We start from the raw sequence: 57,671 nt of genomic DNA, 5'->3' as shown, positions 1-57,671 counted from the left end.
AGGGCGAGGTCGGAAGTTACGAAGAAAATCACATAAACCGCGCATAAAATACCTATAATTACTCCTAAACCAGCGCGAGTCCAGTAAATTATCTTTAGGGGTTTCATGAAGCTTCAGCTCAAACGAAACTTACTTTTTCTTATACATTCAACGGCTTCTAATTTAAGGTTTTGACTAGTGACAAGAGCAGTAACAATATCTTCCGTATCATTTCCTTTTTTTCAGTTTTCCCTCATGCTTAACCCAAAAAAAGATTAAATACTTAACTTAGGCATGCAATTACCCGGCCTAAAAACTATTAGAAGGGAGAAGAACCATGAAAAAAACGATGACAAGCTTCGACATAGCCGCCCTTGTCTCGGAGCTTAAAGAGCAGCTTAAAGGTGCTCGAATACAGAACATCTATCAAATCAAAGGAAAAACTGTAATTCTAAAACTTCATCAACCAAACGAGCCACCTTTGAACCTTCTAATCGAGTCAGGCAAACGCTTACATCTAACCTCCTATATTCTGGAAAAGCCTCAGAGACCACCTGCTTTCTGCATGGCTCTTAGGAAATACCTTAGGAACGCTACTCTCGCCGAGATTAGTCAGTACGAGTTTGAACGCATAGTAACAATCAGAGCTAGGACTAAAGAAGGTGAATTCAAGTTGGTTTTGGAGTTGTTTGGTGATGGCAACATAGTACTTGTGGATGCTCAGGACATTATCAAACAGGCTCTTGTATTCAAGAAGATGCGTGACCGGAACATTTTGCGGAGTGAATCTTTTAAACAGGCGCCATCTAGTGGAAGAAATCCTCTGCGAATCGAGTTGCCAGATCTGCTTGAACTGAAAAAATTTGAAGGCTTGGAGGTGGTCAAGGCACTTACGAGGTTTCTAAGCATAGGTGGCATGTATGCGGAAGAGATTCTTCTCCGTGCTCATGTTGACAAAAAGAAGGAATGCAAGTCGCTAGAAAATGGCGAATTTGAGAAAATTTTTGATGCTTTAAATGAACTCTTTTTCCATCTCAAAACTGGAGAATTTAAACCCTGTATAATGAAAGATGAGAAAGATATGCAGATTGACGTGGTTTCCATTCCATTAAAAAAGTATGAAGAGTTGAAGTGTAAAGAATTCGAAAGTTTCAACGAAGCCTTGGACGAATACTACGCAAAAACTGTTGTTGAACAAGAAGTTACGGTACTGTCAGACAAGGTTGAGGAGAAGATTGGCAGACAGCAGAGAGTTCTTAGTGACCAACAGGAATCTTTAGAAAAGGCAAGGCGAGAAGCCAGGCGATCGAGACGAGTTGGAGATAGAATCTACGCTCATTTTCATCAGTTACAGACGCTTTTACAGAGAATTATGGATGAAAAGAGGAATGGAAAGGCTTGGCAAGCAATCATATCAGAAATTGAAAATGAGAAAAAACGTGGGAAAGCGCCATCAGTGTATTTTGACTCCTTAGACGTAAAGACACTAGTTCTCAACGTGTCTATTGACAACTTGTCCTTTTCTCTTAAGCTTCGCAAATCGGTTCAAGAAAACGCCGCAACCTACTATGAACGAGCGAAAAAGGCAGAAAAGAAGGTGAAAGGCGCCGAAAAGGCGATAGAAGAAACTTTATTTCGCATCGAAAAGTTAAGACAGCGGAAAGAAATAGTGGTTGAAGAGACTAGCAAGCCGATTAAGAAGAGAAGGAAGAAGGCTTGGTATGAAAAGTTTAGATGGTTCTACACGTCAGAAAACCTGTTAGTGGTTGGCGGAAAGGACGCCGTTACAAATGAAATCTTGATCAAGAAACACACAGAACCTCACGATTTAGTTTTTCACGCCGACATTGCAGGCGCCCCCTTCGTGATAATAAAAGCTGAAGGAAAAACGCCTTCCCAAAAGTCAATAACCGAAGCAGCCCAGCTGGCAGCTTCACATTCACGAGCTTGGAAAGCCAAGTTTAGCGCCATCGATGTTTACTGGGTCCATCCAGAACAAGTTAGTAAAACTCCACCTTCTGGAGAATACCTTAAAAGAGGAGCTTTCATGATTCGTGGCAAAAAAAATTATGTCAGAAGAACACCGTTACAACTTGCCATAGGAATTGACATTGAGAGAACGCCATTAACCCTGATAGGTGGACCAAAAGAAGCGGTGAAAAGCAGAACTGACATTTGTGTAGAAATAACTCCTGGAGACATTTCAAGCAGCAAGCTAGCGAACAAAATACTGCACATGCTGAAACATAAAGTTTCCAAGAACCTACAGGAAAAGGTCTCCAAAATTCCAATTGAAGAAATACAAGCCTTTATTCCCTTTGGAAAAGGAAAAATAAGCAATCACTGAAAACTCGAAAATAATGTAAAGGAACGCCCGCAAAGTTGAATATGCATGCACTGCAAAAAAAGTTGAACAACCACTTTTTCAACCGTTGAATTAACCTTGAATTTTTCATAGTTTTGTTTGAACCATAGTGAACCTGTTCAGAACAGCCTAATGAACACATGGAAAAAGACCATTAAGATTCCAACATTTTTCAGAAGAGAGGAACCAGTTTCCAAGCTGAAGTTCTGAAACAACTAGATGAATATGCTGAGAGATGGTTCAAAGGGAACAGCCTCAAGCGCGCGCCCAATTCTTTGGGGCATCACCATTTTAAAAATCAGGAATTCGTTTTATGTCAAAGATCTTACTCGATCGAGATAGGTTTTTCACTAGTCTTTTCTTCTCTCTCAAACTCTATGATCATTCCAGCTCGATCGTAACTGGCTAACTCATACTCCTCTGTCATTGTGATTGCGTTTACAGGGCAACCCTCCTCGCATTGCCCACAGAATAGGCATCGATCAAGATAATGTTTAAATTCCGCTTCTAGCCCCTTACCAATCATTTCAATGGCTTCAGAAGGACAGACTTTATAGCAAAGTTCGCACCCAGTGCACAGTTTCATGTCCCAGATAGGTCTTCCCCTAAAGCCCTTAAAAGGGGGTTTTTTTTCAAGCGGATACTTTAAGGTAAAAGGTCTCTTGAGCAAATGATTGAGCAATTCTCTTAACATCGCCAAGGTTCTATCACCGTCCCAAACCAAGTTGAACCAGTATTATTTGAAGAATAGCGAGGGGCAACAGGTACTTCCATGCTCCACCAATCATTTGGTCAACACGAAATCTGGCAAACAGCGCCCGTAAGGTCGTCAGAAGCACAACTACAAGTGTTGTCTTTAGGAGGAAAAACCCAATAGCCAGAATTGGCAATGAACTGTTTGGGCCGCCCAAGAACAACGAGGTAATTAGCGACGCGGCGAGCACGAGCTCTACGTCCTTTCCAAGTCGAATCAATGCCAGCTTCCTACCGCTAAATTCGGTGGACCACCCGGCTACGATCTCTGTGTTTGCCTCTGGAATATCGAACGGGATAAATTCCAGCTCTGCTTGCAGGCAAAGCACGAATATGGCAAAGCCTAGAGGTTGAAGCCAGATGAACCAAGTCACGTTATGAGTCTGCCAAGCCACAATCTGACTGATGGACAAAGTTCTAGCTGCAATTGCTGGACCAACCATTACAAGAGTAAGGGGAATCTCGTATCCCAGCATCTGGAATGCCGCTCTTACGCCCCCGATCGTGCTGAACCTGTTTACTGAACTCCAGCCAGCGATGAAAATGGTGACTGCTATTAGAGTGAATAAAAACATCAGAAAAATTAGGTCGCCCTCGAAGTTGATAGGGGCGGTTAAACCAGTGACGGGGATGAGGAATAATGCAAAGAGGGGAAAAGACAGTATAAGAAGTGGTGTGCAACTGAACATAAACTTATCTGCTGCTTTTGGTGTGATGTCTTCTTTAGAGAGCAACTTAATGAAGTCTGCGAAGGGCTGAAGTAGACCCGAAGGGCCTGTGTAAAGCGGACCGTATCTGTTTTGAAGCTTGGCTAAGAACTTTCTATCTACCCACTCGTAGAAGAAGGCTAAAGCTATGAAAAAGAGAAAACCTGGAAATAGAAGAATTTCTATGAGCGTTGTTATTTCTTCCGGTATCATTTAATTGCGTATCTCCTCAATTCTTTGCCGCTCAGAATCCATTGCTTATTATTATTTACATTAACGAACGTCATTCGGTCGGTGCAACTGAAGCACGGATCTATTCCAACCATAATGGCTGGTATATCAGCGATGTATTCTCCAACAAGCATTTTGCAGAGGGATGGAATATTTCCTAAGGTTGGGCTTCTTATTTTGTATCGCTCTGGCTTTGTGGTCCCATTTGTTTTTACATAGTGAATGAGTTCTCCTCGTGGTGCTTCAACTCTAGAAACAGCTTCACCTTCGGGGACTCTTCGTGGAACTCTGATTCTTATCTTTCCTTCTGGTAGGTGGTCCATAGCATAACGGATAATGTTTACGCTTTCAAATACTTCGTCGCATCGAACAAACAGTCGGCTTATTACATCGCATCCATCATAGGTTATGACATTAAACGGGATTTCATCATAGGCTATGTAGGGATCATCCGCTCTGACGTCTCGTTTGATTCCGCTGGCACGTAAGGTTGGTCCAATGGCGCAAAGTGCTATGGCGTCTTTTGGCTTTAGGATTCCAATTCCAACTGTCCTTTTCGAGATTGTAGGTTCAGTCATCGCGATTTTCTTGTAGTACTTCATTCTCTCTTCAAGGGCATCGAGTCCTTCTCCAATCTTTTCCGCAATTTCTGGCGTTATGTCTCTTCGTACTCCTCCAATGGTGTTCATAGCATAGTGTACCCTGTTTCCTGAAACCAGCTCTAACAAGTCCATAACTATCTCTCGGTCTCGCCACAAATACATAAAAAGCGTATCAAAACCAATTTCATGCGAGGCCAGTCCAAACCAGAGATAGTGGTTGTGAATTCTTTCAAGTTCTGCGATAATGGTTCTAATGAACTTAGCTCTAGGAGGTATTTCAGCGCCCAAAATTTCTTCGATAGCTTGAGTATAACAAGTTGTATGGGCGTGTGAGCATATTCCACATATTCTCTCAATTAGATAGAGGTTTTGAATAAATGTTCGGTTTTCTGTTGCCTTTTCGATTCCTCGATGAACATAACCAATACGTGGCTTGACACCTATAACACGTTCACCGTCAACTTCAAACATGAAATACTCAGGTTCGATATGGTATGGATGTTGTGGTCCAAATGGGATACGGATAGTTGGATAAGACATTACTGCTTTCTTCCCTTCGTAACTTTCTTCTGGATTTTTTTGATTGTCCATTCTTTCTTCAACGGATAAACGTCAGACGGCCATCCATCAGGTAAAATTAGGGGAGACAAATCTGGATGTCCCTCAAAAATAACTCCCAGGATGTCGTGGACTTCTCGTTCATAAAGTGTGACGCCAGGTATAAGATCGGTAATGGTTGGCAAGACAGGTTTATCCTTCGCCACTCGAATTTTCAGCGAAAGCTCAATCGTTCCGTCACGGTTTAGATGATAAATAACCTCAATTTCTTTTCCAACATCGGCGCCTGTTATTGTTGAAACGTGGGAGAACCCCATCTTTTTTGTTAAATAACGAATTGTTTTTATAAACACTTTCTTGTTAATAAGAATGAAAATTCTGCGAGGGCGAGGGACTTCACTTTCTAGAATATTCTTTCCAATAAGATGTTTCATTTCTCTAATGATTGCGTTTTCTTCCGTTGTTTCTTCCGTCACTTTTAGCCAGCCTTGAGTTTCTCGATAAGTTTTACAATTCCGTTGATTATGGCCTCGGGTTTCGGAGGGCATCCAGGAACATAGACATCAACGGGAATCATTGTGTCTATTCCTCCGTAAACGTTGTAACAATCCGCGAAAGGGGCGCCGCTAATCGCGCAAGAGCCGACCGCGATGACAGATTTGGGCTCAGGTATCTGTTCGTATATCCTAACCAGTCTATCCTTCACCTGTCTAGTTACTGGCCCAGTAGTAACCAGCACATCCGCGTGTCTTGGGCTGCCCCGCATGATTATTCCAAAACGTTCGATGTCATATCTTGGCGTTAAGGCGGCTACAACTTCGATGTCGCATGCATTGCAGCCACCTGTATTGAAATGGATGATCCAAGGTGATTTAGTTCTGCCCCACTTTAATAATCCCATATCACCCTCTCCGTAATAATGGGAGTAAAATAACGACGGCCATTAATACGATTAGCGCATAAATAGCTGGAAAGGGACCAGGTGTGTTTAGCGATGTGGCGAGAATGAACGCGAGGATGTCGAAGACGAGGAAGTAGACGGCGTAAATGAGGAATCTTTCAGCGTTTACCTGAAGCTTAAGTGGCAGGAGATCTTCACCGCAGGCATAAGGAGCAACCTTACCCTCGGTCTTTTCACCCTTTGCTCCAATCATCCACCCCACCAAATAGAGGATTAACCCAACAACTATGGATAGGGAGAAGATGAGGGGCAAGGAAATCAACAAATCGGTCTGCATCAGTTCACTGACCTTTCGACTTATCTCTAAAGGTACACTCTATTTAATGCTTTTAGGTTTACTTTAAAAATTCATGACCTTGGTGAAAACTCTTAAAAGAGAGCTTCCAAAGTCTTCTGATACAAAGATGATGGGAGAGAGATTTAACGCTTAATGATCTACTGCAGATTGCTTTGATAGTCTTAACGGTTTTGCTGGCATTGTTGACCGTTGAACTGAAGGACATGCTTCACGCTGTCATCTGCATGGGTGGGATGTGCACCGCCATAGGAGCATTATTTTGGCTGCTGAACGCACCGTATGTCTCTGTCTTTCAGCTATTGGTTTACACAGGGGCTGTGATCGTTCTCTTCATAGCCACCGTTATGTTAACGGCGAGGAAGGAGAAGCCACAAAATGAAAATAGACTGGGTTAGAGTAGCTGGTTTAACAACTGTCGCCTTAGTTGTACTGGTTTTTTCCATGCTGATCGTGAGGTATGGATTTCCAGCCTTCGAATATGCAAGTCCATCTGCAGAACTCATTGAAACTGAAACAACTGCAATAGGGCCAGAGGTTAGCCGGTTCCTGTGGACTTATCGGTTAATCGACCTAATTGCACAGGCATTTGTTTTGTTCGCGGCGGCCGCTTGCTGTGTAGCGGTGTTAAGGGTTGAGGAGAAAAAGTGATTCCGCTTGTCTACTACCTCGCAGGTGCTATCGCCCTCTACGTCATTGGCATGTATTGTCTAGCTTCAAAGCGGAACATGATCAGACTTGTCATCGGAGTTGAGATCCTAATGAACGCTGCCCACTTAACCTTCATTGTGTTTTCAGCATACAGAACTGTGGGTTACATAGACCCGCTCGGTCACGCCATTGTGATTATGTCAATAGTGTTCGCGGGTTGTATCACTGGCGTAGCCTTGACAATCGTCACTTACGCCTACAGACATTATGGCACATTAGATGTTCGAAAACTAAGGCGGTTGAGGGGTTGACGGTCTAAGATGTTTACCCAGCCTTTGGATGTCCTCCTCATATTCACGATTACAACGCCAGTGATTGGGTGGGTGGCATACAAAAAGGCGAATCGAAAAATTCAGGGCATATATGCCGCCCTAGGGCTTTCAGTCACAGCCTACTTTCTCTATGAACTGTACAAGGAAGTTGCTGAGAAAGGTGTCGTCCTAATAGTTGGTCAACTGCCTTTCAGTCCCCCTCTAGGAGCCTGCCTAAAGATAGATATGCTCAGCGTTTTTATGGCGTCCCTTTTCACGATAACTGGGTTATTTGCTGTTGTCTATTCAATTGGGTATATGGAACATGACACCGGGTTAACAGAGTATTATACGCTTCTCTTAGGTATGATCGCTGGCATGACAGGTGTTGTCTTCGCTGGCGACTTCTTTACGCTGTTTGTCTTCTGGGAGCTCATGTGCCTTACATCCTACGCATTAGTTGCCTTTCGAAAGCAAAGATGGGAGGCGATAGAAGCCGGGTTCAAATACCTCATCATGAGTGCTGCCGGAAGTGCAACCATCCTCCTAGCCATGTCGTTTCTCTATGGCATGACTGGGACAGTGAACTTCGCGGGTCTGGCAGCCAGACTTAACAATGCTACACCTGACGGATGGCTTTACGTAACGTTGACATTGATCATAGTCGGCTTCGGAATCAAAGCGGCCATCGTCCCATTCCATACGTGGCTCCCAGACGCCCACTCAGCTGCACCGAGCCCGATAAGCGCGGTGCTTTCTGGTGTTATGGTGCCAACAGGTGCTTATGCCCTCATCCGTATTCTAATTCTCGTTTTTGGTTCTATGCAGTCAGTATGGCAAATAACGCTAGCCGTTTTCGCTGTTTTCACGATGTTTGGCGGGAATATAATGGCCTTGTGGCAAAACGACCTCAAACGTTTGCTCGCCTTCAGCACTATTGCCCAAATGGGTTACATTATTTTCGGATTATCAATGGCATCCTTGTCTGGATTTACTGGAGGCTTGTTCCATATCATGAATCACGCAATTATGAAGGGGCTCCTCTTCCTTTGCGCTGGGTCATTCATTCATCGAGTGAAAACACAGGATCTTAGGAAGCTCAAGGGGATAAGGAAGACGATGCCCATGACAAGTATGTTTTTTGCCATCGGCGCTATTGCGATCTCGGCTATTCCACCGTTGAACGGTTTTTGGAGCGAGTGGATGATCGTGACGGCAGGCCTAGAAGCCGAAATGATTCTGTTTTCAGCCTTAATGCTCGCTAACATGATCATTTCGGTTATCTACTACACCCGCGTTATTCGCATAATCTTATTAGAAAAGCCTACCGCGGTGTCCAAAAAAGCAACAGAGGCTCCAGCATCTATGCTCATTCCCACTTTCATTCTCGCAGCTCTCTGCATAATAATTGGAGTCTATCCAGGACCGTTTATCACTATGGCTTCACAGGCAGCTAAAGCGGCATTGGAAGTGCAGAGATACATTAGCCTAATGCTATAAGCCTTAATATGATATCAGGCCAGATCCCTAAGACGAAAGCGATTGCCGACAACACAACTATTGGAATATACAATAGCCAAGACGCTTCTTTTGTGTTCTCTAATTCTTTAGGGGTAGTTCCGAAGAACACTCTCCAGACGAACCACAGGTAGTATCCAAGGGTAATTACAGTGCTGAATACTGCGATTGTGGTTATGAAAATTTTTCCAGAGGAGATTCCCCCTGAGAAAATCATCCACTCGCTCCAAAAACCGTTCAACGGTGGAATTCCGGCTAGGGACAAGGCGCCTATCAATGATGCGATACAAGTTATTGGCATCTTTCCAGCTAAGCCTCCCAGCTTTTTGATGTTGCGCGTCCCTGTTTGGTGTATGATCGCGCCGGCACACATGAAGAGAAGAGCCTTACAAATGGCGTGATTAATCACGTGAAAGAGCCCGCCAGTGGCCCCCAGTGTTGCGTCGGGCAGCCAAGTCGCAAGTCCGAAGAAGATGTACCCCATCTGGCTAATACTAGAATAGGCTAGCAACCGTTTGATGTCGGTCTGCGCAAGGGCTAACAGTCCACCATAAATCATTGTGATAACCCCAAGAGCCATCAAGACATCTGATGTCTGTACCATTGTTTGACCAAATCCAGAAAGAAGAATCCTTGCGATGGCGTAGGCGCCACACTTGATCATGGCGCCTGACAGCATCGCGCTTATTGGCGCTGGGGCTTCAGCGTGGGCATCAGGCAACCACGTATGAACTGGAAAGAGCGCCATTTTCACGCAAAAACCAATCAGTAACAGAACAAACACTGGAAGTATGCTACTTGGAGGGATATTGACGGCAGCATATGGCAATGCGGCAAGGTCGAAGGTGCCAGTAAATACATAGATGGACAGTATTCCAAGAAGCATACAAAGCGATCCAAAATGTGTAAATATAAAGTATTTGAAACCGATGGCTAACCTCTTTTTTGATGTCCCCCAAAAAGCTATTAAGAAATAGGATGGAACAAGCATCAACTCCCAGAAGAAGTAAAATTGCAAAAGGTTCGCGGAAAGTATTACTCCGATCATGCCAGCCATGAAAAGCAATAGATTTGCGTAATAGCCCCTTTGCCCACTTTTACCCTTCATGTACTTGATCGAGTAAAAACATGAGAGCGCACTGACAACTGCAACAATTAATCCAACAGGAAAGCTAATCATGTCAACCCAGAAACCGAAAGTCAACTTGAGTGATGGTGTACGGATCCATGCATATGTAAAGTGTATGGAACCTCGCTCAATGAGGTCTGTCACCATTGAAAGAATCATAAAGACGGATAGCGAGACCGCTATCGTCGCTAACCATCCGGCATGCTTCTCGACACGCCTTCCAAAAACATAAAGGGCGACCGCTGAAATTATGGGGATAATGATTGCCAATAGGGGGGCGTGGGGGATCAAGTTGACTTCTCCTAGGGAATATGTCCTCCAAATAGGAACAACAGAACTATTAGTAACGTAGCTCCAATAAAAGCCAATATCATATTATAGGACAACACACCTGTCTGAATCTTTCTGAAACGTTGAGAAAATGATGTGAAAAGGTTTGCTATTAAATAGTTCAATGCGTCAATGCCCCTAAGTTCTGGGTACTTGTACACAACCTCGGAAAGTCTTCTGAAGAAGCCTGCAACGGAGTAGTTGAGCGCATCAATGCGATATTCTAAGCTGTTATGTATTTTATGTGAAAGGAAACATGTGGAGTAGGCGACTTTATAATAGAATGCGTTGATGTAGAAGCGATTTAGCAGAAGCTTATGGGCTGCCTTCAGAAACCGATATTTTTCCGTCAACCTCCTAGCATCAGCCTTGTGTGATACGTAAATTCTGTAAGCTGGATAGCCTCCAAACGCCACCGCCACACATGTTAAGACCGTACTAATAGAAGGAACAAGGTATACAAGAACCTCAACAATGTTGTTGAAAGTCAACTGCCCTAAGAATGGTAGGGGTAGAAGAAACTTGTTAAAGGGCCAGATGAGGAGAATTGCTAGAAAATCTAAGAATGCGGTGACTAAAAGGGTTATTGTAAGGGAACTACGCATTAAGAATGGGGGATTCTTGATAACCTTTCCATCTGATCCGTAACTCTCCTTTCCGAAGACAAGCCCCAGCATTCTGAGAGCGTAAAAGGCTGTTATTCCAGCTCCAATTATTAACAGAGCAAAAATCAAGTAGCCAGAAACCATCAGCATGAACTGTCCTCTTAAGCCAGCCTCTTGTGCAAAATCCAAAGCGACTGTTTGAATCCAATTCGCACACCAAAAACCACTTAGTAGCGGTATGCCTCCTAGAGCAAGAGCTCCCACTTCCATGCTTCTATGTGCGATCCTACTTTTGAACCCGCTCATATAGTGCAAATTGTCCGATCCAACTGCATATGAAATATACGCTGCAGAGAGGAATAGCAGCGCTGAGACGAAGGAGTCTATGGTTAAGAGAAAGGTGCCAGCTAAGTATCCCCAGCTCATGTCAGCCATTAATCCAGCTAAACCAAAAGCTGCCATCATGTACCCGATCGCGCTTGAGATACCATATGAAAGAACTTTAAATATGTTGACTTGGACGATCGCTATAAGAGCACTAATCACAGCTGTGAGTGCACCCACAAATGTCATGACTAAAAAGAAATTAATCATGCCACTGTATCCCATGACGGAAGCCTCATGGAAAATTGGGAGGACTCTAGCCATAAGAAAAGGACCAGCCAGACATTCAGTTAGAGCGTTAAAAGAGGAAGGTGAGGCAGCTAGTGCATCCGGAAGCCATTCTTGCAAGGGAAACTGAGCTGCCTTTCCTACGGCTCCACCAAAGAACATCAGGGCCGTAACAAACAACAAGCCAGACCTTGATAATTCTCCCATCCAGTTATTGTTTTGTGAGAGTTCCATGATGTTAAGAGTGTGAGAGTAGGCATATATTATCAAAAGAGACGCGAGCAAGAGCACATCTGCAACGTGGAGGACGAGGAAAGTTTTCAAGCCTATATGCGCCTTCTTGGGGTCTTTGTACCAAAAAGCTGCAAGGCCGGCGCAACATATCCCAACTAATTCCCAACCTATGAACATGAATAGGAGGTTATCAGCTATCACTATTACCAAGTATCCGGCGATGAAAAGCTGGATGAGAAACCAGAACCTAGTCAAGCTGGGGTCTCCACGCATGAATCCTACGGAGAAGAGGGTGACCAAAAAACCTATACTACTGACTACAATAGCCATAAGTACGCTAAACGGATCGACCAGCACCCCTAGATTTAGGCCGAGAGATCCGACCCACGGAATCTGCCAATCAAAAGGAATGTTGCCCAACACTTCCCCGCTAACCCAGTTGACTGCATTTCCTGTGAAAACGTCGAGTGCCATGGAGAGCGAAAAAACGACGCTAGCGCCAACAAATGCCACCGGCGCATAATCTCTCAGCTTACGATGTACTGAGGCAAAGAGTGGCGTAAGCAGAGCCCCAATCATCGGAATAAGCCAACAAAGCCACGGTGCATATGGAAGCAATAAACCATCCTCGCAGAGCGCATTGAGATAACGTATATTGCGCTTAGTAGTTCAAATATTTAATATCGATAAACACGGTTAAAAGACAAATAAATATCATGCAATTTATAAGTTCATTTTCAAAGCAGAAGGATGGAAGCCTCGTGAAAAGATTTTGGAAAGGGCTGATGGAGTTGCCATTTTCATAATAACATGTCTCTCCGTAGCACTCTTAGCCTATGAACATTTGACTATGTGCGCGCGTTTCAATCTAATATGGAGAAATGCATGCCAGCAGAATCTTCGCAGATCTCAAATTTCGGCGTTTTTTCTGACAAAATAATCGCCTCGAAGTAAATGTGAATCAGTTTATAAATACCTCCTTTCACACAATCATGTCAACCATTTTAACGTCAAAGTAATGAACATTCCGAGTATCATCATGAATACTTGGATTCTTCTTGTCATTGCGGCATAAACGAATCCAAGATGCACGCGGAGTAAACAAGCAAAGCTATGACGCATACGGATGCTGCAAACGTCATGTATGGAATAAATATTCAGTATAAGTAGTCTAAATGTATTGTTGATAAAAATCTGGATTAAGATATGTGTGTATCGGCATGAAATTATGAAACAACATAGCACGCACCTGAAGCTTTTTATGCTAGACGATATTCTATGAGTAGATTTAGATGCACACACAAATGAAGTGGTAAAATGAGTATAAAGAAAGATGAACCTAAAAGAGAAGAACACGGCTTAGAAGAGAGAAGGATAGAGGCTTTCGGCGCGAAAATGTATCTCGAGTCCGCGAAGGCCGTTAGGGAAGTTGGCACTCGCGTAGTACTCTCCGTCGGCGCTGCGATACTTATCTGGCTGTTTGGAACCCTTGTCATCATACCTATCGCAGAAGGAATGCAAGAGATATTCTTTGGATATCCAGTAGACGCAATTATCAGCTCCATTTTCGTTGCGGCATTGGCGATTATTATCTTCACAGTATTCGTTGACATCCGCAGACTAACTAGTGGACTAGGAGGAATACTGGCTTACCAGTTCGGAAAAGTAAGTGGAGACGTAGACATTGAATCAATCAAACATTATCGAACAGCCTTAGACGGGATATTGTACGTAGTCGTAGTGGTTCTGAGCTATTTGCTGTTTGCCAACTATCTTGCCAAGATCCACGCTGCAATACCTGCAATATTGCTCATTTTCATTGTGTTATGGTCGATCTTCGCCCTTTGGAGAAGTGCCAGAGCAATCGCGGCAGAAATCGGCAAATACACTGGAAAAATGGCAAACGAAATAGAGAAATTGAGCAAAGAATAGCATACAATTAACACAAAACGACAGCGTGCCCCCCTTTTTAGTAATTATTATACAACGCGAGAAATTGATGGGTGCAACATGACGATTAAGAATAGGGAAGAAATTGAAAGAGCAATAAGATACTTAAGATCGCGTGGACAAAAGACACTAGCTAGTTTGTTCGCTGCTCTCTTAATATGGCTTTTCGGCATTTTAGTGTTCATTCCACTAGCTGAATCCTTAAACTGGCAAACCAGAGTATTCGTCTCTATGCTGTTCTTTTTTGCATTTAGCCTTTCGATTGTCAAGACATTACCAGGTTTGAAAGAGTTGATAGACGTATTTGCTTACTTTCTGGCAAGAAAATATAGTGTTGCAAAAGGGCTTAATCACGAAAATGCATCAACATTATTTACACACTTACTATACATCATCTGCTCCTTGATTTTTTACGGACTTTATTCCCCATTCCTAACTAATTTTCACCCAGCAGCTAACGGCATTGTCCTAATAGGAGTGCTAGTTTTGACGTTCTTCTTGCTTCTAAGAATCTTCCCAATTTTGTTGCCCAAATTCTTGGAATGGCTATCGAAATCGTAGAGCCTTGCGCGGAAGCGTATGAAAAAGATTCCTCAGAAATGGGCGCGCGTTACTCCGCCTCTTAAGAATAGTCAAGATGCTTACTGTGCGTGTATGTTTGCTTTATCAGCTGTGTGTAAGTGAACTGCTGCTCTGTAAGCGTAGACCACTGCTGTTAAGGCAGAGTGAAACAAGATTCCGATTAGCGAGTAAAATGGCATTCCTAGAAGGACTCCTATTAAAATGTAGACATTGTAGATGTTCCTTCTTCCCGCCACTCTGCGGAAAGTACGTTCAAATGGCCCGTAAACATCCAAACTAACACCCATGGCCCTTCCAAATTGGTCGTAGCAAAACCTGTAGAATGCAATGAAAGTTATAGAACATATAGCAATCATTAACGGTGTTGAACCTAGGCTGCCACTTAGAAAGAAAGCTAATGCTATGAGCCATGAAAACTCATACAGCAAGTCAAACACATGTTCCATGAGACCCAGTTTGGTTGAACAACCACGTGTCCTCGCCAGCTTCCCATCTAAACCGTCTACTATGCCTACTACGAATGTTAGAATCACCCCAGTTAAGAGGTGACCCAAGAGAAATAGAGCAGTTACAGCATATGCCAGCACATTCGAGAGAATGGTTATCTGATTTGGAGTAATCCGAGAATCTGAAATAAGATAGACGATTTTATTCTCTATTGGTCGGTTGATGTAATGAGCAATAAAGTCTGATGGCCCACGCTTTTTCTGGGAATGCTTAGCAACCAGCTTTTTTGCACGTTCGACGTCCCTTCTTGTATCGACATCCACCCAGTGTTTGCCAGTTATATCGACCACTCGTGCATATCCATTCGTGGCAAGAAGTCGAACACATTCAGCGAGTTCTGATGCCCCAGCTTCCATTGCCTTAGCACCAGAGTCGAACATTCTAGGTGAGCATAGGAAAAATCCCGTATCTACGCAATTCCAACTGTCTATTTTTTTTCCAATGCTGAGAATTTCCCCGTCTTTCTCTAGCACTTTTGTATCGTCATGTGAGTGGCTTATTTTATCTGTAGCAAGAACCAGAACGTCTTCAACGCTAGCCTTCATAAGAGATTTTACAAGTTGAGGATCAAAAATGTGGTCACCCATGCAGAGTATAAATTCCTTTTGGAAAATTCCTTTAGCCGCCATGAAAGAGTACAAGTTTCCTTTTTCCCAGTTTTGCGCTGTTATGTAGTTAATTTCAAGTCCACAATAGGTTTTTCCGATTTCCTCTCGTATATTATCTCCTTCATATCCTACAACTATATGGACTTTCTTTATTCCGGCTTCCTTTAAGCCCTGAAGGATTCTGCCAAGTAATGGGATTTTTGCAATGGGCTGGAGAACCTTTTGTCTTGCATGTTTTCTCAGTCTGCTTCCTTCGCCCGCTGCTAATATTAAAGCTTCTGAGTAGTTTTCTTCATACTTTGTGAACATAACTATCACACAGGATCCATCTAATTGATGCGCACGCCCGCAAAGGCCTTTCTACAGGCAAGTATTAAGATTGGAAAGAGAGACACGCGCATTGTAAGATGTTTTAGAAAACAATGGAAAACCCTACTAAAAAAGCTGTCGGAAGCCTTGCCCTCAGGAAATAACGAAAAAAATCACCAAAATTGGAAAAAAAGATTGGGGACATGCATGCATGCTAGGCGAAGGGGACGTCGCAAATATTGAAGTTCTGGGAATTTCCATTGAAAGCCTCAAGGAAAGATTTCGTCAGCTATAAGAACTGCAAATGAGTAGCTAAAAAGATGCTTGAATACCCGTTTCGCTGAACCTTCCTGAACACGCGAGCTATGTGAGTTGAACAACATTTTAATAAATCTTCCATTTATTCTCGTATGTGGGGATAGCAGTGGCAGAAATCGGTTTAAGACCACGAATGATCGTCAAAGACGTTATGTCTAGCCCCGTCATCACGGTTGGCGAGAGCGAAGCAGTTGATAAAGTAGCCCAGTTTATGGAAGTGCAGCAATTAGGCTGTATAATCATAACTGACAAAGATGAAAGGCCCCTGGGAATAATCACAGAAAGAGACCTTGTAACACGAGTTCTAGCCAAAAATAAGCTACCCAGCAAACTCATAGCAAAAGACGTTATGACAACACCTTTAATCACTATCAACCCTAGTGAAACCCTCAGCAATGCAGCAAGGCAGATGAGCAGACTTAACGTGCGAAGACTCGGCGTAATTTACAAAGGCAACCTCGTTGGCATCATTTCAAGCAAAGATATTCTAGCCATCACACCAGAGCTCATTGAAACAATTCAAGAGAAAGCCCGTATTGAAGGCGGAAACATGGAAGAACCCTTAGAAAGTCCTCCAATGGCTGGATATTGCGACCGTTGCGCACAATGGTCAAGTCGACTGAAGGAAATGGAGGGCGAATTTCTCTGTGAGGACTGCCGCACTGAGAGTCGAGGTGAATACTAAAAGGGCTGATTATTTGCTCGTTAAAGAAATAATGAACCACAGCTATCCCTCACTCTACACAGACGAGCTCGCAACAAAAGCAAGAGCCATTCTTCGTAACCAAAACCTTAGAGTTCTACCAATAATTGACGATGAAAAGCGCCTAGTGGGCACCCTTTCACGCCGCAACATTATGACAATAACATCGTCCATCTCACCAATACGCATTAAAGGAATAATGACAACACCACCCTTCGTCGCCACCATGGAAATGGACGCCTTGCAAGCTTTAAGAGAAATGAACCGCTCCGATAAATGGTATGTAGCCGTGGTAAAATCTTCACAAGATAACACTTACTTGGGAATGCTGGAACTGGAGAACTTCATAGCTGCCTTTCTGAAAAAAGATTCTCAAAAACTTTCGAAACCCGTCCTTGAAATCATGTCAAGTGAATTGGTAACTTGTTCACCAGAAGAGGAAATTGACAACGTCTGGCGTAAAATGCAAGACCGCAAACTTGCAGGTTGCCCAGTCGTGAGAAAAGGAAGACTAGTGGGCATCATCACCCAAACTAACATGCTTAACAGTGGCTCTTTCTTCCCTGCCTTTGAATCAAAGAAAGGCAGATTTAAGAAGTCTTCGAAAATCTCTGCGGTCATGAAAACATCCGTGTTTTCGCTCAAGCCCACATCTACCATAAGAGAGGCTGCTGAACTCCTACTTGAAAAAAACATAGGACGGTTACCCGTTGTTGACGAGAAAGGCGAGCTTGTCGGCATCGTAGATCGAGAGGATATCGCAAAATTACTAGTTTGAGGGTTCAAATTGTCTTATAGCAGAAAAAATGAAAGCTTCAGGCGGACATTGCGGGGAGATGGACCAGTAAGACTGAAGACTCACGCATCTAAGCCACGTGAAGGAGAAATCATGACGATTGCAAAGCGTTCAGTCGTCACGGCGTCGCTCACAACGTCTGTCTATGACGTTGTTCAAATTATGGCGACGGAAGGTTTCCGCCGCATACCAATCGTAGATCCCGGAACAAATAGGCTTCAAGGAATAGTGACGAGCACTGACATGGTCAATTATTTTGGCGGAGGCGAAAAATTTCAGATAATCCAACAAAAATTCAAAGGCTCCTTCTTCAAAGCAATAAACGAATCAATTAAATCCATCATGCAATCAAATCCACCATCCATTAAAACCACTGCCACCATAGGAGACGCAATTAGACTAATGAAACAACACGGCGTAGGTGGCTTACCCATATTAGACCATGCAGACCGCGTGTGGGCTATAGTCACTGAAAGAGATATGCTAAGGATTTTTAAGAGTAAAATAAGTGGAGCCAAAATTGCCGATTTGATGACAAAAAACGTGGTAACCGCAACTCCTAGAACGACAATATTTGAAGCCGAAAGAACAATGGCAGAAAAGAGCTTCCGCCGCCTACCCATTATTTCTGATGGAAAAGTTGTTGGCATAGTGACTGCCATGGATGTGGTTAGGTTCTTTGGGTCGGGCAAAGTATTCCAACATCTACGCTCCGGAACCATGCTTCAAGTCCTTCAAACCCCTGCCTTAGAAATAGGCGTCAAGGACCTGATTACCATTATGCCTAGCGCAGATTTGAGTGAAGCAGCAAGAATCATGAACGAAAAAAATATTGGTGCACTATTAGTCGTTGATGATGAACGGCTGGTTGGTATAATTACCGAACGTGACTTCTTTAAACTCATCAGCGAATAGAACGCCTGCACATGTCTCTTAAGTCATGTCATGATTGCTGCTTCGTCAACTACCTAATTTCTAAAGATTGCTTTTGGCGCCAACAAAAATGCGATTACGTTGACCCAGAACATGTAACCTGCAACAAATTCAAACCGGAAACAAAGGGACAAATAGACAAATACACCTGACAAAAAAGGGGGCTTGCGGCTCATTGCATTTGTGAAAGGGAGAGCTGAAATAATCAGACTTTCTTCCATGCATTCACCAAGATTCACTCATAAACCGCAAGCCAAAAAAGGAATGGGACGAGTTTGTATTTAACCGATGCGAAGCAAAGTATCTCATGGAACTGGAGAGATGGGTGAAATAAAACTTTGACCGTTGACCTTGTTCTTTACAACGTGAAAGTCTACTGTGAAGGCGAAATTGTAGACGCTGGAATTGCGGTCGAAGAAGGCAAGATAGTTAAGATTGCAAAGGAAGTGAATTTGCCCCCTGCTTCTGATAGAATTAACTTGAACAGATGTTTAGCGCTTCCTGGCTTGATTGACGTGCACGTTCATCTCCGTGGTCAACTGCAGGCTTTTAAGGAAGACTTTTTCACTGGAACGGCGGCTGCTATTGCAGGCGGTATCACATCAATTCTCGATATGCCTAACAACAAGCCAGTAACTGTGGATTCCTCTTCTCTTAGAGAACGGATGCGAGTGGCTAAGCGTCGCATATTGGCAAATGTAGGTTTCTACTCTGCATTCCCTGAAACCCTAGACGAAATTGGCAAAGTGGTCAGAGAAGGGGCGGTGGCTTTCAAACTTTATCTTGCCGCTCAGATAGGAGGACTTGACATCAATGATGATGAAGCCTTGCTACGCGCCTTCAATAGGGTCAGTGAGCTTGGAGTTCCTGTGGCGGTTCATGCCGAAGACAATGAAACGGTGGAGAATGTTGCAAAGGCTGAACAGCGGCTTGGGCATAACGATGTTGAAGCATACCTCAAAGCACACACGCCTGAAGTAGAGGCTAAAGCGGTTGAAAGAATCCTTAAAATCGCCTTCGAATCTAATGTGCAAATTCACTTCTGTCACATCAGCTCCAAAAAAGCAGTTAGCCTCATTCATAACGCAAGAAAAAACGGGTTGAGAGTCAGCTGCGAAGCCACGCCGCATCAGCTGCTATTGACATCTGAAGACTTGAAACAACAAGGCACGATGTTGCTTACCGACCCTCCAGTGAGAAGCAAAAACATTGTAGAGGAGCTTTGGAACACAGTAAGAAATGGTCAAGTTGACATTATAGCATCCGACCATGCACCACACCTAGTAACCGAGAAAAAAGCAGATTCTGTCTGGGACGTGAAGCCAGGAATTCCCGGACTTGAAACATCATTGCCGTTGCTTTTGACAAAAGTGAATGAAGGGCAACTTACTTTGGATGATTTGGTCAGGTTGACAGCTGAAAAACCAGCCGAAATATTCCACTTCAACAGCGACGGGTTCTTAAAGGAAGGCTACAACGCCAATATCACAGTTGTTGACATGCATCGACGAGTCAAAATAGATGCGCGCAGGTTTTGTTCAAAGGCAAAATATTCTCCTTTTCACGGTTGCCAGGTGAAGGGCATGCCAGTGAAGACGTTTGTAAATGGACTATTGGTTATGGATGAAGGAGAAATCGTCGCTGAAGCAGGAGTTGGTAGAGTCCTGCGCAGGCAAGCTTTGCGATAGAATATACGGTTTTCAGATGTCTTTGCTTTTCCGTTTAGAAACGTATGAAATGTCTTGATGAGTCACATATCCCATTCTTTGAAAGAGTTTGAGTGATTCTTCGTTTGGCGTTTCAATTAACGCGCAGAAAATTGCGGCGCCACATTTTTCTAAGGCTTTCTCAACTATGCTTATAAGCTGCTGAGCGATTCCTCTCCGCTTATATTCAGGGTCTACTGCTAGGCGGTTTATCCATCCCTTCATTCTTCCCTCATAGCTGCCGATCACAACTCCTACAAGCTTTTCTTCGTGGAAAGCACCGGTGAAGAACTCTGGAAAAGCTTTCATCTGCTTCTCCATCATTTGTTTGCTGTCTCTGCCTTTCGGCTTGAAAGGCAAGCCTACTCGCTTCCAAAGCTCAATTATGGCATCGTAGTCTTCGATTGTTAAAGCTTGGATTCTTATTTGTTTCAATCCCTATCCTCCGCAATATTGATGTCAATCCTCGGATAAGTGAACATCGTTTCAAATAGCTTTAACTGTCTCTCTGAATACCTTTTTTGCTTATGTACTCTTACGCTTTTGATGCTTCTATAATTTCATTACTAAACGCGTGCACATGTTTGGGTGTTTCGAGATGAAAATATCATTTGACTTAGCGGCAGAAATCTATGACAAAACAAGGGGTCCTCCCAAGCAAGTTATGAAACAACTTGTCAAAACACTGATCGACGAATTGCACGGCTACAACACAGTTTTGGATGCTGGTGTTGGAACTGGAAGATTTTCTAAGCCTTTACAGGACAACGGATTCGAGGTAGTAGGCGTGGACATCGCTAAGAAGATGATAGACAAAGCGGTGGAAAGAGATGTACGTAATTTGCTTCAAGGTGATGTGTGCTTTCTTCCTTTTAGAGACGACTCTTTCGACGTTACGGTTTGCATACATATTCTCCATCTAATCAGCGAGTGGAAAATGGCTCTACAGGAAATCTGCAGAGTTACTCAAAAACTTATGGTTTCAATAATTTACGTGCGTAAAAACCCGCTTAGAGAAACCTATAACAAACTGCTCAGAAGCTACGGATATGAAAGCCGTAGACTTGGGAAAGGAGAATGGGAACTAAAAGACTTAGTCAAGCCCTCAAAGTCGGTATTTGTAGCTTCTTATACTAATAACACAGATGAGCGCCTTGCTTATTTAAGCCAAAGAGCCTATTCAAGTCAATGGGAAATCCCAGAAGCTATAAACAAGAAAGTTGTGGACGAACTGAAAAGCCAGTTTGCTGGCAAAGTGTTCCCTCAAGAACTGCGCATCTTAATGTGGGACATAAACGACCTGAGAGGCTACTCCAACGATTCTACCTAGACACTTCTTGAAACTCAAAAGTAGCCTAAGCATTCCTCCTAAAACATGGATAAGAATTCTACTAAAAGAAGTGTTTTATGAAGGAAACAAGATAATGTAAAATCGAGAAGGTGCGAAGAATTGAAGTTTATCACAAACGGTATGCTGGGCAAGCTAACACGATGGCTACGCATGCTAGGCCACAACGTAGAATATGCTAATAACATAGAAGATAAATTACTTGTAGAAATTTCAAAAACTGAAAAACGCGTCCTCTTAACACGAGACGTTGAACTATATCAACAAGCAACAAGTCAACATGCAGAAGCTTTTCTCGTCAAAGGAAAAAACGAGGCAGAACGACTCGCAGCTCTCTCAAAACAATTCAACCTAAAGCTTGAACTCAACCCTGACGCTTCTCGGTGCCCTAAATGCAATACTAACATAAAATCTGTTAAGAAAGATAAAATCTTCGACAAAATTCCACCCTCAACCAAAACTTATTACAAAGAGTTTTGGGAATGCCCAAAATGTGGAAAAATCTATTGGCAAGGAGCCCACTGGAAAAGAATTACTGAAACTTTGAAAGAAGCAAACGAAATGCTAGGCGGGTAACAAAGCAGCTTATTTTTCTTGAAGAAGCCATTTAAGCGGTATATCTTGAAACGTGCCGTCCGGCAACGTTCTGCGGATAGTCATGGGAAGCATACCACTTTCAAGTTCACTCAGGGCAATATCAATAGGACTAGAAAGAGTGGAAGGCTCTACAAGGAGGGGTGCACCCATAGCGACTTGAAGCGCCCTAGCACCCACTATGCGAGCCTTCTCGAAACGTGTTAACTTCGGAGGACCTATGTCGATCTTATTGTGGGAAGACGTCTCCTTAAAACTCCCCACCGCCCGGAGGCATCCCGCCCATTCCGCCCATACCACCCATGCCTCCAGGGCCACCCGGAGGCCCAGCAGGCATTTTCGCTTTGCCGGATGCGATGATGTCATCGATCTTCAAGATCATTGTTGCGGCTTCAGTTGCGGATTTTATAATTTGCTTCTTTACGACGAGGGGCTCATAAACGTCTGCTTTGTTCATGTCGCCTACTTTGCCGTTGAAAACGTCTACTCCTGCCCATATCTGCTTCTTTTCGTGGCGTGCTCTTAACTCGGATATGATGTCTATTGGGTCTAGTCCTGCGTTCTTAGCCAAAGTCGTCGGTATTGCTTCTAATGCTTCTGCAAAACGCATTACTGCTAGTTGCTCTCTTCCAGGTAAGGTTTCTGCGTAGTTTCTCAATATTCTTCCTGCTTCAAGTTCTGAAGCGCCTCCGCCCGCTACAATTCTTGGTTCTTTCACTACGTCTCTGATGACGCAGAGGGCATCGTGTATTGAGCGTTCAGCTTCATCTACGATGCGATCTGTTCCGCCACGTATTAGAATTGTTACCGAGTGGGGGTGCTTGCATCCTTCAATGAAGGTCATTTTATCGTCACCTATCTTGCGTTCTTCCACGACTGCAGCGTAGCCAAGGTCTTTCTTAGTTATGCTATCTAAGTTGCTAACTATTTTTCCACCAGTAGCTTTAGTCAAACCTTCCATGTCTGATTTTTTGACCCGCCGCACCGCTAGAATATTCTTTCTCGTCATGAAATGTTGGGCTAAGTCGTCGATGCCCTTTTGGCAAATAACCACAGTTGCGCCTACCTTCGCGAGTTTGTTCACCATTGCTTTTATCATGTTCTCTTCTTGTTTAAGGAAAGCTTCCATTTGCTCGGGGCTCTCAATATTGATTTTTGCGTCAAATTCAGTTTTCTCAATCTCTAAAGCGGTGTCAAGCAACGCTATTTTCGCTTTTTCAACTAGTTTCGGCATTCCTGAGTGAACTATTTCTTTGTCAACTACGATGCCGTTGATGAGCTTGGTGCCCCTAATGGATTCGCCCGGCTTCTTCTGGATTTTCACGTCGTCCAAGTCGACCTTATATTCTGTTCCAGTTTTTTCTGCCACGGAAAGAATAGCGTCCACCGCCAAGTCCGCAAGATAGTCACGGCTTTCTGATACGAGTTTACTTGCCATGGAAGTCATGGCTACTTTTTTGAGGAATTTCTTGTTTGTAGAGTCTACTTTGATAGCGATTTTCTCCAGTGTTTCTAGAGCTTTTTCAGCTGCCTTTTTGTATCCGTCTATGATGACGGTGGGATGAACGCTTTTGTTGATGAGGTCTTCAGCTAGTGATAAGAGTTCGCCTGAGAAGACTACGGCTGTAGTTGTGCCGTCGCCGACCTCGTTGTCTTGGGTTTTAGCCACTTCCACCATCATTTTGGCTGCTGGATGTTGTATGTCCATTTCGTCTAAAATTGTGCGTCCGTCGCTTGTTATAGTGACGTCGCCGAAACTGTCAACGAGCATTTTGTCCATACCTTTCGGGCCGAGTGAGGATTTTACGGATTCTGCGACGATTTTTGCTGCCATAATGTTGGCGTGTTGAGCTTCTCTTCCTCTTGATCTTGAGGAGCCTTCACGGAGAATTAAAACGGGAGTTCCTGATAGTCCTACTGACAATTTTACATACACCTTCTTTCTTTTATTACGCGGAACTACAGAAACAGCTTAGCAATATAAATTTTTCTAAAGCCTTTCGCTGGCAGCCATCAATTTCACTTCAAATACTAAAGGTTAATGTGACAATGATTAAGGACCTTTAGAAACCTTCATCAATCAAAGGCATTCTCTCAAGATCAAGTGATCTCTTTTTCAATCATTGTTGCAATTTCAGCAGCAATGACGATGTTCTTTTTTAGCTCATCCATATCTGGTGAAATGTTTCTGTAAAGCTCTATCGCACCGCGGTCTCTAGTCCTTATCAGAATCAGGTTAGTAGGATAGAAATAGTGACCGAATATATCTTTGCTTCGTAAGGATTCTTCATCCGAACTGTGCAAGTGCTTAATGTGTATTTGAGTGAAAACTACTTTGTCTTCAAACTTTTGTGCTACTTCTGTTGCTAATTTGTTAAGCTTTGGTTTCTGTTTTTCACAGGCTGAGCACCCATCCCTAGCAATAGCGATAACATAGACTTTTCCGAGGTCTGGAGCTAAATATTCTAAGGGAGATTCATCTGTCTCTGAAATCTCCTTCTCAAGCTCAGCAAACTCAATCTTGCCAATTTTCACAGAGTCTTATTAGTCGAAAAAATATTTAAACAATCTGATAATGCTTTAACTTAGCTATGTTTTGGCTTCTCCAGAATGATAATTTCTATGTGAATCACCGTTGCTTTGAGCAAACGAGTTTCGATGGTACACACTGAGATAGGAGCCAACGGATTTAAATCTTGAATTTTTCCTTAAATGGGTCTATGCGCAAAGATACTTATTACAGAGAGAAGCTTTCAGCTAATAAGCTTCTTAGCTGTTATGAGATGGCTCCTCCAAGGATTAAACAGTATCTTGACGCAGAGGTCCAATTCGTCATTTCTAGCTTTCATGGTGCAGATTTGGTTCTTGAACTTGGATGTGGTTATGGTAGAGTTATGAAAGCGGTATCACAGTTTGTTTCACATATTGTTGGAAATGATATCTCCAAGGAAAGTTTAGAACTTGTAATGTCATATATGGGAAGTCATGAAAACTATAGCGTGTTTCTGATGGATGCATCTCAAATGTCATTTCGTTCATGCATTTTTGATGCTGTGTTTTGCATTCAAAACGGCATATCCGCACTTGGGGTTAACGAGAGACAGCTCATCGCCGAATCGGTAAGAGTGACAAAAGACGATGGAATTATTCTCTTTTCTAGTTATTCTCCAAAAATATGGGAAGCTCGTCTGGAATGGTTTAGACAGCAATCACGGGTTGGTCTTATAGGAGAGATAGATGAGGAAAAGACCTGCGACGGAACTATTGTGTGCGCGGACGGTTTTAAGGTTACTACTGTAAGCAACGACCAATTCGCCAGGTTGTTTGATGAATTCGGATTGAATGTGTCTATCATTGAAGTTGACGAATCTAGCATTTTCTGTAAATTTATTAAAGGGAAGTAGTTTGTGCTTGGATTGCACATAACATACGCATATTCCCTAGTTTGCGGCTTTTTGAGTTCAAAGAGAGATTTGGAAGTTTATGAAATCTTTAATTGATTTATAAATTTGAGAATTAGGTGAATCTAGTGTACTTGTTGCAAAAATATGTGAGTGTTAAAAAAAGAGAAGGGAGGAACTATGGACCAGTGGCTAGTATGTCCTCTTCTGGTGGCAGCGTTTTGATTAGTCCATGTTTCATTAGGAGGTGGGTTGACTCTCTTGCGTTCTTGATGATTGCTACAGCTCTTTCCCACAGTTCTTGTTTGGAAGGTTTGACACGAGCGACACCTTCTTTTATGCTTTGCAGGGCGCAGGCAACTGCCTCACGAGGGTAGACTTCCCATTCTTCCATGCGTGGAACAATGTCGTTTTCGTTTATGCCTCTTTCCTCGGCGAACTGGGCTAACTCGTTGGCTGCGGCTACGCACATGTCGTCTGTTACTGTGGTGGCTCTGACGTCTAGGACGCCGCGGAATATAGCTGGAAAGCCTAGGCTGTTGTTGATTTGGTTGGGGAAGTCGCTGCGTCCTGTGCCTATTATTCGTGCGCCTGCTTCTTTTGCTTCCCATGGCCAGATTTCTGGGATGGGGTTAGCGCATGCAAAGACTATGCTGTTTGTGGCCATTTGGCTTATCCATTCTTTTTTGATGGTGCCCGGGCCTGGTTTGCTGGCAGCTACCATCGCATCTGCGCCTTTGAGGGCTGTTGCCATATCGCCTGTTCTGCCCTCTGCGTTGGTTTTTTGGGTTAGTTCGTATTTCCACGGGTTTTCTTCTTTTATTTTTTCTATGTCGGGTCTTCCGAGGTGGAGGATGCCTTTGGAGTCGACGAGAATAATATTTCCTGGTTTGAATCCGGCGCGGAAGAGAACATATGCAGTACGGGTGTTGGCTGAGCCGACGCCTATGAGGGTAATAAGGGCTTCAGAGGGTTTTTTGCCTACGATCTTCAGCGCATTAAGCAAGCCTGCTAGGATGACTGTTGCGGTGCCTTGTTGATCATCGTGCCAAACGGGTATGTTGAGTTTTTTACGGGCTTGATCTAGTACATAGAAGCATTTGGGTTTGCTAATGTCTTCAAGGTTTATGCCACCGAAAGTAGGCTCGATAAGCTCACATGCATGGACAATTTCATCGGGGTCTTTGGTGTTGAGGCAAATTGGAAACGCGTCAACCCCGCCTAGGTATTTGAAGAGTAATGCTTTGCCTTCCATGACGGGCATTCCTGCTTTGGGGCCTATATCGCCCAGGCCGAGGACGCGGGTGCCATCAGTGACTACAGCTACGTAGTTAGCTCGGTTGGTTTGGGTCCAGACTTCCGATGGGTTTTCTTTGATTTTGCGGCAGTTGGCGGCGACGCCTGGGGTGTACCAGATGGCGAAGTCAGCCGGGCTGCGGATGGCACATTTTGGCATGACTTGAACTTTGCCTTCGTAGAAGGGATGGTAAGCTAGGGCTAGTTTTGCGGGGCGTTTAGCTTTTTCGAGTAATTGTTCAACGGTGACTTTTTCTTCGGTCATGACTGGTTATTTCTCCTTGTTTGAAGAAATAGTGGCTTGGCACATAAAGGATTTAAACATTATGGAAAGCTAAGTTCATTACCAACAATGAATTATTGTACCGAATTATAGTCGCTATGCTCATAACCAACTTCTGCTTAATCTGAAGCGTCACAATTCATATTTGACTTCTATTAGTAGCCTGCTTAGCCAAATGAAAATCGAGGGAGTTCCAAAGGCGGCGGGCTCACATGTAGTTTAAAAGATTAAGAACAACTTCTTCTTAAAGAAGAGAAAGGCGAACAATGTATGGTCGAGCTAAGGCAAATCGAATTAAACAGAATTCGTCCAAATAGGCTGAATCCACGTCTTGACATGAACATTGAAAGGCTCAACGAGCTTGCTGATAGCATCAAACAAGTAGGTCTTCTGGAACCACTCATACTCCGACCTGTAGACGACGAATACGAGGTTGTTGTAGGCGAACGACGCTATCGTGCATCGCAACAGGCAGGACTGCGAAAGGTTCTTGCAATTATCCGTAACTTCACAGATGAGCAAGTAATAGAGTTGAACCTTATCGAAAACATACAAAGGGAAGATCTAAATGCCGTAGAGAAAGGAAATTGCTGTAAACAACTCCTAGAAAAATACCCTGAGAAATATCCATCGAAAGAAGTTATCGGAAAGAAAATCGGCGTCTCCTCCGACACTATCAATAACTGGCTTAGGTTAACAGAGGCACCCGTAGAAATCCAAAAAATGATTATATCGACAGAAAAAGTGGGCGTGCCACGAGAACTTGGTAAACTTGACTACAGTACAGCCCTTACAATCACCCGCCAAATCGAGGAACCGACAAGGCAAATTGAAGTCGCTAAAGAAATTGCCAGCAAACCAGTTCACGGTAGAAAAGCACGTCGAGTAATTGCAAAAGCTGCTGAAGAACCAGAAAAACCTGTTGAAGAAATCGTCAAAGAGGTCATTGAAGAACCTTGCGAACTCATTTTCACTGCACTCAACAGAGACCCTGTTCTAAAAGGCTTGCAAACTCAAACCACAAGAATAGCCCCTCCAGATACAAAAATAAAAACCGGCAAAATAGTCTACGCTACAGTATTAGAACCACATTTCGCAGATCTACGCATCATCTCAGTTGAAAGAAAACGATTGAAGTATTTTAACGGAGAAGACGCCAAGGCAGAAGGAGGTTTCACGCTAGGAGAATTTAACGAAATTTGGAAAAAGACGTACGGTGAATGGAACGAAAACCAATTAGTCTACATTATACGCTTCGAAAAGATTTAATCCGTTTTGCGTTCCACCCAAGAAAACTTCTTCTGTAACGCCTTAGGATAATAAAGCTTCCAGTCAAAATCTACTTTTCGCCCCCACCCGTAGTAAATGCGAGGGTCAATGTAACTCTTCAAAGAAGTTCCAAGATTGTAATCTCTAGTATCACGAAAAGCCTTAATCTTGCGTTGAAGAATCTTAGCTCGTTTCTTTGCACTAGGAGTACCTTTAGCTTTCAGTTTCTTCAATCTCTCCATCTTTTTCTCCAAAGACTCCTTCCAGTTCTTCCTAGGCTTTCTCTTATGATTACAAACGATAGCAGCTTCAAGATTAGCCATAGTTGCAACATGCTTCTTTTCATACTCCGGATCCGGCTTTGAAACATCAGAACTGTAGAGAAAATCAGCCACTACCTTAGAGGAGTGGTAGGTTCTGAAGACCTTGCTTGAAATACCAGTCACGATCTCGTCGAGAAAAAGTGAAACATTCTTTGACCTTACCCCTTCGAAAATCGATGACTCGGCAGATTTCATAAACTCCTTAACATTGCCAATGACCTGTTCAGGCAGTCGAATTCGTTTTTGCCATCTAACAGCATCTTTACCTAAAAAGTCAAAGGTTACTACACGATTTTTTCCGAATTTTACATGTCCAGGTCTCAACGTTGTGGCACCCACCGTGTCTGCTTCGTCTGCATCTTTCTCGTCGCCAACACGCAGTTTCAAAACATCAATCAGATAACACACAGTGGCAATTTTGCGCCTTGTAGCATCTTCAGCATCCAGATTAGTCATTATATGTTTTCTAACATCTTCTATCCTTTTACTAAGCTCAATAGCCTTGTTGAATTTTTCTACATCTTTGCGTTGTTTCAAAGGTGACGAGTCCGCCAGCCACACATATTTCTCTTTACCCCGAAGTTTATCGTCCCACTTAGCTATCCACATATTATCTAGTTGCCACACTATTTCTTTCCAGTTACCCGGTGGCTTTGGCGCATTTGGCGAAAGGTTAAGAACTATGTCGCTTTTGCCTGCGCCATGTTTCCAACGTCCTCGTAACGGATGCTTTCCTCGCCCCATGAAAATGCTTGAGGGCTCAGCAGTATAGTTACCGATTTCTACTTTGACGCCATCCACTTTGGCAAAGCCATATTTTTCCTTGTTTTTCTCTCTTATCGCCTTACGTTCTGCAGCCAATTTCTTTTTTTGTTCCTTTGTAAGACTCAGTTTGAAGGCTTTTTCCTCTTCAACATGCTTTATTACAAGTGAAAAGTCAAAGTTTTCTGATGGTATCTTGACTTTTATGCCTAGTGCTTTGCGAAAGTCTTGGAAGAAGTTTTTGACGAAAACAGGATCCTTGACATATTCGGTGCCAAGCTTCTTAGCCCATGCAATAGCCATTTCTTCTTGCTCTGGCGTTAAGTTCACGCGGTTGCCCTGCACTGTTACATGTAATTTTCGCCATTCTGGCTTTTTCGGAATGAGGACACCGTTGTGAATCAGCTGTTTCATTTGAGCTCTCCATTATCTTCTGTTTTGCTTTAATTAAATCTTCACTCAAAAAACGCGAACAAGTAAATAAGTTTCAGAAGTTTAGAACTTTTCGGGGGTTCATGTTCCCATGTTTTTCTTTAGGTGTGCACATGTGATATTAAGATAGAGCGTCAAAATATGTGGTAAACCAGTAGAGCCACTGCAAACGACATAGCTAATGATGGCGCTAAAAACTTGTACACCTTGTTTAGCGAGCACTTGAAGTAATCGGCAGTTAAAACTAGGCAGAGATGAGTAGGAGCGGCTAAATATCCTAGAAAAGCTGAAATATAAAGCAAACTTGCACTGCCTGATGTAAAATTCAATGTCCCTTCAAGTATTGGGACGCTTATTGCTATACTTCCAGAGGGTGAACCGACAAGGAATCCTAGAACTGCTGGAACCGCTGACAACAGCAAGACCTCGTTCATGTTCCAAGTGGCAATTGTTTGGCCCAGAACCTCTGAAACTCCAGAGGCCATAGTAGCGCTTCGCAGCAGCATGGCGCCGTAGGCAGCTAAGGCTATCTTGTAAACTGCGACGTTTGAGATCGTTTTAAGAATAATGTGCCGACGAGGTTTGGTGATAAGGAGCAACAAGGCTATCCCTATAAATGCCGCGATGGAAACATCAACCCCAAAGATTACAACAGTCAGAATCATCGCTAAGATTGGCGAAAACGATATTAAGAAACTCTTAAGATTCTCCTGAAAATTCGCCTCTGAGACCACATCTTTAGAAACAGTAGCTTTCTTTAGCACCGCAAAATATCCTACGACTGTCATGGCAATGGCAACAGGAATCTGGCTCATAACTATCGACGTTATCGACGTACCTGTAAGGGCCGCTGCAAGTATAATGACTTGGCTCATCGGATACACTGGAAAAATTATGTGCCTAAACCACACGTTCACGAAAGCTTTCTCATTTTCTTCCAGTTTGAGCTTTTCAGCTTCTTTCTCCACGAGCGGCGCTGACATCAAAGCTCCCCCTGGCACTGCAAGAAGCCCTATCATGGCTGGAAGTGCGCTCACTATAAGCTTAGGATTTCTAAGTAAACCGCTGAAGCTTCCGCTAAGGGACTCTAAAGCTTTTGTTTCCCTGTAAAGAAGGCTCAACAGCATTATTCCTATGGTTACTGCCACAAGCGAGATTGTAAGTAGGTTAGAAGTGGTTTCAACCAAGACCTTGAAAACACCAGTCAGACCCATTGAAAGAAGGCTCATAATTATTGCGCTGGAAACCAACGTCACTCCTATACTCACACGTTTGTACAACATAGCTGCTAGAAAGACGAATGAAACAACAAGCGCCACCACGGGGTCAAGCAAGACCAAACTAACTGCTCCTAGCTTCGACAGAAGCACATCAATAGCACCAATCTGCATTAAACCTTCCCCTCAACACAGATAACAATCCTAGAGAGACTCTCAAGTCAACCGACAAAGGTAACATTCTGAAAAAAGCGGTCATGGTGGGGTCGCTGGGATTTGAACCCAGGACCACCAGCACCCCAGGCTGGTATCCTAGACCACTCTATGCGGAACTGAACCAAGATACACAGATTCCGCAAACTAGACGACGACCCCAACAACCATCAAAATACGACGACTTGATAATAAACACTTTGATAAAAGCCACAAACTCAGGAACACAGGAAATTATCAACACTCTAATAGACCTCAAAAACAGAGGACTAGGAGAATCAACCATTAAGGACACATCATACAAGCTAAGACAACTCAGCAAAATGACAGACCTTCACAACCCCGAAGCAGTAAGGGCAACAATCGCCAACCACAAAGTAGCAAACAGCACCAAAACCAAAATGGTGCAAGCATACAAATACTATGCAGAAACACATCAAATCAAGTGGACACCACCACGCTATAGATGGGAACGCAAAATCCCACTAATCCCAACCACAGCCAACATAGACAAAATAATAGCAGCAGCCACACGCAAATACGCGACAATCTTTACAATCCTAAAGGAAACAGGCTTAGAAGGACACGAACTAGCAACCACAACACGCAAACACATAGACAGCCAACAGGGCATAATCAGCGCACAGGGCTGCAAAGGACACAACTCACGAGCAATAAAACTAAAACAAAAAACCGCTGACATGCTCAGGCAATACCTTCACAAATACACAACAGATAAACCATTTCCAAACTCAAGAGCAATGGGCGAAGCATGGAGACACACAAGAAACAAACTATCAAAAACACTACAAGAACCACAACTCAAAACAATCCCACTCAGAAACCTAAGACACTACCACGCAACAATGTTATACGACAAAACAAAAGACATCCTACTTGTAAAACAGAGACTAGGACACAAAAAAATAGAAACAACAATGTTCTACACACAACTAATCACATTCAACGAAGAAGAAGATTACACCTGCAAAACCGCAAGCAACGTTAAAGAAGCCACCGATTTAATAGAACACGGATTCGAATACATAACCGAAATGGAAGGACTAAAACTATTCCGAAAACGCAAATAACCCTCTTTTGTCATTAAGCAATTGCTCTAAATTATTGCTCACGTCAACACAACACCCTAAGGGTGAAAGAAGCCATTCGCCTCTCGGAAAGAACTACTAAGAACTCTTATAAAAACTACTCTCCCCCGCGCTTTTCCGCAAGGCTGTTCGCCTTGCTCCCACCCTCCCGCCCTCACCCAAACCATTGTTCCAATACTCAGTCTATTAAGCGCTTACAACTGCTGACTGAGGTCAGCATAGAGATTCGGTATTTGTAACCTTTACACGTGAGACATCGGAAGGATCCCCCCGCAAGCGGACTCCCCCCTTGACCTAGTCTCACCAAACTATCAATGACGGCTAAGGAAGCCCAACGCCACAGCAAACCCTTTTCGCGGCGACTTCCTCGGTGCTTTCGCCTTAACGACGAGGTATGAAGGGATGTGTGTATGCGAGTATCCCCCCATCCCAACCCTTCCCCCAAGCGAAGGGCTACTACTTTTCTTGCGACCAGTGCAAATGCATGCAAGATTTTTAGCTTTGATTTTGCTGACGCTCGCAACCTAGAAAACTTTCTGTAAACAAAAGGAACACGCATGCGCTAATCACGTTCATCTATAATTCAATGGTTCATTTCCCATAAGTATTAAGAACTAAGTAGGGCATGTAGTTAACGATGTAAAATGAGTAGAAAGCTTGTATTGTTGATTATCCTAGTTCTTGTAATCTCAAGCGTTATTTCTCTAAGCTTTCACATCCCTTCTGCAAACGCCACGATATCCATTGAAGGGCACATAACTTCAGACACCACTTGGACGCCTGTCGATACTTACCGAGTCGTTAACGACACCTATATTGACTCAAACGCATCGTTAACCATCGAAGCTGGAGTTCATGTGAATTTTGATGATAATGTTTCTCTAATTGTTGAAGGCGGATTGAATGCTTCAGGAACCGAATCCAATCCAGTAATTTTTACATCAAGCAGAGTTGCAAGCAACCCGCCAGACCCATATGCTGGAGCTTGGAAAACAATAGAATTCAAAGGAAACTCAACCGAACAGCTCACGCTGAAGCACACCAAAGTAGAATACGCTATTCACGGAATCACCATCAATAGCCCAAAGCTTGCAACAATCGAAAAAAGCGAAATTACAAATTGCTCGGAAAGCGGCATAAAACTACTTGGCGAAAATAACGTGCTAATACGGGAAAACAACATAACAAAGAACAAAAATGGGATAGCTGGGGGAATAACTACTTACACTGACATACATTCAGGTATCATTTTCACCAACAACATAATTTCAGAAAACCAAGAGAACGGAATTTACTTACTAAGTTACACCCCACGCGAGGGCAAAAGATGCATTCGCAATGTTACGTTTTCTTCCAATACTATTTCGTCAAACGGTATAAATGGGGCTTGTTTGTTCGCATACGGTGGGGGTGGCCGAAGCGACATTTACAATGTCAATTTCTCGTCTAACACAATATTGGAAAATTGGGGAAACGGTGTATATGCCAGTGCTCAAGACTATTGCAAATCATCAATTTTTAATTTGATACTCACGAATAACACAGTCTTAGCAAACAAGCAAAAAGGCGTTTGGATAAATCGTGTCAATGCAAACGTCAGTGACAACACCCTATCTCACAATTTGTATGGAATTAGCCTCTCCTCATCATCCAACAGTGTTATCTCTGGAAACAAAATAGCAAACAACACCTATGGTGTCCAACTTGAGGATTCCTCGAAAAATGTTGTGAGACAAAACATTATGTCTAACAACAGCTACAATTTTGATCTTCGAAGTGATGAGCTTTCAGAGTTTGTTAATTGGGTAGGTTCTTCTAACTTGGTCGATGGAAAACCAGTATACTATTGGATAAACAAACATGACGCTGAAGTACCATTGGACGCTGGGTATGTGGTCCTCGTAAATTGCACAAACATAAGGGTCAGGAATCTAACGCTAACAAAGAACAATCCTGGAATCTCACTCGCAAACACAAGAAACAGCACTATATTTTGGAACAACATAGCAAACAATGATGTTGGCATCTCTCTCTATTCGTCTTCATACAACGCAATTTCTGGAAACAACATAACAGAAAACAACTCCGAAGGCGTTTATCTCTTTGATTCTTCAGATTGCAACATTGTTTCTGGCAATAACATAACAAACAACTCATATGGTCTCCGCCTGCTGTCTTCGTGCAGCAACAACCATGTTTCTGGGAACAGAATAGCTAACAACAACAACTCGGGCGTCTTTCTCTACCAATCTTGCGACAACAACACTTTTTTCGGAAACAACATAACAAGCAACATCGACGGCATCCATCTCTTTAACTCTTCTAACAACAACATTTCCGAAAACCACATAGTAAACAACCGAAACGGTACGGTCCTCTCTAACTCTTCAAATAACACATTTTGTCACAACAATTTCATAAATAACAGCAAACAGGTAATTATGCAAACTCCAAACATTACAGATTTTTGGGACAACGGTGTTGAAGGCAACTTCTGGAGCAACTATATTGGAGTTGACTCGAACCGTGATGGAATAGGCGACACAGCGTATAAAATTGATGAGAATGGTAAGGACAATTATCCTTTGATGGGAGTGTTTTCCGACTTCAATGCTACCTCAGAATGGCACGTTCAAATTATCTGCAATTCCTCAATCTCTAATTTCCAATTCAATGGCACTGCAATAAGCTTCACTGCAACTGGTGAGAATGGCACTACCAGTTTTTGCAGAATGTGTGTCCCAAAAGATTTGATGGATGGTCCCTACATAGTGTTGGTTAATGGTGAAGAAGTTTCACATACTCTGCTATCATGCTCAAATAACATACACAGTTACCTATACTTTGCTTATAACCAATCAATACAAGAAATATTAATATCCCAACAATCTCTAACATTCGAAATCACACAACTACTCGTAGTAGCAACTGCACTAATACTAATAGCAGTAACACTAGTAGTAATAATCCACAAAAGAAAACACAATATCCCAACTGAGGAAAATGCTCAATTGAGGATTACTCAACAACAATCTAGTTGGTGCTGATTTCATCTTGTGCGTGCTCGTAGAGCAACACAACCAAACAAATTACATAGCTTCAAGAATCAACCAACCATCCTTAAACTCCCAACGCCTCTTACCAAAAGCAGACAACTTAACCAACTTCTCTAAAGGAACAGACTCAATACGAGAACCCTGCTTTCGAGTACGAATAAATAACCTAATCTTAGACATCTACATCAACACAGGGTATAAGACCAAAACGAACATATAAATAAGACAGTTGCCTATAAAATTCAAGAGGAAAACAAAATGAAAAAACAGCAAAGTCAACCGCTAGAGACACAGGGTATAACAAAGAAATACTACAAAGACCAACACCAACACCATTCCAAAAACAGACAACACAACAGAATTACTAAGGCTAAAGGCTGGTATCCTAGACCAAACTAGAGGCTCTGGAACTGGGATACACGCCTTCTCCAGACCAGACACCTTAACTAGACGACGACCCCACAGGTGAAGCCAGTAACCTTTGTGATGTAATCTCAAATTTTAAGGCTTTCCTCTCTGTGACTTGAATCAAGAATATGAAACTGTTCGTAACTATGCTCGGAAATCAAGACGTTTGCAGAGTTCATAGATGTTCCTTTGATTTTTGTTGATAAGCCGCACATAAAAGAGTTCTTGAAAAAGGCTAAAGGAAGATATACTCCGCAGAAAGCTATAATGGCTTTTCCTATTTTAAGGTGTAAAACTTTCCAACCAGCACGGAAGCAAGGAAAAGAAGAAACTGGTCTGAACGTAACGCCAAACACTATCAGAGAATGAGTTGAAAGCGAATTAGCATTATTACGAGTTACAGACGGATTTATGGACGCCTTCTGCTGAAGAGTGTCCAACTCTATTCCTGCAAGACACTATACAGACTATTCTTCACAGTCATTGAAGAAAGGTCTGCCAAAAAGCAAAACTAAGAGTTTTGCTGAAATGAGGAAGCCGTTATCCAGCAAATACTCTCCTTCCTTTGAAATCTTTGTCTTATCGAAGCGTTTGTTTTGCTCTGTCCGTTTGCAGAAAATTTTTATGTTTGCACTTCCATTGCACTTGAATACCCTTGAGGGATCTTAATGAAAAGAAGAAACAGGCTCGAAATTATGGCGGAAATATTGAGTTTATGCAAACGACCACAGACGAAGACAAAAGTGATGTATAGTGTGAGTCTATCATGGAAGGTTTTAGTGAAGTATCTCTCTTACCTTCAATCACAAGGGCTACTGAAAGTTCATAATAGCCCAATTGAATATGCTACAACTCCAAAGGGACTTAGTTTCGTCGGAAAATGGACAGAACTGGCAGAACTTATTTAGCTCTGCATATCTGCATTTTAGAACACGGTGTCTTAACCAGACAAAATAACCAAGCGTGTGTTCTTGACGTTTTAGAATGTATTAAGATGTAACTGTTTTTTGGTCAATGCAGTGGATTATTTCGCTATCCGTCAGTATTGAAATCAGAACATTTCAGTCGTGTCAATCATTGTGACAACTGAATAGACATAGCCAATACCCTACCACATTATTAAAGCAGATTACTGCTGTGTCGGGGGGATTAGAAAAAAAGGGAAGATATGTGCCAATGTCGTAGTGTTAAGTTGTTAGTACACTGCGTGTTAATGGCGAAGATTCAAATTCCGAAATTAACTCCAAACCTTTGGCGGTAGTTTTATACAATCTACCATATTCTTCGACGAAGCCTTTGGCTTTTAGAAAACCAAGGTATCTGTTGAACTGCTCGCAACTTAATGAAACTGAGCTAAGCAAGTGTGTTTTCAGCATGCCTTTTTTTGCGGCTCTCAGAATGGTCACTGTAATTACCAGAGATCCCCTTCTCCCTGATGGAAAATCCAACTTCATGGCTTATCCAGATATATTATATAAGTATTTTCTATAACATAAACCTATTTGCTGACACTAATGGTAATGTCATTTTAATCCTTTTGACTGGGCATATAGCTGAAATATTATTAGCAATCTTGTATATGATTATGAAAGATGTTAAAGGGAAACGGTAGAGTCTCTGGTCTTTGGGATAGTATTCGCGGTTGCAGTGCTCATTTCAGGAATATTTCTTTTAACTTTTTCTAGTGACAAGGCCGTTGAACACTCGGTTCATTTTGCTTCTACATTAGGGATTTCTTCTCTCATGATAGGTCTCATACTAGTATCTATTGGTACGGATCTACCAGAAATCGCAAATTCAATCGTTGCGTGTTCAAGTGGGCACGGAGATATTGATGTAGGAGATTCCATTGGGTCCGTCCTAACCCAGATCACGTTGATATTGGGACTTATTCCTTTTCTAGGCAGAAAATTCAAAGTAAAAAGAAGGGAAGTCTTAGTGATAGGTGCCTTCGAGGTTTTGGCACTCATACTAGCCATATCTGTAGTACTAACCGGGTTCACGAGAGTGAAGGCATTCTTGCTGATAGCCAGTTGGCCAATCTTCCTTTTAGTAATAAAGAAAACTACGGCAAAGGACATTGTGAAAAAGAAACAATTAAAAACGCAGACTGGAAGGCACTATCTCATTCACTTGGTGATAGCTGCTCTAAGTTATGTTGGTGTTGCAGTTGGTGCGTTAGCAGTCGTTCAATCGGTAATCAGTATGTCGAACGAGTTAGGCGTACCCGAATTCTTCATCAGCTTTTTTGTGCTGGCAATCGGCACATCGCTTCCTGAGCTTGTGGTGGACTTGACTGCAATACGCAAAAGACAGTATGAACTTGCAATAGGAGACATTATAGGGAGCTGCATTGTCGATGCGACTGTTTCTATTTCTATAGGACAGTTATTCTTTCCAACGGCTGTTTTTGTTGGGTCACCTGAACGTTCGATCTTACTTGCCTTGTATGCAATACTTGCCTCTGCCGTCGTAATATTAACGCTTGCATTAAGAGAAAAAGTCGACAGAAGGGCGGGGGGGTTATTTATTATTTTATATTTGATTTCTTATACACTGTTATATGCAGTGTGAAGAGTACCTTCCAAAATTCTACATTTTCTGAGAATTTCCTCGAAATTTCTTCTGTTTCTATTTTTCTTATACGTTCTCAAAGCATTCACTAACTCATCTTCGCTGATTTTGTCAAGTTTTTTTTGAATCAATTTGGCAGTTAGGCTTCCTATGAAAAGGTATTGGCAAAGAGAAGTGACGTTGGAGACACGTCTGGAAATGCTTGCAGTTTCGAAATCCACAAGGTATGGTGAGTCATTCGGTTTGATAATTATGTGCTTTGGTGCGTGGCTTAGCTCGCCATGATCTAAACCTGCTTTGTCCAATCTCCAGGCCTGTTCTAAAACTAGACGCAAAGTGTGGCGGAGCCTTTTTCCTGCGTTTTTCCCTGTCAGCGTTCTTATCCATTCTGGAAAAAGCTTGCCTTCAACAAGTTCCATTAACAGAAAGTTTTTAGTGGTTCCGAGTATGCGAGGGCCAACTTTCATTCTATTTGCTTTCCTAAGCATTTGGGCTTCATGTTGCATCGTTATTCTATCTGCGTCTGTTCTACGAATCTTCAGGGCGACTTTTTCATTTTTTCTGTAGGCTGTGACTACTATGCCTATGCAGCCTTTTCCCAAGACAGGTATGTTATGGGCGAGTTTTTTCCCCATAAATTGGATTGTATCAATTCCTAATTTTTTTAATTCTTCAAGGCGATTTTCCAATTCGTCTGTTTTGTAGGTTGGATAACAAATAATGCGTCTATATTTTTCTTCGCGAAGTGATTCCAATGTAGTTTTTTGATTGTTACTTTGCAACTAAGGGCCCCCGGCTGATTATGTTTACTGATGGTGAGTTAGAAAAAAAGGTTTTGTCTGTGTGGCGATTGGAGTAGACTCTTCAATATACACTTTAGGTGAGCCGTAAATATAGTGAAAAGTTTCGATTTTTTAGAGAGAGACTAGGAATTTCTTGTGACCATTCTCTTATTGATATATGTCGATTTTCGAAATAAGTGTTTTATTAAGATTTACGATACGTTGTCTTTTAGGCGCGACTCTTGAAAAACCAAAAGGAGAAACAAACCGTTGATCTGCTAGCTCTTCCACAAAGGAAAAGGGTTCGCCTCTGCAAAGAAATTCATAATATCCTTGAACAAAGAGTTCAAGAACAAAGAGACATCCAATGAAAAACCATAATGGAAGCACTACAACCGTATAGGAACAAAAATTCCGCAGAAGTTTCAGATCCATATTTGTCGAGGATGAAAGACCAAGGCCGGAATTGTCTACCCCAAACACAAACTAACAACTTTTCCCATGTAATCTGTGAGATTTTTAGAAGCTCTAAACCTTTTCCATAGCTTAGAATAAGGCGAAGACAACTATCAGAGGAGCGAAAATCGAGGCAACTAGCGACATAACTGTTATCATCGTATTTAGTGATGGCCCTGCAGTGTCTTTGAAAGGGTCGCCAACAGTGTCACCTATAACTGCGGCCTTATGGGCGTCTGAGCCTTTGCCTCCAAGTTTTCCGGCTTCAATGTACTTCTTAGCGTTGTCCCAAGCGCCACCGGAATTTGCCATAAACAGCGCGAAGATTACGCCTGTAATTATGCTACCTCCGAGGAAGCCTCCTAGAGCTTCTTTGCCGAGAATAAATCCTATTGCAAGAGGAGATACAATTGCCAACACACATGGAAGTATAAGCTCTTTCAAGGCACCTTTTGTAGCTATATCAACGCATTTAGCATAATCAGGTTTAGCCTTTCCCTCAAGCAAGCCAGGAATTTCTCTAAACTGTCTTCTAATTTCCTCAATCATTCTGTCAGCATTTGTCCCCACAGCCAAAATAAGAAGAGCTGAAAGCAGTGGAGGCATCATCGCGCCAATAAAGAGACCAGTTATGACTGTAGGATTTGTTAACTCCATAACTAATGCCTCGCCTGTTACTCGCTCAACTATCTCACCATACATCGCAAATAGAGCGAGAACTGTCAAGGCCGCAGCACCTATAGCGAACCCTTTTGTTATGGCCTTGGAAGTATTACCTGCAGCATCAAGCCTATCAGCCACATCTATAACTTCCTGTTCCAGACCAGATTGCTCAGCGATTCCCTTAGCGTTGTCCACTATTGGTCCATAAGCATCAGCAGAAATTATAATCCCAACAATGGACAACATTCCAACAGCTGACATTGCAACACCATATAAACCAGCAAAATGCCATGATGCCAAAATAGCCACGCATATACCAATGACAGGCGGTACAATGCTCATCAAGCCATATGAGAAACCAGACAGAATGCTTATCGCCGCGCCAGTTTTTGCAGCTTCTGCGGTCTTCAAAACTGGTGACCGGTCTATTGATGTAAAATAGTCAGTTGTAATACCAATGACCATTCCTGCAATCAGTCCAGAAAGTGTTGCATAAAATATTCCGAGCCCTCTATCTCCAAGCTCCACATAATGAATTACCACGAACATTAACCCTACGAATATGAAACATGTTGAGAAAGTTCCTCTGTTAAGAGATGCTCCTGGATTATCTTTTCTCCAGATTTTTATTAAAACAATTCCAATTATGGACGCCAAAACTCCTACTGAGGCAATTAACAGCGGAAGAATCGTGAAAATTTCACTGGAAGCTCCGCCAATTCCCCAGCCTATTACCATCGCAGCCATAATAGCGGCGATGTAAGAGTCAACGAGATCTGCGCCCATACCTGCGACATCGCCTACATTATCGCCCACATTGTCAGCGATTACAGCGGGGTTTCTCGGGTCATCTTCAGGGATACCCATTTCAACTTTGCCAACCAAGTCTGCGCCTATATCCGCGGTTTTCGTGTAAATGCCTCCGCCAGCTTTCGCGAAAAGGGCGAGGGCACTTGCTCCGAAGCTAAATCCTAGAATGCTATCAAGGGCGAACTCTATACTGATCAACGTGCAGAGGGCGTAAAGAACGCCCAGTCCCAAAAGAGCCAATCCAACTATGGACAAGCCCATTATTGAACCTCCGAAAAACGCGGTTGGAAATGCCTCATTTAATCCCTTTCTTGCAGCATTCGCAGTTTTCACATTTGCTCTTACTGCTGCAGCCATACCAACATAGCTTGCTAATGTTGTGCAAAGTGCTCCGAAAACGTAAGCCAGTGCTATATGAGCTCCGAGCGCGATTGCTAGAACTAATGCCATGATCAAGATGAAGACTGCCAGCGTCATGTTCTGTCTTCTGAGATAGGCGTTAGCACCAATTTTGATGGCGTCTGCAATCTCTTCCATTTTTGAAGAGCCAATTTCTTGTTTGCTTAAGTAATAGTACAAGTAAAGCGCACAAATAATAGAGGCTAAGCCAGCTATTGGCGCTATTATTAGCAAACCCATTTTTTTTATCTTACCCCACTAGGTCTTCATGAGATACCATGCTTGTGCTTTTAACGGTTTCGAAAAAGTTTATATTCTGCAGATTCAACGCCTAACGTCTTCATAACAACATGAGGTATCATAATTGAATGAAAAATTCGCAAATCCAGCGCCTCTTGGACTCTTGGGCTTCGGAATGACGACGGTACTATTGAATCTTCACAACGCTGGTTTCTACCCTTTAGACAGTATGATTCTAGCTATGGGACTTGCGTATGGTGGTTTGGCTCAGATTATTACTGGTGTTATGGAATTCCGTAAGGGTAACACGTTTGGAACAACTGCTTTCTGTTCTTATGGCCTGTTCTGGTGGTCGCTAGTAGCATTAATTCTCATGCCAAGTATTTCCATCTTGGATGTTCAAGCTTCCTCGACAACATCTATGGCAGCATACTTTTTCATGTGGGGTCTTTTCACCTTCATCATGTTCTTCGGTACATTGAAAGCAAATCGTGCATTGCAGTTTGTGTTCCTAAGCTTAGCCATACTGTTCTTCTTGCTGACAGCTCGAGATTTAACGGGCAGCGCAGACATAGGCACTATAGCAGGGTATGAAGGCATAATCTGCGGCTTAAGCGCGGTCTACCTAGCACTGGCAGAAGTGTTAAATGAAGCTCATGGAAAAACCGTTCTACCCATAGGCTAAATGGAAAAAAGAGAACTCCCTAAAAAAGGAGAGATTCACGCGGCTATTCAGTCTTTGAGGTAAAGATCCCAATAATGTTGCCGTCTAGATCTGAGAACAACCCGAACCATCCCACGTTTGGGATTTCGGTCTTTTCTTTCACCATTTCTGCGCCAAGTTCTTGAGCTCTTTTGAGTGTTTTTGGTATGTCTTCGACCGCCACGTAAAAGATAACACCACCAGGGGTTACTTTTTCAACCTTGTCTAGGCCTCCTGCGAGTCCTTCTTCTGGTGTGAAAATAGCATAGTTTGCCATGCCGTAATCTATTTTCCATCCGAAAAGTTTGCTGTAGAATTCTCCAGCTCTTCTAATGTCGGTAACTGGAATTTCTATATGACAAATATTGTGCACCATTTTTATTCCTCTTTCTACAGCAAAGACATAACTCTCAAATTATTATGTGTTGCCATGACGACAATTCCCTTGGAAAATCTAATGAAGGTTCAGTGAAAGCGTTATCCTAAAATCTACAGAGAACAAGAGTGAAAAAATTCCTTGCTATACAATGATAGAGTTTTTGTCGGTATATAGAATGGTGATAGTGTAATAAACTACCTTATGTGCGATATGATGAATAGGTTTACAGTATCGACCGAGGAGAAAAGATTTTATTTCAGATTTTTGTCTTTCATAGCTCTAAAAAACAGAGTTGCAAAACTATGTCAAAACAAGTCAAATGGGTTAAAGAAGATCCAAATGACAAATTTGTATTCTGGCCAACCGAAGAAATGAAGAAAAGAGCATGGGTAAACGACGAATCAATCTACAAAGAAGCAGCAAAAGACCCCGTAGCCTTTTGGGCTGCAAGAGCAAAAGAAGGACTAGAATGGTTCCAACCGTGGACTGAAACATACCAGTGGAATCCACCATACTATAAATGGTTTGTCAATGGCAAAATTAACGCTTCCTACAACGCCCTCGACCGCCACGTCAAAACATGGCGAAAAAATAAAGCAGCAATCATCTGGGAGCCAGAATCAATAAACGAGCCTACCCGAGTGCTTACTTATAACGACCTCTATCGCGAAGTCAACAAATTCGCCAATGTACTGAAAAGCTTAGGCGTAAAGAAAGGCGACCGCGTAGGCATCTATCTACCTATGATTCCAGAAGTGCAAATCGCCATGCTAGCTTGTGCACGCATAGGAGCGATCCACAGCGTCGTCTTTTCAGCTTTCAGCGGCGAATCATTGGGAAGTAGGATGAAGGACGCGGAAGCAAAAGTTTTGGTTACTGCAGACGGTTACTTCAGAAGAGGTAAAGTTGTTAACCTAAAAGCCAATGCAGACATAGGCGTCAAAGACGCAAAAATCGAACAAGTTGTCGTCGTTAAACGCGCAGGAAACGAAATCAAGATGACCAAGGATAGAGATCTTTGGTGGCACGAGTTGATGGCCAAGGCTTCACTTTACTGCGAACCAGAACCTATGGACAGCGAAGACACGCTTTTTATCCTTTACACGAGCGGCACCACGGGAAAACCGAAAGGCATAGTTCATCACATAGGTGGCTACTTGACTGTCGCCCTTTGGACTGCTAAATGGGACTTTGATCTCCACGACGAGGACATATTCTGGTGCACCGCTGACATAGGCTGGGTTACAGGGCATACTTACGCGTGTTATGGACCATTACTTAACGGCGCAACTATCCTAGTTTATGAAGGCGCCTTAAATTTCCCAGAAGTCGATAGATGGTGGGAAATCGTAGAAAAATATGGTGTCACAGTGTTCTATACGGCTCCAACAGCTATACGGATGATACTAAGGTGGGGCGAAGAATGGCCTAAGAAACACGACCTCAGCAGCCTACGTCTTCTAGGCACAGTCGGAGAACCGATCAACCAAGACGCTTGGATGTGGTATTTCAAGCATATAGGTGGTGAAAGATGCCCCGTTATAGACACGTGGTGGCAAACGGAAACAGGTGCAGCCCTCATAAATTCATTGCCAGGCGTCGGTCCGTTCATCCCAACAGTCGCTGGTAGAAGCTTCCCTGGTACAACACACGACATCCTAGACGAAACGGGACAGCCAGTTAAAATGGGCGAAGGCGGATACCTCGTTCAAAAAAGTCCTTTCGCACCCGGCATGTTAAGAGGAGTCTACAAAGACCCAGAAAGATACAAAGCACAGTATTGGAGTGTCTATAGCGATACAACCTATTACACAAGCGATGGGGCGATATTTTGGGACGAACTAGGTAACATACGCTTAACCGGCAGAGTTGATGACGTGATGAAAGTCGCAGGTCACAGACTATCAACCGCAGAAGTGGAGAACGCGCTGACGCAACACACCTCAGTTGCAGAATGTGCAGTAGTCGCCGCGCCTCATGACATAAAAGGTGAAGTTCCAATTGCCTTTGTTGTTCTAAAACAGGGAGTAACAGCCTCTTCAGCACTTGAAAACGAACTCATACAACAAGTGGTTAAAGTAATAGGACCTACAGCGAAACCTGCAAAAATAGTGTTAACAGATGCGTTGCCTAAGACTCGAAGCGGAAAAATCATGCGGAGAATTCTCAAAGCCTTAGTGAAAGGCGAGACTGTCGGCGACGTAACAACTTTGATGAACCCTCAAACAGTTGAAGACCTAAAACAAAAGATCGGATATCAAACCTAGCTCCAGTGCAAATGGGGACGCTCACACAGCTATCCCCATTTCCAATTATTTAAACTTCTTTACACGGAAAGAAAACTCTTTTACAATGAGCGCGCGCGCTTTCTCGCTAGGGACGCCAAAAAATATTTTTTCCTCGTAGGTAATGACTGGAGTCTTTATGCCTTGAATTCTTAATCTCAATCTTGCTAAGAAGCTCATGGTTCCTAAATCGATGGTCTCAAATTCTAAACCATTATTTCTGCAAAAATCTTCAGCCAACATTAGAACCTCCCTTTCTTCATTAGGTAGGTAACGGTTTCCAATCATGCTCGAGACAGATTTCAAAACTTGGAAAGCGGTTCTCTGGGCTTGGGCGCAAGCATGCATAGCACCTTCCTTATCAACAAATCCAACAGTTGGAATTTCAAAACTATGGACATAAACCTTTAACTTTTGCATATAATTATCATCAACCAAGCTAGCCACTTAAGCTTTGGCTGAAACTTCTTTTCTTCGAAATATTAGCGTGCATCTAGCCCAATAACACTTGAAGAAAAGCCTCATAGATCAGTCCATTCTTTCTTTTTTCTTGCAACCATCTTTTCGCTGGCATTCTGGAAACATAGTTTTATTAGCTTCACAGTAGATTTTTTATGAAAGTCTCATAAAAGAATTTTCAAGGGATTAAAAATGACTTTACGAAAGTGTTCAGTTGTTCGTAAAAGGAATGGTAAAAAACGCGTAGGAAGAGGTTATAGCAGAGGAGAACTGAAAAAAGCCGGCATTAATTTTAGCCAAGCTTTACACATTGGATTGCCTGTTGATGTAAGAAGACGAACGATGCATGATGAAAATGTGGAACTTGTGAAGCAACAACTGCAAAAGTTCAAAATTGTCAAAAAACGTGTTTCTAAAGCAAAAGGAAAAACCTCTTGAATCAGTTACCGGATGAGCATAAGTTGAAGCTTCCTATAGCATATGTAGATATTCGATTCTCGGTTCACGCAACTGAGGATCCAGAGAAGGTAAAAAAGGCAGCATACAGCTTGTTTCCAGCAGATCACATTACAGAAGTGACTTTCATGGAAAAGGTTTTGAGGGGCTATTATGGCAATCGGATAGTTCTTTTTAAAACACGGATAAAGAAAGGAGAGATGATTAAGGCTTTTGTTAAAAAACTTTCTATTTGCCTTGGCGAGCAAGATAAAGAAAGAATTTTTAGAGAATCAAACTTGTTTGTAGAGAGAGGTAACTTGTATCTTCGTCTTGACAAACAAGCTGCGTTAGAAGGCAAACTTGAGCTTAGGAAAGATGACCCAATTCATATACGTATTCACTTCAAAAAGAAGGAAATTATTGAAATCTGTCGAGAACTCGGGATAATGCCATGAAGCAATTTGCCGACCTCCATTTGCGACCACCTCTAGATAAGAGAGAGCAAATGGAGAAGTTAATATGCAAAGCAACAGATCTAGGCTACAGTCTAGTGGCAATTTCTCTACCTCCAAAAATAAAACAGGCTACAGTCCTCTTCTTGCGGAAAACTTGTAAGAGTCACGGTGTTGATTTCGCAACAAGAATCGATTTGACTCCGAAATCTTCCAATGCACTATTAAAAAGCCTTAGATTGTTTAGACGAAGATTCCAGATAGTAGGTGTAAACTGCATTTCAAAATCGGTTGCCAGGCAAGCGGCCAAGGACCATCGAGTTGATATGCTTGCTTTTCCGTCCAGCAACCCACGTAAACGATTTTTCGATCAAGCTGAGGCAAGGGTAGCCTGTCAAGGCGTTGCTGCTTTTGAAATTGATATGGCGTTACTTCTTCAGGTAACAGGCTTCTATCGGATGCGTCTCCTCTCTTCTTTAAGAAAAGAAGTGGCAATTGCCAAGAAAAATGGTATCCCTATTGTGATAAGTAGTAATGCATGCAATCCTTTTCAATTGCGTGGACCTAACGATCTTGCAAGCCTTGCCTTATTGTTTGGGATGGATAATGTGTCTGCTCTGAATGCCGTTTCTGTCACGCCTTCAGCTATTGTCAGACGAAATAGAGAAAAACTCGACTCGAGTTATGTGGCGAGAGGCGTGCGTGTGGTTAGGAGAGGAACAAACTGCGATTCGTAAGAAGACGTTATTTGGCTTTAAAAGCCGATAGTGACCAATCCATTGATGAGAAGGATTTGATGAACGCGATTTGGGACATGGTGTATCAGCTTTTTGGGGAATTTGGCGCCAGTCAGACTGCCTTGTTTTTAGTGAAACGAGATAACGAGAAAGGCATTGTGATTGTCAGATGCTCGCATAAGGCGTTGAATATGGTTAGAGCAGCTATTACTGCTGTTACGGATATTAATAGAAGACGCGCAGTGATTCGTGTTGTTGCGGTTTCTGGAACGCTGAAGGCGCTTCGAAGAAAGTTGTTTGAACATTAGCGCAGAGGTTGTTAACAATGAATAAATTTGCAGACTTTGAAGTCGCGGTTAAGAAGTGGGTGAAGAATGCAGAGAAAATTGTCGTAGTTGGCGTTGGCAATGAACTACGTAGAGACGACTTCGTTGGTGTTGAAATAGTAAGAGGATTAAAAGATAAAGTTTCTAGGCTCGTGATGCTTATTGAAAGTGAAACCGTACCTGAAAGCTTTATAGAACCAATAACCAAGTTTAACCCTACTCACATTTTAGTTATTGACGCAGGTTTACTGGGGTTAGAGCCGGGTGAAGCCAAGCTCGTGGAATCAAGCAAAATACTAAGTTCACCCTCAGTGGCAATTTCAACCCACGCTCTTCCCCTTAAAATATTCTGTGAATACTTGAAAAAAGCGATAGGTGCTAAAATCGCCTTAATAATTATACAGCCTCAAAGAACTGATTTCGGTGAAGGCTTGAGCAGGAAAGTTGAAAGGGCCGCTGGAAAGTTGAAAAAAACTTTGACTGAAATCCTGAGTACAATTTGAGGCTTTATTACTATCCATAGCAATGCCTTCCAATTCAACAATTTTATACTACAATCTCTAAAGAAACCAAAGAATCGCTCAAACACGACAGTAGCTCATTATTCTCAATACTAATTCTTTCTTCATAAGACAGTTAAATCCAAACTTCACTAGTCAAACCCTATAGAACCATGGGGGAATAGAAGGCAAAAATGAAAATTGAAAAACCATTTTCTCTCCAAAAACGCAGACAACTACAAAGCAAACTCAAGCAGGCACTAAAAGCAGAAATGCGGACACTTTCTACAGAAATGCAGCAAATTCTCTGTGATGACTTAGTCACAGCATTACAAAATAGGTTAATTGTGCTGACCAAAGTCAAGCCAGAATGCCGCTAGATAATGGAGAGAAACACTGATTTAGAATACGTAAATAATTTATATCCAAATCACTGAAGGACACGCTAAAGAGGTTTAAACATGCGACGCTCCAAACTTGAAATGTACGTAGATATCCTAAAAGTTCTGTCTCAACGTGGGCCTCTCAAACTAACTCATATTATGTACAAAGCTAATGTCAACTGTAGCGTCCTCAAGCAGTACCTAGAATTTTTAATCCAACAAAACCTTGTCGAAGAACGAACAGTCGGCAAAAAACGCGTAGTCTACGCCATAACTCAGCGAGGAATCACAGTCCTAAAGCACTTCCGTGAACTCAAAACAGTCCTTCCGATAATAGAGGAATCACGGCGCTTACCAGCTATTCTCTAAACCCTCTTCTCTTTTCTTTACCATGTCGCCTAACTATTCTTTTCTATCAGAAGGAATAATTCCAAATAGTTTAGTAAGAAGCTTAAGAATCTGTAAAGTTATGTCGTAAGATTTAATAGAGCTAATGGTTCTCATGTACAGTAGATGTGTTTATCACGTTCTGGTGTGAACAGGTTGACAATAAGCAAATCGCTTGGGAAGAGCCCTACTGCGTTGCTGGAAAAGATTAGAGAGAGCTTGGATAAACTCAATGAAAAGATGGAAGTTTTCATCGAGCTTCAGAAGCAAAGAAGAAACCAAGACTTTATTGTTCAAGACTTGCCTGAAGCTTTAGATGTGATGACTCTTCTTTCATTACCTGACCATTTAAGGAAGACAGCTGTGGCGATTTGCAAGCTTGGCCGTGCTACTGCGCAGGAGGTGGCGGAGCAGACGAAGCGTGCGCGGGCAGTGGAAAGTGGCTATCTAAATCAACTTGTTCTAATGAGTTATTTGAAGAAAGAAAGAAAGGGACGCAAAGTCTATTTCTTTGTTGAAAAGTAAAGGGTTGAACGGACTTGGGCAAAATCATAGCCATTCACAGTTACAAGGGCGGTACGGGAAAGACACTTTTAACTATAAACCTTGCCGCCATATATGCAAGAAGAGGGAAGAAAGTCTGTGTTCTCGATTTGGATTTTCGTGCACCCAGCCTTCAATCCATCTTTAAACTAGGTGGTTCTGAATATTGGCTAAACGATTATCTGAATGGTGCTTGTGAAATCAATAAAGTCCTATTTAATTACACTCCTCAATGTGAATGTAGCGGTACAATGTTGGTAGGATTAGCGAATCCAGCGACTGAAGCCTTGCGGGACATGTCCGCGAAGGATCGTAAATGGGAGATGCGAGCTCTGGGACGGTTGTTGTCACTGAAGAATACACTTCTTAACGACATGGAATTGGACTACCTTTTGCTTGATACTAGTCCAGGACTGCAATATTCTTCTATAAATGCAATAGTGAGCGCAGATCTTGTTCTTGTCGTGAGCACGATAGACGCGTCTGATATTGAAGGGACTAAAAGGATGACGCATGAGTTGTATGACTTGTTTGAGAAGAAAACGGCGATTTTGATGAACAAGGTGCCTATTGAGTTTCTGTCGACTCCAGTAGAAAGAGACAGCGTATACAAACGTTTTGAGAACACTCATACTTTACCCATTTTGAAGATAATACCGTGTTTTTGTGACGTGCTACGTGCTGGCGGAACAAAGATATTTGTAAAAGACGAACCTGATCACCCCTTTACTGAGCATCTTCAAGAAATCGCCACGAAAATAGAGAAGTTTTAAACCTCAACCTTTGCTGTCATTTTTGCATTTGTTGCTTATTCTAAATTCTCAGCACTACGTTTTAAATATGAATTAGGCTTGAGCACACGCGAAATCTTAAGATTAGACCATTTATCATATTTTCCGAATAGACGATTAATAGACTCCGAATATGAGTGCTAATTGGAGACTAGCTCACTTTGCTCTAATCCCAGTTTAAAAAAATTCTTCTAGCGACATACATAAGTTTTCGCAGATTAGTATCATTTTTTTCAGCCACGGCTTGGAAAAGGATTTGTCATTTAATTTTTTTTTCAAAATGTTGACTTCCAGCGGTGTTTTTTCAACTTTCGAATCTTCGATGAAATTGGCTAAGGCATCAACTGCTATCATGACTTGTCTAGGATGCTTTTTGATTTAAAACCTGTTCGGTGGTCATGGGCTTTTATGGCGTAGAGAGCACTTTTTGACAGCTTTCCCTTCAGACTTTCTGCAGCCACGATGCCATGCCTGCTCATATCGTTTCTGACAGTGCCATAGTCTAAGTCGTGGAGTAACTCAACAAGTTCCCACTCATCTTCGTTCTTGCCAAGTCTTTTTGCAATGATCCGCATTATCCTAGATACTAAGATGGCATGGGAGCACTTGCTCGAATTCTCAATAAGCTTCAGAGCTTGTTCCCTCGAAATGGTGCGATGATTCATGGCGTTCATATCCAGAATAATACAATTCAATAAAAAAAAGGTTGTTGAAATGCAATACTGGTGTTCTCGCAGATGCGGAACAGTATTATGACGGTTTCTATGAATATTCTTGTTAAAAGCTGATGATTTTTTCATGTCTGCCGTTGTTGTTGCTGGAGGGATTTCCAAGCGTTTTGGACAGGACAAAGGTTCGATTAAATTGGCTGAAAAACCTTTGGTTCTTCACGTGTTGGATAAGCTTGCTGCTGTAGTTGATGAAGTCGTTGTAGTTGTAAGTTCGGAAATGCAGGAGAGAAAATTCGCTGAAATAATTAAGCAAAAAGCCCGCATTGTGATAGACAAAACGTATGTCCAATCGCCCCTAAATGGCACTTTAACCGGCTTCGAAACTATTCAAAGTGAATACACATTACTACTTGCGTGTGACACACCTTTCTTATCTTCCAAAATACTCAACTTCGTCTTGGACATGTGTATAAACAAGAATGCGGCAATTCCAAGATGGCCAAACGACAACATTGAACCCTTGCACGCAGCCTACCATGCTGAAACGGCAGCTAAAGCCGCAGAAATCGCCCTAGAAAATGGAAAACTAGACATGCGTTCCATGATAGAAAACATGCAAAATATCCGGTATATCTCCACGATAGTTCTTCGAGAGTTTGACCCAAAACTCACGACACTCTTTAATATCAACACACCCAGCGACTTGGAAAAGGCAGAAGCAATGATAAAACGCCACACTTATTAGTTCACAGCGCGAAAAATATTTCCTTATGAGAACTATTAAAATAATTCCTATAACAGGACTGCCGATAATCAGAAAAGGCGACAAACTATCCACACTAATCTGCAACGCTGCTGAAAACCAAGGAACTCCAATTCAAAATGGCGACATAATCGTAATCACCCATGTGGTAGTCTCTCGTGCAGAGGGCAGCACCATCAATCTCGACACTATAGAACCTTCTCACTTTGCTAAAGCCATTGCTCAAAAAAGCCATAAAGATCCTGCACTCGTAGAAGTCGTTCTAAGAGAAGCTGAAAGTATCATCCGCATGCACAACGGTAGCCTCATAACACTAACAAGACACGGATTTATCTGCGCTAACTCTGGGGTCGACAAAAGCAACGTACCAGGTGGAAGAACTGTCGCTTTGCTACCGAAAGATCCAGACGAATCAGCTAGGCAAATCAGGCAAGAAATAGAAAAAGAAACCGAAAAAACAGTTGCAGTCATCATCTCAGACACTCATGGACGACCCCTCAGAGATGGAGAAATCAACATTGCCATAGGCATTGCTGGACTAATTCCAATTCGTGACAGAAGAGGTGAAAAAGACCTCTTTAATTACGTTTTGAAAGTAAAACGCACTGCTATCGCAGATGAACTTGCTTCTGCCGCAGAACTTGTGATCGGACAAGCAGACGAAGCCATTCCCGTGGCTATCATGAGAGGTTATTCTTACCAAAAGTCCGAAAAGGCAACAGCAAAAGACATGCTTAGACCACTTGAAAAGGAATTTTTCCTCTAACTACTGCTATAATTCTTCGCATATCTCTCAGTCTCTGCCAAAAGCTTCTCTAGATCTTCTTTGGAATGAGCGTTGCTTATAGCCCCATTTTTCTTGGGTAAGAAGAAAACGCCGTTCTCAATTAAGGCCATGTGATATTCTTCAAGTTTTTTTCTATCAGTTTTGAAGGCAACGGCTGTATTTTTCACATGTTCTTTGGTGAAATGCACATGAAACAGCGAGCCTGCACAGTGAACTTTAGCGTCAATATTGCTTCTCTCAAAAATGCCCTCAAGTCCTCTTTTAACCTTTCTTCCTTCAATGTTAAGCTTATTAATTATTTTACCATCCTCTAAGGTTCTAAGCATCGCTAATCCAGCACTCAACGATATGGGGTTTGCAGTGAAAGTTCCACCTTGAAATGAAAAACTGGGCCTTTCAAAAAGCAGCGGATCCATCCTTTCCATAATATCCTTTCTGCCAGCTACTGCGCCTATTGGAAAGCCTCCTCCTAAAATCTTGCCAAGTAGTGTAATGTCAGGAATCACACCATAATATTGCTGACCCCCACCAGGCGCCAACCTAAACCCAGTAATAATCTCATCAAAAATTAACAACGCGCCCTTTTGGACGCAAAGCTCCTTCAAACCTTTCAAAAATTCTTTATCGGCTGGTATGCATCCTCCCGCACCGAGAACGGGCTCAACTATAACTGCAGCAAATTCTTGATTTTTGATTTTTCGCTTTGTTTCTTGTAAGTCGTTGAATGGCGCAACTATTGTGTCTTTCAATGCGCCTTCTGTTAGGCCGTCTGATTCTGGCATATCAAAAGGAGGTTTAACAGCCAAATGTAACGCGTCATATCCACCATGCCAGCCACCCTCAAACTTGATGATTTTGCTTTTTCCAGTATAAGAACGTGCAAGCCTAGTGGCATATATTGCAGCTTCAGTGCCAGAGCTGCAAAACCGTACCATTTGAGCGCTTGGCACCATCTTGACCACTTGCTCTGCCATAGCAATTTCGAGTTCATGACACACACCATAATGTGTTCCGCGTTCAATCTGCGCCTTAACGGCTTCTTTTATGTTCGAGGGATTATGCCCCAGAATATGCGTATAGTGGCCCATCCAGAAGTCTATGTAAATGTTGCCATCTACATCTCTTATTTTGCTCCCTTTTGCCCAATCAATATAAAAAGGGTATGGCTCAAAGTAGCGGATGAAGTACGATACGCCTGCAGGCAAAACATGCTTGGCACGTTCATGAAGTTGCTTTGATTTAACAGTTTTCGAAGCATAATCTTTTTGCATTCAACTTCAAAGCTCCTAATACCAAGCTTTATTGGATGTTAATTTAAATGCTTACTTCAAAAGATTTTACAGTGCACAATCTGAGCGAAAATAAGTCGTGCTGGAGCAGTTTTTTGAAAGCGTATAAAAATATCTATACTTCAGTGCGCGCGCGTGTTCTCTTAGGCTTTACAAGAAGGAAAAATGTGAGGAAGATATATCTGAATTCATTGAATTTGCGTTCTCGAGTGAGGATTTGCATGGTACATACAAGGCAACGTGAAAAACTCATAAGGAGTGTTAAGCAATAGCCCAGCTTCATAGAAAAGCATAAGATATCTCTAATATAATTCTAATATAATGAGTGTTGAACGAGAGATTCTAATCGCTGTGCTGAAGCTAACAAAAGATAGCCCAATCAAGTATTCATTAATCGGTAAAAATGCCAGAATCTCAGCCCAAATGGCGGAAAGCTTTCTACGAAAATTTGCAGACGCCAGTCTCGTTAAATGGAAAGGAAAGGTAATTGAAGCTGCTCCACGTCAACGAGTTAGAATTGCGGTTCAGGCCATAAAGCTCGGCGCAGATTTTGAACGCGTTTGCAGACTGCTGGAATGGAAAGAGTTCGAAAGCATTACAACTACGGCTTTTGAAGCTTACGACTATTGTGTTGTAAATAATTTTAGGTTTAAGGGAAAAAATGGGAAACGATGGGAAATCGATATCTTAGCCTACAAACAACCGTTAATAGCCTCAGTAGATTGCAAACACTGGAAACACAGGTGGACAAGAGCGCCAATCACAAGAATGGTAGAGCTGCACGTAGAAAGAACTGAAGCCTTTGCAGATATCTTACCCAGCCTCTACGCCAAAGTCAAACTAGGCAAATGGAAGCACACAACGGTTATCCCAATCATCTTATCCCTTTTGTCAAGTCCCTTTAAATTTCACCGCGGCACACCTATAGTTTCCGTGCTAAAACTGCAAAACTTTTTAAATGAACTGCCAGCTCACATGAATTTATTAACACACTTTCCTCAAAAACTGACGAAAATTGATAGGGAAATAACAGAATACTAGCAATGTATCATCCAGAAGTTCTCTTGCAATGTCGATTTAGCGTAAAACCAGCAAAAACATAATCATGCTTGAATTTCAATACAACTTTTTTTACAAAATAGTGACAAACCCAGCTTTCCATTATTAACATGCCTTTCTTGCCAGTACAATCAGTCGAGGGGACCCTTGCTGAAAATCTTGCTCTTCATAGCCTCCATAAACTTTCTCTTTTGCAAGTCCTGCTTTTTCCAACATTTTTTGTAATTGCGGGAAAGAGTATAATCGTAGGTTATGGTCGAATGTTCTTGATTTGCTAGTGTTCTTATCTAAGATAAGCCATTGCGAGTGGAGTTTCAACCCTTTAGCGTCTAAAGTACGTCTTTCCATCATGTAAAAATGAGTAAATTCTCCCCAATCTTTCTCCTGAAAAACCTGCAAGAGATATTCGCGATTCACAATATCCATCAAGAATGGGCCATCTTGTTTAAGTGTTCTTACAATTTCCCTTAGGCTTTTCATGTCTTCTTTTTCTGAGGGAAGGTAGCCAAAACTCGTAAACATGTTGATTATAGATGCGAAGGTTTCCGACCGGAATGGCAGATGCCGCATTTCGCCCCTTACTACTGGAAAGTGAACGTGTTCTTCCGTCATCTTTTCTTTGGCAATTCTAAGAAGATTTGGCGATATGTCGAGTCCTATTATATTCCATCCTTTATTGCGGAGAAGAATTGAGTGGCGGCCTGTGCCACAACAAAGATCCAGAACTAAACCTTCTGCTTTCACAACGTTTTCAATGAATTCAACTTCTTTTTCCGTAGACCGAGCGTCTGCTATTTCTGCCCAGTAATCATTCAATTCATCAAAAAGTGAAGTAAACCACCCCTGCTTGTTCATGACTGAGCTTTCAATCCTCTCTCCAGCTTAAAGTTTCCTTTGTCCCGTTTTAGAATGCGTTCTCGATCTTGAAGTCTTTGCTTTTCCCAATCTTCCCATGGTATTTGGCGGAAGATCCATTTTTTTCCGAGGTGAGCCGCTAAAATGGCATGCTTAAATTCTTTAGAACTAGGTATGAGTTCGTCGAGAAATCTGAAGAGTTTGTCGACTTGTTTCTTTGGAAAGTAGGCGTAGTAATTAGCGTTTTTTACTTCGAAGGCGTAGACATGCTGATCTTTGCGAGCGATTACGTCAGGAAGGGGCTGGAGGCTTGGGTTGCTTACAGGTACTCTGACAGCGTTGTAGCCGCTTTCTTGTAGCTTCTTGACCAAGACTGTCTCGCTATAGAACCCTCGCCTTCGCCATTTCCTCAAATCAGCTATCTTTAGAGGTTTTCCCATTGTTAAACGCACTCAAGAACTTTCTGTCAGTATTAATTGTAACGTTGGAAAGTTATGCTTTTCCAACGAACAAGTTTCATGTTGGAAACACGCCATTTGTCACACTTCTTTTTCTATCTTTTCCTTTCTAAAAATAGATCTAATGAATACGCCCCATCCAAATTCTGTATTCATAATCTATTTCAGCGCGCGCACACTAAGACAAGAAAGGAGTCAGATTCAAAATAGGTTAGATACATGCCAAAAAAAGTAAAAGACATCATGATTCGAGACGTGAAGACCGCAAGCACAGAGCACACTGTTCTAAAAGCTGCAGAAATAATGAATCGATACGAAATTGGCTCTATAGTAGTCACTAAGAATGGAAACCCTGTTGGGATCATAACCGAAAGGGACATATTGAAAAGAGTAGTTTGCAAAGAGAAGGACCCAGCAAAAACTAAAACAATCGAAGTTATGTCAAAACCGCTTGTAACAGTAAAACCTCATGTAACAATCACACGCGCCACACGAAAGATGGTCAAGCAGAAGGTCAAAAAATTAGTAGTGATAAACGCTGATCACTTAGTAGGCGTATTAAGCCTCACCGATCTAATACCACTGCTAGACACACAGAAGCCGATAGACAAACTTTCTCTCAAAGACGCCTCAAAACGTGTGAAAAGAATTTTTGAAATATACTATGATCCTAAAAGACAGATACGCAAAAGATGCCCTCTGACAATGGGTAAGGGAATATCAATTAGCTGTATAGGTTCAAAGTGCATGTGGTACGTCACAGACAAATGTGTATTCCTGAATTTGATTGAAAAAATCTCTAAATAGAGAAGAAATATCTTGTCACACTCTATAGTTCTATGTGAGACTGAAGAATTCTCTGCCCTAATGCAGAAACTTGCATTCTTGCACACAACACATGCCCTAGCCAGCTAAAAATACGAGTTTAGAATAGACGAATCTTATTTTTCTACTTTGGCTCTTTTCCTTCTAAGGACGCGGTCTAAGAGTCTATTGATTATGGCGTCGTAGGTTTCACCTTTCTTTCCTACACTCTTTAGTACGTCTCTGGTTTCTTTTCGAATTTTTATGCTTGTTAATTCTTCCCCCATACTTTTTATCCCCTATTATGTCTCTCTATCTATTGAGGATAACAAGTATTAACATTTATGCTTTTCCAACGTTTTTCGCGGCCTCTTAAAATATAGTTACGAAAATCTACGGTCTTTGCCAAAAAATACTCAGAAAACACAAGTTTGCGCAACTCCGGCAAAGCTGCGCGAAAATACCGCAAAAGTGCAGAAATTGGGAAAAACATACAGGTTATGCAATTGTATCCGAAGCATAAGTGAATTTTTGGAGTATGATGAATCAGAACCATGATTAAACGAAGATCCACTGAGATTATTTAGAAAATGAGAGAAAAAGGAATATATAGATAGAGTATAGAGGAAGGACGAAAAAGTGGGGATTATGTGGAAAACAGAAACAATACGGTGGAGAGAATAGTAAACCCACAAAACGAGTTTTTTCTAACAT

At 42.3% G+C, this 57,671-nt stretch carries 61 protein-coding genes (1 of these 61 running past the window's edge); 34 read left to right on the top strand and 27 right to left on the bottom strand.

Features of this window, described 5'->3' with window-relative positions:
• Positions 1-107 carry the beginning of a hypothetical protein gene (locus NWE91_07680; GenBank protein ID MCW3986268.1) on the bottom strand. Its footprint begins 457 nt before the window's first position, so only the first 107 of its 564 coding nucleotides appear in the window; it begins with the start codon at positions 105-107; its stop codon lies off the left edge, out of view.
• A gap of 209 nt (positions 108-316) precedes the next feature.
• Between NWE91_07680 and rqcH the strand changes: the two genes are divergently transcribed.
• The gene (gene rqcH / locus NWE91_07675; GenBank protein ID MCW3986267.1) at positions 317-2,326 is read left to right on the top strand and encodes a ribosome rescue protein RqcH; all 2,010 of its coding nucleotides are present in this window, start codon (positions 317-319) and stop codon (positions 2,324-2,326) included.
• A gap of 343 nt (positions 2,327-2,669) precedes the next feature.
• Here the strand turns inward: rqcH and NWE91_07670 are convergent, their stop codons facing one another.
• From NWE91_07670 to ndhC, 6 genes are read right to left on the bottom strand one after another with little or no spacing between them, the layout of a single operon-like run.
• Positions 2,670-3,038 carry a 4Fe-4S binding protein gene (locus NWE91_07670; protein MCW3986266.1) on the bottom strand — a complete coding sequence of 123 codons (369 nt, stop codon included), beginning with the start codon at positions 3,036-3,038 and terminating at the stop codon, positions 2,670-2,672.
• A 13-nt stretch (positions 3,039-3,051) separates the two neighbouring features.
• A complete protein-coding gene (locus NWE91_07665) occupies positions 3,052-4,017 on the bottom strand; it encodes an NADH-quinone oxidoreductase subunit H (protein ID MCW3986265.1) in 966 nt (321 codons plus the stop codon).
• Positions 4,014-5,228, bottom strand: coding sequence for a nickel-dependent hydrogenase large subunit (locus NWE91_07660; GenBank protein MCW3986264.1), 1,215 nt, complete (start codon positions 5,226-5,228; stop codon positions 4,014-4,016). The genes NWE91_07665 and NWE91_07660 overlap by 4 nt, the downstream gene beginning before the upstream one ends.
• On the bottom strand, positions 5,177-5,671 hold the full coding sequence (locus tag NWE91_07655) for an NADH-quinone oxidoreductase subunit C (GenBank protein ID MCW3986263.1): 495 nt from the start codon (positions 5,669-5,671) through the stop codon (positions 5,177-5,179). Before NWE91_07655 ends, NWE91_07660 begins: the two co-directional genes overlap by 52 nt.
• A 2-nt stretch (positions 5,672-5,673) precedes the next feature.
• Positions 5,674-6,096, bottom strand: coding sequence for an NADH-quinone oxidoreductase subunit B family protein (locus tag NWE91_07650; protein MCW3986262.1), 423 nt, complete (start codon positions 6,094-6,096; stop codon positions 5,674-5,676).
• Between the two features lies 1 nt (position 6,097).
• A complete protein-coding gene (ndhC, locus tag NWE91_07645; GenBank protein MCW3986261.1) occupies positions 6,098-6,433 on the bottom strand; it encodes an NADH-quinone oxidoreductase subunit A in 336 nt (111 codons plus the stop codon).
• Positions 6,434-6,606: 173 nt separating this feature from the next.
• Between ndhC and NWE91_07640 the strand changes: the two genes are divergently transcribed.
• From NWE91_07640 to NWE91_07625, 4 genes are read left to right on the top strand one after another with little or no spacing between them, the layout of a single operon-like run.
• Entirely contained in the window at positions 6,607-6,849 is a 243-nt protein-coding gene (locus NWE91_07640; protein ID MCW3986260.1) for an NADH-quinone oxidoreductase subunit J, read from the top strand.
• Positions 6,830-7,102, top strand: coding sequence for a hypothetical protein (locus NWE91_07635; GenBank protein MCW3986259.1), 273 nt, complete (start codon positions 6,830-6,832; stop codon positions 7,100-7,102). The genes NWE91_07640 and NWE91_07635 overlap by 20 nt, the downstream gene beginning before the upstream one ends.
• Positions 7,099-7,413 carry an NADH-quinone oxidoreductase subunit K gene (locus tag NWE91_07630; GenBank protein ID MCW3986258.1) on the top strand — a complete coding sequence of 105 codons (315 nt, stop codon included), beginning with the start codon at positions 7,099-7,101 and terminating at the stop codon, positions 7,411-7,413. Before NWE91_07635 ends, NWE91_07630 begins: the two co-directional genes overlap by 4 nt.
• A 9-nt stretch (positions 7,414-7,422) precedes the next feature.
• Positions 7,423-8,913, top strand: a complete 1,491-nt coding sequence (locus NWE91_07625; protein MCW3986257.1) for a proton-conducting transporter membrane subunit — start codon at positions 7,423-7,425, stop codon at positions 8,911-8,913.
• Here NWE91_07625 and NWE91_07620 read toward each other — a convergent pair.
• Positions 8,897-10,351: an NADH-quinone oxidoreductase subunit M gene (locus NWE91_07620; GenBank protein ID MCW3986256.1), complete on the bottom strand. Its 1,455-nt coding sequence runs from the start codon at positions 10,349-10,351 to the stop codon at positions 8,897-8,899. The genes NWE91_07625 and NWE91_07620 overlap by 17 nt on opposite strands.
• 11 nt (positions 10,352-10,362) lie before the next feature.
• Positions 10,363-12,459, bottom strand: a complete 2,097-nt coding sequence (locus NWE91_07615) for a proton-conducting transporter membrane subunit (protein ID MCW3986255.1) — start codon at positions 12,457-12,459, stop codon at positions 10,363-10,365.
• 699 nt (positions 12,460-13,158) lie between these two features.
• Between NWE91_07615 and NWE91_07610 the strand changes: the two genes are divergently transcribed.
• Both NWE91_07610 and NWE91_07605 read left to right on the top strand, forming a co-directional pair.
• Complete coding sequence (locus NWE91_07610; protein ID MCW3986254.1) at positions 13,159-13,773, top strand: hypothetical protein; 615 nt, start codon at positions 13,159-13,161, stop codon at positions 13,771-13,773.
• A 78-nt stretch (positions 13,774-13,851) separates the two neighbouring features.
• Positions 13,852-14,352 carry a hypothetical protein gene (locus tag NWE91_07605; protein MCW3986253.1) on the top strand — a complete coding sequence of 167 codons (501 nt, stop codon included), beginning with the start codon at positions 13,852-13,854 and terminating at the stop codon, positions 14,350-14,352.
• A gap of 80 nt (positions 14,353-14,432) precedes the next feature.
• Here the strand turns inward: NWE91_07605 and NWE91_07600 are convergent, their stop codons facing one another.
• Positions 14,433-15,797 carry an NTP transferase domain-containing protein gene (locus NWE91_07600; GenBank protein ID MCW3986252.1) on the bottom strand — a complete coding sequence of 455 codons (1,365 nt, stop codon included), beginning with the start codon at positions 15,795-15,797 and terminating at the stop codon, positions 14,433-14,435.
• A gap of 424 nt (positions 15,798-16,221) precedes the next feature.
• Between NWE91_07600 and NWE91_07595 the strand changes: the two genes are divergently transcribed.
• From NWE91_07595 to NWE91_07580, 4 genes are all read left to right on the top strand, one after another.
• On the top strand, positions 16,222-16,800 hold the full coding sequence (locus NWE91_07595; GenBank protein MCW3986251.1) for a CBS domain-containing protein: 579 nt from the start codon (positions 16,222-16,224) through the stop codon (positions 16,798-16,800).
• The gene (locus NWE91_07590; protein MCW3986250.1) at positions 16,763-17,596 is read left to right on the top strand and encodes a CBS domain-containing protein; all 834 of its coding nucleotides are present in this window, start codon (positions 16,763-16,765) and stop codon (positions 17,594-17,596) included. Before NWE91_07595 ends, NWE91_07590 begins: the two co-directional genes overlap by 38 nt.
• 9 nt (positions 17,597-17,605) lie before the next feature.
• Positions 17,606-18,529: a CBS domain-containing protein gene (locus NWE91_07585; protein MCW3986249.1), complete on the top strand. Its 924-nt coding sequence runs from the start codon at positions 17,606-17,608 to the stop codon at positions 18,527-18,529.
• A gap of 356 nt (positions 18,530-18,885) precedes the next feature.
• Positions 18,886-20,235, top strand: a complete 1,350-nt coding sequence (locus tag NWE91_07580) for a dihydroorotase family protein (protein ID MCW3986248.1) — start codon at positions 18,886-18,888, stop codon at positions 20,233-20,235.
• A gap of 12 nt (positions 20,236-20,247) precedes the next feature.
• Here the strand turns inward: NWE91_07580 and NWE91_07575 are convergent, their stop codons facing one another.
• Complete coding sequence (locus NWE91_07575; protein MCW3986247.1) at positions 20,248-20,688, bottom strand: GNAT family N-acetyltransferase; 441 nt, start codon at positions 20,686-20,688, stop codon at positions 20,248-20,250.
• 163 nt (positions 20,689-20,851) lie between these two features.
• Here NWE91_07575 and NWE91_07570 point away from each other — a divergent pair, with 163 nt between their 5' ends.
• Together NWE91_07570 and NWE91_07565 are read left to right on the top strand one after the other, a co-directional pair.
• On the top strand, positions 20,852-21,583 hold the full coding sequence (locus NWE91_07570; protein MCW3986246.1) for a class I SAM-dependent methyltransferase: 732 nt from the start codon (positions 20,852-20,854) through the stop codon (positions 21,581-21,583).
• 120 nt (positions 21,584-21,703) lie between these two features.
• Entirely contained in the window at positions 21,704-22,177 is a 474-nt protein-coding gene (locus NWE91_07565; protein ID MCW3986245.1) for a Mut7-C RNAse domain-containing protein, read from the top strand.
• A gap of 9 nt (positions 22,178-22,186) precedes the next feature.
• On the opposite strand, the gene NWE91_07560 is transcribed toward NWE91_07565, so the two are convergent.
• From NWE91_07560 to NWE91_07550, 3 genes are all read right to left on the bottom strand, one after another.
• Entirely contained in the window at positions 22,187-22,459 is a 273-nt protein-coding gene (locus tag NWE91_07560) for a DNA-directed RNA polymerase subunit K (protein ID MCW3986244.1), read from the bottom strand.
• Positions 22,446-24,119, bottom strand: coding sequence for a thermosome subunit beta (gene thsB / locus NWE91_07555; protein ID MCW3986243.1), 1,674 nt, complete (start codon positions 24,117-24,119; stop codon positions 22,446-22,448). The genes NWE91_07560 and thsB overlap by 14 nt, the downstream gene beginning before the upstream one ends.
• Before the next feature lie 176 nt (positions 24,120-24,295).
• Positions 24,296-24,730: a hypothetical protein gene (locus NWE91_07550; protein MCW3986242.1), complete on the bottom strand. Its 435-nt coding sequence runs from the start codon at positions 24,728-24,730 to the stop codon at positions 24,296-24,298.
• Positions 24,731-24,915: 185 nt separating this feature from the next.
• On the opposite strand from NWE91_07550, the gene NWE91_07545 reads away from it, so the two are divergent.
• Positions 24,916-25,599: a class I SAM-dependent methyltransferase gene (locus NWE91_07545; GenBank protein ID MCW3986241.1), complete on the top strand. Its 684-nt coding sequence runs from the start codon at positions 24,916-24,918 to the stop codon at positions 25,597-25,599.
• 175 nt (positions 25,600-25,774) lie between these two features.
• On the opposite strand, the gene NWE91_07540 is transcribed toward NWE91_07545, so the two are convergent.
• Positions 25,775-27,157 (bottom strand): NADP-dependent malic enzyme, encoded by a 1,383-nt coding sequence (locus tag NWE91_07540; GenBank protein ID MCW3986240.1) that lies wholly within the window; start codon positions 27,155-27,157, stop codon positions 25,775-25,777.
• A gap of 288 nt (positions 27,158-27,445) precedes the next feature.
• Between NWE91_07540 and NWE91_07535 the strand changes: the two genes are divergently transcribed.
• Positions 27,446-28,444, top strand: a complete 999-nt coding sequence (locus NWE91_07535) for a ParB/RepB/Spo0J family partition protein (protein ID MCW3986239.1) — start codon at positions 27,446-27,448, stop codon at positions 28,442-28,444.
• Here the strand turns inward: NWE91_07535 and NWE91_07530 are convergent.
• Both NWE91_07530 and NWE91_07525 read right to left on the bottom strand, forming a co-directional pair.
• Entirely contained in the window at positions 28,441-29,943 is a 1,503-nt protein-coding gene (locus tag NWE91_07530; GenBank protein ID MCW3986238.1) for a DNA topoisomerase I, read from the bottom strand. The two genes, NWE91_07535 and NWE91_07530, sit on opposite strands and share 4 nt — an antisense overlap.
• 152 nt (positions 29,944-30,095) lie before the next feature.
• Positions 30,096-31,352: a DUF401 family protein gene (locus NWE91_07525; GenBank protein ID MCW3986237.1), complete on the bottom strand. Its 1,257-nt coding sequence runs from the start codon at positions 31,350-31,352 to the stop codon at positions 30,096-30,098.
• Positions 31,353-31,435: 83 nt separating this feature from the next.
• Between NWE91_07525 and NWE91_07520 the strand changes: the two genes are divergently transcribed.
• The 3 genes from NWE91_07520 (at position 31,436) to NWE91_07510 (ending at position 36,872) form a co-directional block, all read left to right on the top strand.
• Positions 31,436-32,482: a site-specific integrase gene (locus tag NWE91_07520; GenBank protein MCW3986236.1), complete on the top strand. Its 1,047-nt coding sequence runs from the start codon at positions 31,436-31,438 to the stop codon at positions 32,480-32,482.
• A 662-nt stretch (positions 32,483-33,144) separates the two neighbouring features.
• Positions 33,145-35,547: a right-handed parallel beta-helix repeat-containing protein gene (locus tag NWE91_07515; protein MCW3986235.1), complete on the top strand. Its 2,403-nt coding sequence runs from the start codon at positions 33,145-33,147 to the stop codon at positions 35,545-35,547.
• Positions 35,548-36,632: 1,085 nt separating this feature from the next.
• Complete coding sequence (locus NWE91_07510) at positions 36,633-36,872, top strand: winged helix-turn-helix domain-containing protein (protein MCW3986234.1); 240 nt, start codon at positions 36,633-36,635, stop codon at positions 36,870-36,872.
• A gap of 279 nt (positions 36,873-37,151) precedes the next feature.
• Here NWE91_07510 and NWE91_07505 read toward each other — a convergent pair whose 3' ends face one another.
• Positions 37,152-37,418 carry a winged helix-turn-helix domain-containing protein gene (locus NWE91_07505; protein MCW3986233.1) on the bottom strand — a complete coding sequence of 89 codons (267 nt, stop codon included), beginning with the start codon at positions 37,416-37,418 and terminating at the stop codon, positions 37,152-37,154.
• A gap of 193 nt (positions 37,419-37,611) precedes the next feature.
• On the opposite strand from NWE91_07505, the gene NWE91_07500 reads away from it, so the two are divergent.
• Positions 37,612-38,538 (top strand): sodium:calcium antiporter, encoded by a 927-nt coding sequence (locus tag NWE91_07500; protein ID MCW3986232.1) that lies wholly within the window; start codon positions 37,612-37,614, stop codon positions 38,536-38,538.
• Here the strand turns inward: NWE91_07500 and NWE91_07495 are convergent.
• Positions 38,514-39,320 carry a serine/threonine protein kinase gene (locus NWE91_07495; protein ID MCW3986231.1) on the bottom strand — a complete coding sequence of 269 codons (807 nt, stop codon included), beginning with the start codon at positions 39,318-39,320 and terminating at the stop codon, positions 38,514-38,516. The two genes, NWE91_07500 and NWE91_07495, sit on opposite strands and share 25 nt — an antisense overlap.
• Before the next feature lie 546 nt (positions 39,321-39,866).
• Entirely contained in the window at positions 39,867-41,888 is a 2,022-nt protein-coding gene (locus NWE91_07490) for a sodium-translocating pyrophosphatase (GenBank protein ID MCW3986230.1), read from the bottom strand.
• Between the two features lie 124 nt (positions 41,889-42,012).
• On the opposite strand from NWE91_07490, the gene NWE91_07485 reads away from it, so the two are divergent.
• Positions 42,013-42,573, top strand: a complete 561-nt coding sequence (locus NWE91_07485) for an acetate uptake transporter (GenBank protein MCW3986229.1) — start codon at positions 42,013-42,015, stop codon at positions 42,571-42,573.
• A gap of 43 nt (positions 42,574-42,616) precedes the next feature.
• On the opposite strand, the gene NWE91_07480 is transcribed toward NWE91_07485, so the two are convergent.
• Positions 42,617-42,967 carry a VOC family protein gene (locus NWE91_07480; protein MCW3986228.1) on the bottom strand — a complete coding sequence of 117 codons (351 nt, stop codon included), beginning with the start codon at positions 42,965-42,967 and terminating at the stop codon, positions 42,617-42,619.
• A 305-nt stretch (positions 42,968-43,272) separates the two neighbouring features.
• On the opposite strand from NWE91_07480, the gene acs reads away from it, so the two are divergent.
• Complete coding sequence (gene acs / locus NWE91_07475) at positions 43,273-45,237, top strand: acetate--CoA ligase (GenBank protein ID MCW3986227.1); 1,965 nt, start codon at positions 43,273-43,275, stop codon at positions 45,235-45,237.
• A gap of 45 nt (positions 45,238-45,282) precedes the next feature.
• Here the strand turns inward: acs and NWE91_07470 are convergent, their stop codons facing one another.
• The gene (locus NWE91_07470; GenBank protein MCW3986226.1) at positions 45,283-45,675 is read right to left on the bottom strand and encodes a hypothetical protein; all 393 of its coding nucleotides are present in this window, start codon (positions 45,673-45,675) and stop codon (positions 45,283-45,285) included.
• Positions 45,676-45,906: 231 nt separating this feature from the next.
• On the opposite strand from NWE91_07470, the gene NWE91_07465 reads away from it, so the two are divergent.
• The 9 genes from NWE91_07465 to NWE91_07425 all read left to right on the top strand — a co-directional run bounded on the left by NWE91_07465 (position 45,907) and on the right by NWE91_07425 (position 50,253).
• Positions 45,907-46,152 (top strand): ribosomal protein L13e, encoded by a 246-nt coding sequence (locus NWE91_07465; GenBank protein MCW3986225.1) that lies wholly within the window; start codon positions 45,907-45,909, stop codon positions 46,150-46,152.
• Positions 46,153-46,175: 23 nt separating this feature from the next.
• Positions 46,176-46,607 (top strand): hypothetical protein, encoded by a 432-nt coding sequence (locus NWE91_07460; protein ID MCW3986224.1) that lies wholly within the window; start codon positions 46,176-46,178, stop codon positions 46,605-46,607.
• A complete protein-coding gene (locus tag NWE91_07455; protein ID MCW3986223.1) occupies positions 46,604-47,341 on the top strand; it encodes an RNase P subunit p30 family protein in 738 nt (245 codons plus the stop codon). Before NWE91_07460 ends, NWE91_07455 begins: the two co-directional genes overlap by 4 nt.
• A gap of 11 nt (positions 47,342-47,352) precedes the next feature.
• Positions 47,353-47,649: an Rpp14/Pop5 family protein gene (locus NWE91_07450; GenBank protein ID MCW3986222.1), complete on the top strand. Its 297-nt coding sequence runs from the start codon at positions 47,353-47,355 to the stop codon at positions 47,647-47,649.
• Positions 47,650-47,666: 17 nt separating this feature from the next.
• Positions 47,667-48,170 (top strand): hydrogenase 3 maturation endopeptidase HyCI, encoded by a 504-nt coding sequence (locus NWE91_07445; protein MCW3986221.1) that lies wholly within the window; start codon positions 47,667-47,669, stop codon positions 48,168-48,170.
• Positions 48,171-48,361: 191 nt separating this feature from the next.
• Positions 48,362-48,547, top strand: coding sequence for a hypothetical protein (locus tag NWE91_07440; protein MCW3986220.1), 186 nt, complete (start codon positions 48,362-48,364; stop codon positions 48,545-48,547).
• A gap of 81 nt (positions 48,548-48,628) precedes the next feature.
• Positions 48,629-48,919: a winged helix-turn-helix domain-containing protein gene (locus NWE91_07435; GenBank protein MCW3986219.1), complete on the top strand. Its 291-nt coding sequence runs from the start codon at positions 48,629-48,631 to the stop codon at positions 48,917-48,919.
• Between the two features lie 174 nt (positions 48,920-49,093).
• On the top strand, positions 49,094-49,462 hold the full coding sequence (locus NWE91_07430) for a transcriptional regulator (protein ID MCW3986218.1): 369 nt from the start codon (positions 49,094-49,096) through the stop codon (positions 49,460-49,462).
• Between the two features lie 14 nt (positions 49,463-49,476).
• Positions 49,477-50,253 carry a MinD/ParA family protein gene (locus NWE91_07425; GenBank protein ID MCW3986217.1) on the top strand — a complete coding sequence of 259 codons (777 nt, stop codon included), beginning with the start codon at positions 49,477-49,479 and terminating at the stop codon, positions 50,251-50,253.
• Positions 50,254-50,621: 368 nt separating this feature from the next.
• On the opposite strand, the gene NWE91_07420 is transcribed toward NWE91_07425, so the two are convergent.
• Positions 50,622-50,936: an HD domain-containing protein gene (locus tag NWE91_07420; GenBank protein MCW3986216.1), complete on the bottom strand. Its 315-nt coding sequence runs from the start codon at positions 50,934-50,936 to the stop codon at positions 50,622-50,624.
• A 133-nt stretch (positions 50,937-51,069) separates the two neighbouring features.
• Between NWE91_07420 and NWE91_07415 the strand changes: the two genes are divergently transcribed.
• Together NWE91_07415 and cofE are read left to right on the top strand one after the other, a co-directional pair.
• Positions 51,070-51,687 (top strand): molybdenum cofactor guanylyltransferase, encoded by a 618-nt coding sequence (locus NWE91_07415; protein MCW3986215.1) that lies wholly within the window; start codon positions 51,070-51,072, stop codon positions 51,685-51,687.
• Between the two features lie 25 nt (positions 51,688-51,712).
• Positions 51,713-52,471 carry a coenzyme F420-0:L-glutamate ligase gene (gene cofE, locus NWE91_07410; GenBank protein ID MCW3986214.1) on the top strand — a complete coding sequence of 253 codons (759 nt, stop codon included), beginning with the start codon at positions 51,713-51,715 and terminating at the stop codon, positions 52,469-52,471.
• On the opposite strand, the gene NWE91_07405 is transcribed toward cofE, so the two are convergent.
• Positions 52,468-53,763, bottom strand: coding sequence for an aspartate aminotransferase family protein (locus NWE91_07405; GenBank protein ID MCW3986213.1), 1,296 nt, complete (start codon positions 53,761-53,763; stop codon positions 52,468-52,470). The genes cofE and NWE91_07405 overlap by 4 nt on opposite strands.
• Before the next feature lie 339 nt (positions 53,764-54,102).
• Here NWE91_07405 and NWE91_07400 point away from each other — a divergent pair, with 339 nt between their 5' ends.
• Complete coding sequence (locus NWE91_07400) at positions 54,103-54,822, top strand: hypothetical protein (GenBank protein ID MCW3986212.1); 720 nt, start codon at positions 54,103-54,105, stop codon at positions 54,820-54,822.
• 123 nt (positions 54,823-54,945) lie between these two features.
• Here NWE91_07400 and NWE91_07395 read toward each other — a convergent pair whose 3' ends face one another.
• Both NWE91_07395 and NWE91_07390 read right to left on the bottom strand, forming a co-directional pair.
• Positions 54,946-55,695 carry a methyltransferase domain-containing protein gene (locus NWE91_07395; protein MCW3986211.1) on the bottom strand — a complete coding sequence of 250 codons (750 nt, stop codon included), beginning with the start codon at positions 55,693-55,695 and terminating at the stop codon, positions 54,946-54,948.
• Positions 55,692-56,135 (bottom strand): hypothetical protein, encoded by a 444-nt coding sequence (locus NWE91_07390; GenBank protein MCW3986210.1) that lies wholly within the window; start codon positions 56,133-56,135, stop codon positions 55,692-55,694. The genes NWE91_07395 and NWE91_07390 overlap by 4 nt, the downstream gene beginning before the upstream one ends.
• Positions 56,136-56,372: 237 nt before the next feature.
• Between NWE91_07390 and NWE91_07385 the strand changes: the two genes are divergently transcribed.
• Complete coding sequence (locus NWE91_07385; protein MCW3986209.1) at positions 56,373-56,960, top strand: CBS domain-containing protein; 588 nt, start codon at positions 56,373-56,375, stop codon at positions 56,958-56,960.
• A gap of 134 nt (positions 56,961-57,094) precedes the next feature.
• On the opposite strand, the gene NWE91_07380 is transcribed toward NWE91_07385, so the two are convergent.
• Entirely contained in the window at positions 57,095-57,244 is a 150-nt protein-coding gene (locus NWE91_07380) for a hypothetical protein (GenBank protein ID MCW3986208.1), read from the bottom strand.
• Positions 57,245-57,671: the final 427 nt, after the last annotated feature.

Source organism: Candidatus Bathyarchaeota archaeon (assembly GCA_026014805.1).
GTDB lineage: Archaea > Thermoproteota > Bathyarchaeia > Bathyarchaeales > SOJC01 > JAGLZW01.
This window is presented reverse-complemented; position numbering and strand designations above follow the sequence as displayed.

Coding starts and splice junctions, on each gene's coding strand:
- NWE91_07400 (MCW3986212.1), top strand. CDS start 54,103: ATGAGTGTTGAACGAGAGATTCTAATCGCTGTGCTGAAGCTAACAAAA.
- NWE91_07670 (MCW3986266.1), bottom strand. CDS start 3,038: ATGTTAAGAGAATTGCTCAATCATTTGCTCAAGAGACCTTTTACCTTA.
- NWE91_07600 (MCW3986252.1), bottom strand. CDS start 15,797: ATGTTCACAAAGTATGAAGAAAACTACTCAGAAGCTTTAATATTAGCA.
- NWE91_07480 (MCW3986228.1), bottom strand. CDS start 42,967: ATGGTGCACAATATTTGTCATATAGAAATTCCAGTTACCGACATTAGA.
- NWE91_07510 (MCW3986234.1), top strand. CDS start 36,633: ATGAAAAGAAGAAACAGGCTCGAAATTATGGCGGAAATATTGAGTTTA.
- NWE91_07470 (MCW3986226.1), bottom strand. CDS start 45,675: ATGCAAAAGTTAAAGGTTTATGTCCATAGTTTTGAAATTCCAACTGTT.
- NWE91_07650 (MCW3986262.1), bottom strand. CDS start 6,096: ATGGGATTATTAAAGTGGGGCAGAACTAAATCACCTTGGATCATCCAT.
- NWE91_07545 (MCW3986241.1), top strand. CDS start 24,916: ATGCGCAAAGATACTTATTACAGAGAGAAGCTTTCAGCTAATAAGCTT.
- NWE91_07435 (MCW3986219.1), top strand. CDS start 48,629: ATGCGACGCTCCAAACTTGAAATGTACGTAGATATCCTAAAAGTTCTG.
- NWE91_07385 (MCW3986209.1), top strand. CDS start 56,373: ATGCCAAAAAAAGTAAAAGACATCATGATTCGAGACGTGAAGACCGCA.
- NWE91_07490 (MCW3986230.1), bottom strand. CDS start 41,888: ATGGGTTTGCTAATAATAGCGCCAATAGCTGGCTTAGCCTCTATTATT.
- NWE91_07570 (MCW3986246.1), top strand. CDS start 20,852: ATGAAAATATCATTTGACTTAGCGGCAGAAATCTATGACAAAACAAGG.
- NWE91_07610 (MCW3986254.1), top strand. CDS start 13,159: ATGAGTATAAAGAAAGATGAACCTAAAAGAGAAGAACACGGCTTAGAA.
- NWE91_07465 (MCW3986225.1), top strand. CDS start 45,907: ATGACTTTACGAAAGTGTTCAGTTGTTCGTAAAAGGAATGGTAAAAAA.
- cofE (MCW3986214.1), top strand. CDS start 51,713: ATGAGAACTATTAAAATAATTCCTATAACAGGACTGCCGATAATCAGA.
- NWE91_07635 (MCW3986259.1), top strand. CDS start 6,830: ATGAAAATAGACTGGGTTAGAGTAGCTGGTTTAACAACTGTCGCCTTA.
- ndhC (MCW3986261.1), bottom strand. CDS start 6,433: ATGCAGACCGATTTGTTGATTTCCTTGCCCCTCATCTTCTCCCTATCC.
- NWE91_07520 (MCW3986236.1), top strand. CDS start 31,436: ATGGTGGGGTCGCTGGGATTTGAACCCAGGACCACCAGCACCCCAGGC.
- NWE91_07390 (MCW3986210.1), bottom strand. CDS start 56,135: ATGGGAAAACCTCTAAAGATAGCTGATTTGAGGAAATGGCGAAGGCGA.
- NWE91_07415 (MCW3986215.1), top strand. CDS start 51,070: ATGTCTGCCGTTGTTGTTGCTGGAGGGATTTCCAAGCGTTTTGGACAG.
- NWE91_07660 (MCW3986264.1), bottom strand. CDS start 5,228: ATGGACAATCAAAAAAATCCAGAAGAAAGTTACGAAGGGAAGAAAGCA.
- NWE91_07380 (MCW3986208.1), bottom strand. CDS start 57,244: ATGGGGGAAGAATTAACAAGCATAAAAATTCGAAAAGAAACCAGAGAC.
- NWE91_07395 (MCW3986211.1), bottom strand. CDS start 55,695: ATGAACAAGCAGGGGTGGTTTACTTCACTTTTTGATGAATTGAATGAT.
- NWE91_07625 (MCW3986257.1), top strand. CDS start 7,423: ATGTTTACCCAGCCTTTGGATGTCCTCCTCATATTCACGATTACAACG.
- NWE91_07440 (MCW3986220.1), top strand. CDS start 48,362: ATGAAAATTGAAAAACCATTTTCTCTCCAAAAACGCAGACAACTACAA.
- NWE91_07535 (MCW3986239.1), top strand. CDS start 27,446: ATGGTCGAGCTAAGGCAAATCGAATTAAACAGAATTCGTCCAAATAGG.
- NWE91_07445 (MCW3986221.1), top strand. CDS start 47,667: ATGAATAAATTTGCAGACTTTGAAGTCGCGGTTAAGAAGTGGGTGAAG.
- NWE91_07515 (MCW3986235.1), top strand. CDS start 33,145: ATGAGTAGAAAGCTTGTATTGTTGATTATCCTAGTTCTTGTAATCTCA.
- NWE91_07420 (MCW3986216.1), bottom strand. CDS start 50,936: ATGAATCATCGCACCATTTCGAGGGAACAAGCTCTGAAGCTTATTGAG.
- NWE91_07540 (MCW3986240.1), bottom strand. CDS start 27,157: ATGACCGAAGAAAAAGTCACCGTTGAACAATTACTCGAAAAAGCTAAA.
- NWE91_07505 (MCW3986233.1), bottom strand. CDS start 37,418: ATGAAGTTGGATTTTCCATCAGGGAGAAGGGGATCTCTGGTAATTACA.
- NWE91_07405 (MCW3986213.1), bottom strand. CDS start 53,763: ATGCAAAAAGATTATGCTTCGAAAACTGTTAAATCAAAGCAACTTCAT.
- NWE91_07530 (MCW3986238.1), bottom strand. CDS start 29,943: ATGAAACAGCTGATTCACAACGGTGTCCTCATTCCGAAAAAGCCAGAA.
- rqcH (MCW3986267.1), top strand. CDS start 317: ATGAAAAAAACGATGACAAGCTTCGACATAGCCGCCCTTGTCTCGGAG.
- NWE91_07605 (MCW3986253.1), top strand. CDS start 13,852: ATGACGATTAAGAATAGGGAAGAAATTGAAAGAGCAATAAGATACTTA.
- NWE91_07455 (MCW3986223.1), top strand. CDS start 46,604: ATGAAGCAATTTGCCGACCTCCATTTGCGACCACCTCTAGATAAGAGA.
- NWE91_07665 (MCW3986265.1), bottom strand. CDS start 4,017: ATGATACCGGAAGAAATAACAACGCTCATAGAAATTCTTCTATTTCCA.
- NWE91_07525 (MCW3986237.1), bottom strand. CDS start 31,352: ATGCAGATTGGTGCTATTGATGTGCTTCTGTCGAAGCTAGGAGCAGTT.
- acs (MCW3986227.1), top strand. CDS start 43,273: ATGTCAAAACAAGTCAAATGGGTTAAAGAAGATCCAAATGACAAATTT.